The organism is Flavobacterium sp. KH_001 (assembly GCF_057840745.1).
This window is the reverse complement of record NZ_CM174520.1, coordinates 1-57671: the sequence shown is the minus strand read 5'-3', so window position 1 is coordinate 57671 and position 57671 is coordinate 1. Positions and strand designations below refer to the sequence as shown.

The following is a 57671-nucleotide window of genomic DNA, read 5'->3' as shown; positions in this document are numbered from 1 at the left end:
TTTATTATCTTACACTTAACAAAGGAATAGGTCAATCGCCTTGTAATACCGATCTTGTTTATACTTCATACAAAGGAAACTTATTAGACGGGACCGTATTTGATCAGTCATATGGTTTAGGTGTTGGTTTTGATTTATATGTTTATGCACCTCGTCCAGTAATTGACGGATGGGGAGAGATTTTTCCGCAATTTAAAACAGGTACTTCGACTGTTGCTGCTGATGGAGTTATAACATATGAAAATTACGGCGCAGGAGTTATGTTTTTACCTTCAGGGCTTGGTTATTTTGGTATTACACAAACTGGTATTCCTACATATTCTCCACTTGTGTTTAGTTTTAAGCTGTTTGATCTTCAAAGGTTGGATCATGATTTTCAAGTAGTAGGAGGGCAGAGAACAGGTGCTCCGGACGGTGTTCTGGATTATTATGAAGATATTAATCACGATGGTTATAATTATAATTTGGAAGATAAAGTAAGGTTTCCAAATATGCCTAAAGAATTAATTGATGATACTGATGGTGATGGAATAGCTGATTTTATGGATTTTGACGATGATGGAGATGGATATGCTACCCGATTTGAAATAACAAAACCAGAAGGTGCTCCCGTTACAGGTATAAGTAAATATTACCCTTTTGATCCTATAGCAGATAATCCAAAGACGCCAAATACAGATGAAACGGAAACTTACGGAATCCCTGCATTCTCTGCAGCTGGAACCCCGGATTATACATCTCCAGGAAGAAAAAGAATTCATGTTGATAAGGATCATCATTCTGCTAAATAAAAAAAAATATTCAATAATTTGAATTTTGACTAGTCCTAAATAATCGATACAGATTATTAGACAAATATCTTTAATTAAACACCTGTAAGAACTTTTTTTACAGGTGTTTTTCTTTTATAAGTTCTCATCTGTATTATGTTTTGTTGGTGCATTTGATTAGGGGTGAGCATATAATTAGAGTAATGTGGTCTTTTATTATTATAAATATCAATTGCATTTTTCACTAGCGCCTTCATCACAGCAATCTGCTGATTAAACTTATCAATATTAAATTCTTGTTTTAGAATTCCATTTATTCTCTCTGCCACTGCATTTTCATATGGATCCGAGTTTTGAGTCATGCTGCATTTTATATTGTTTTGATTTAATAGTTTTTGATATTGATCAGAACAATACTGTAGTCCTCTATCGGAATGATGGATTAATACTGAGTCTTTATCACTGCGTTGTTTTATTGCATTTTTTAAAGCCGTTAAGGTACTTTGAGTATTCATGTTATCTGCCACATTAAAGCCCATTATTCTTTTAGAGTAAGCATCTGTTATTAGACTTAAATAACAAGGATTATCTCTTTTCCCAATATAAGTTATGTCTGATACCCAGACTTGCTCAGGTCTGCGGATCTGTAAATCTAATATTTGATTTTGATGCTTTCTAAATCGGTGATGAGAGTTTGTTGTTATGTGATAAGAACGTTTAGGCATTATCAACAAATGATTTGCTCTAAGTATATTGATAAATTTATCTCTACCGATTTTGAGTTGATGCAATTGAACTTTTAAAAGATAATACAGTTTTTTTGCTCCTATTCGGGGCATTGTCTGTCTAATTCCAAGAACCAGGCTGATAACTTCTGAAGCCAGATGCTGTCTGGAACTGGTTCTTTTTATTCTTCGATAATAAACCTGTCTGTCTATCCCGAACAAAGTACAGGCAAACATTATTGTTTGTTGATGTTCTTCTTTAAAATGGTCGATTGTTCGGGTGGTGAGTTTTTTCGGATGTCAATTTGATATTCTTTTTCAGCTATATCAATCATCATATCAAAAATAATAGCCTTTTTATCAGCAACATAAGCCTGCTGTTCTAAAAATGCTTTTTGTCTTTCTAATAACTTCACTTTGGCTTCAAGTTCCATTATTTTTTGTTCAGGAGATTTTGACATAGTAAGAGGTGTTTGATTGTCCCAATCAAAGTTACCAAATTTCCGAAGCCATTGAACGATTGTAGAACGGGACTGAATGGCATAATCTTTTTTAACTTGCGAAATTGAAGTTCTCCCTTGTTCTATTTCCTGAACAATTTGAAGCTTAAAAGCCATAGTGTAATCTTTCTGTGTACGCTTTACATAGCGCAATTGTTGATCTTTTTCCATAATGATACTTTTTGTGTATCGCTATTTCAGGACAAGACATTTTAGATATAAAAAAACCTCGAAAGTGATTTCGAGGTTTTTTTTATAAAGTAAGAAATTTGAAATTATTTTCTTTTGATAACTCTTTCTACAGCTTCAACAATCGCCTGATTGTTTAATTTGTATTTTTCCATTAATTGCTCTGGAGTTCCAGATTCACCAAAACTATCGTTTACAGCTACAAATTCTTGTGGAGCAGGAGTGTTTAAAGCTAAAACTCTTGATACACTTTCTCCAAGACCTCCAAGAATGTTGTGTTCTTCAGCAGTTACTACACATTTAGTTTTAGCTAATGATTTAAGAATTGCTTCTTCATCAAGTGGTTTGATAGTGTGAATGTTGATTACTTCGGCAGAAATTCCTTTTGCTTCTAAAGCTTCAGCAGCAATAAGCGCTTCCCAAACTAAGTGTCCTGTTGCAACGATTGTTACATCAGTTCCTTCGTTTAATAAAATTGCTTTTCCAATTACGAATGGCTCATCAGCAGGAGTGAAGTTAGGTACTACCGGACGTCCGAAACGTAAATAAGCTGGACCGTGGTGATCTGCCAATGCTAAAGTAGCTGCTTTAGTTTGGTTGTAATCGCAAGTATTGATTACTGTCATTCCTGGTAACATTTTCATTAAACCAATATCTTCTAAGATTTGGTGTGTTGCTCCATCTTCACCTAGTGTTAAACCAGCGTGAGAAGCACAAATTTTTACATTTTTATCAGAGTAAGCAACTGACTGACGAATTTGATCGTAAACTCTTCCTGTAGAGAAGTTAGCAAAAGTTCCTGTAAATGGAATTTTTCCTCCAATTGTTAAACCTGCAGCAATACCAATCATGTTAGCTTCTGCAATTCCAATTTGGAAAAAACGCTCTGGGTGATTTTTTTTGAAATCATCAAATTTTAATGATCCAATTAAGTCAGCGCATAACGCCACAACGTTTTCGTTTTTTTGACCTAGTTCAGTCATTCCCGCTCCAAATCCTGAACGTGTATCTTTACTTCCTGTATTTGTATATTTTTTCATTTTTGTCTTTTATGAGATGCTAAGTTTCTAAGTGGCTAAGATTCTGAGTTTTGAACTGAAAACTGCACACCGAGACTGCACACTTTTTTAATAGTCGATTTGATCTGCAGAATAGTTTTGAGCTAAAGCACTTGCTAACTGATCGTTGTTAGGTGCTTTACCATGCCAAGCATGTGTGTGCATCATAAAGTCAACACCATTACCCATTTCAGTGTGTAATAAAATGCAAACTGGTTTCCCTTTTCCTGTTCTTGATTTAGCATCATTTAAACCTGCTAAGATTGCGTCGATGCTGTTTCCTTCTTTAATTTCTAGAACGTCCCAGTCAAAAGCTTCGAATTTAGCACGAAGACTTCCCATTGCTAAAACTTCGTCAGTTGTTCCATCAATTTGTTTTCCGTTAACGTCGATAGTTGCGATAAGGTTGTCTACTTTTTTAGCAGAAGCATACATAATTGCTTCCCAGTTTTGACCTTCTTGTAATTCACCATCACCGTGTAAAGTATAAATTAAATGATTATCACCATTTAATTTTTTAGCCTGTGCAGCACCAAGAGCTACAGATAAACCTTGTCCTAATGATCCAGAAGCGATACGAACTCCAGGTAAACCTTCGTGAGTTGTTGGGTGTCCTTGTAAACGAGAATTTAATAATCTAAAAGTTGCAAGTTCTGAAATAGGAAAATAACCGCTACGTGCTAAAACGCTATAGAATACTGGAGAAATATGACCGTTTGAAAGGAAGAAAATGTCTTCTCCAATTCCGTCCATATCAAAACCTTCTTTGCGGTCCATAATATTTTGGTATAATGTTACCAAAAATTCAGTGCAACCTAAAGAGCCACCTGGGTGACCTGAGTTGACAGCATGTACCATTCGAAGAATATCTCTTCTTACTTGGATTGTTAAATCGCTTAATTGTTGTGTGTTAGGCTTCATTTTATATGTAAAAGTTAAACTGGAGCAAAAGTAATCGTTATTTTGCGGGCTGACAAATGATTTTTTGCTTTAGTTTGTCGGAATTGTTAAATTCCACCGCTTTTTTTATTGATTCTAAAAAAAAGGCTTAAATGTTTTAGATTTATTGAATGAGACCATTTAATCGCATTGTTTTTTATTGAAAGTTTAATAAAAAAAAGCCCCTTTTAGGGACTTTAATTTCATTTAGGGATTTATTTAATAGCAAGTTAATTAGTATCTCCTTCACTATAGAAGTTGTTTTCTTCATCTTCGGAGCCAATTTCCTCTTGTTGGTCATCAAGTTCTGAGCCCGGAATGTCTAAGTCATTTCCGAGTTTATCGCTGTTTTGTTTCCATTCATGATTATCTTGATTAACAATTCTTTCTCCGGAAATATCTTCCGGATCAATGTCTTCTAGTTTGTCTTCCTGATTGTAAATATCTTCATTTGCCGGGTAATCTAAATTTTCAAGATTTCTTTCGATTTGATCTTCTTTTATTGGATTGTTATCTTCTGAATTTATCATGATTTCTATATTTTAAATGGATGTTAATTTCGTTTTTCAATTTCATTAAAATTACCGAATCAATGCCGTTATAATGTTACATATTCGTTATGAATTTGTTGTAACTTTTACATTCGATTGTTTCTTGAAAACGCTCAGGTCTTTGCGTTAGGGATAGAAGCGGCATCTCCCGATTTAGAAAAACAAGGCTTTTTAGCCGTAGTTTTTGTTAATCGGGAATATAGCGGATAGCCCGACCGGAGGGAACGCCCAATGAAATTAAAGTTTCAGGTTTTCTTTGTTTCAAGTTTCAAGTTGATCATTATCTCATTTTCTAATTGACAAATTATCTAATTACTTAATTTTCCCTGAAATTAGCTTATCTTTGCCGACTGAAAAAAGAAACAGATGAAGTTTGATTTATTACAAAAAGATCCGCAATCAAAAGCGAGGGCGGGGAGTATTACTACAGATCACGGCGTAATTGAAACGCCTATTTTTATGCCTGTTGGAACGGTTGCTTCGGTAAAAGGAGTGCATCAGCGTGAATTGAAAGAAGATATTAATCCGGATATTATTCTTGGAAATACTTACCATTTATATTTACGCCCACAGACTGAAATTCTTGAAAAAGCCGGAGGATTGCATAAATTCATGAACTGGGATCGTAATATTTTGACTGATTCTGGAGGTTATCAGGTATATTCTCTTTCGAATAATCGTAAAATTAAGGAAGAAGGAGTGAAGTTTAAGTCGCATATTGACGGTTCGTATCACTTTTTTACGCCAGAAAATGTAATGGAAATTCAGCGTACTATTGGAGCAGATATTATCATGGCTTTTGATGAGTGTACGCCTTATCCTTGTGATTACAGATACGCACAACGTTCAATGCATATGACGCACCGTTGGCTGGATCGTTGTATTAATCATTTAGATAAAGTGCCTTATAAATACGGTTATGAGCAAACGTTTTTCCCGATTGTTCAGGGAAGTACTTATAAAGATTTACGTCGTCAGTCGGCTGAATATATTGCAAATTCCGGGCAACAAGGAAATGCTATTGGTGGATTATCAGTAGGAGAACCAGCGGAAGAAATGTACGCTATGACCGAAGTGGTTTGTGAAATTTTGCCGGAAGACAAGCCTCGTTATTTAATGGGCGTTGGAACTCCAATAAATATATTAGAAAATATTGCGTTAGGTATTGATATGTTTGACTGTGTGATGCCAACGCGAAATGCCAGAAATGGAATGTTGTTTACAGCGAACGGAACTATCAATATCAAAAATAAAAAGTGGGAGGCTGATTTTTCTCCAATTGACGAAATGGGACACACCTTTGTAGATACAGAATATACAAAAGCTTATTTACGCCATTTATTTGCTGCTAATGAATATTTAGGAAAACAAATTGCGACTATTCATAATCTTGGCTTCTATATGTGGTTGGTTCGCGAAGCTAGAAAACATATCTTAGCAGGAGATTTTAGACCATGGAAAGAAATGATGGTTAAAAATATGAGCCAAAGATTATAAAAGAGTTTCAGGTTATTTTTGTTTCAGGTTTCAGGTTCAGTTGAGAACGTGAAACCTGAAACTTGAAACTTGAAACTTTTAAACTTGAAACTAAAAGTTTTATGCTGACTATAATAGATAAGTATATTTTAAAAAGATATTTAGCCACTTTTTCGGTGATGCTATTATTATTTGCTCCTATTGGGATTGTTATTGACGTTTCTGAAAAGGTAAATAAAATGTTAGAAAACAAGATTCCGTTTATGGATATTGCGTTCTATTATTACAATTTTACGATCTATTTTATCAATTCATTATTCCCGATATTTTTATTTTTATCGGTGATTTGGTTTACTTCAAAATTGGCCAATAATACAGAGATTATTGCTATTTTGAGCTCTGGAATTTCGTTTACAAGGTTTTTAAGACCTTATATTATTGGCGCAACGATCGTTTCTATTTTTGTGCTATTAATGGGATTCTTTATTGTGCCTGCAGCCAGTGAAGGCTATAATAATTTTAGATATACTTATTTAAAAGGAAACGGGAAAGAGCTCATGCGGGGCGAAAACACAAATGTTTACAGGCAAATTAATGACAATGATTTTATTTTTGTAAACAGTTTTCAGGAAGAATCTAAAACAGCTTTTAATTTTTCATTAGAGCATTTTGAAAAAGAAAAACTGAAATACAAAATTACAGCCAGCCGTATTAAATGGGACCCGAAAAAGAAAACCTATATTTTGTATGATTATACAAAAAGAACCGTTGGTGAATTGGGTGATATTATCGAAAAAAATCCTGAAAAAAGTATTCCTTTTAAGTTCGAATTAGAAGATCTGACACCTGTAGTTTATATCGCTGAGACTTTGAGCCTTGGTAAACTGTATAAGTTTATTGATAAGGAAAGAAAAAGAGGCTCCGGAAATATTAATACCTATTTAGTTGTTCTTTATAAAAAATATAGTGTACCGGTTTCTGCTTTTATTTTAACCATTATCGCTGTTGCAGTTTCGTCTATGAAACGACGCGGGGGTATGGGGATGAATCTTGCCATTGGAATTGCAATTGCCTTCTCTTTTGTGTTTTTTGATAAAATCTTTGGTACACTTGCCGAAAAATCTACTTTCTCACCTTTATTAGCTGTCTGGTTCCCAAATATGGTTTTCGGAATTTTGGCAGTTTACCTATTACGTAATGCGAAACGATAATTTAAAAAGTTACTTAAATCTTCATTTAATTGTTTTTATCTGGGGTTTTACTGCCATTTTGGGCGCTCTAATCACCATTGATGCTGAAAATTTAGTTTGGTTCAGAATGCTTATTGCCGGAATTTTTCTTGCTGGATTTATAGTTTATAAAAAACAATCTTTTGCAATATCAGCCCAGTCTTTTGCCAAGTTAATTTTTGTCGGATTGCTGATTGCCATGCACTGGATTTTCTTTTTCAAGGCAATTCATGTTTCTAATGTTTCAATAACACTTTCGATATTTTCATTAGGTGCTTTTTTTGCTTCTTTACTGGAACCGCTCTTTTACGGGAGAAAAATATTGTTATATGAGGTTTTCTTCGGATTGATAATTATTGCTGGTTTAACTATGATTATGCAAGTTGAAGTTAAATACCTGAATGGAATGTATTATGCGTTGGCTTCGATCATTTTGGGAGTTTTATTTACCTTAATGAATGGGAAATTAATCTCTGATCACGAACCGTCTGTTATTACATTTTATGAATTTGGAGCGGGAGTTTTCTTTATTTCTATTTATTTTTTAGTACAAGGAAAATTCACTGCAGACTTTTTTACAATGTCATTAAATAATTGGATTTTATTGCTTGTTTTAGCGTCTGTTTGTACGGCTTATGCTTTTACGGCTTCTGTAAAAGTAATGCAGAAATTAACTCCCTATACCGTAATGTTAACGACTAATTTAGAGCCGGTTTACGGAATTATGTTAGCTTATTTTATTCTGGGAGGAAAAGAAAAAATGAGCACGGAATTTTATATTGGTGCCCTGATAATTGTAATTACAGTTATCTTAAACGGCGTTTTTAAACATTATAAAAATAAGAAAGAACTGTAATAGTTTACTTATTTTTAAATCACAATTTGATACTTTACTAACAATTAACTGTGCCAATGATATAATATTTTTATATTTGCGGTTCGATTTACAAACAAAATTCAAAAATCCATGGAATATTTAGATTTTGAGCTTCCAATCAAAGAACTTGAAGAACAGCTGGAAAAGTGTGTTATAATTGGAAAAGAATCTGATGTTGATGTAACACCTACCTGCAAGGAAATCAACAAAAAATTAGAGCAAACAAAGAAAGAAATATATAAAAACCTTACGGCTTGGCAACGTGTTCAGCTTTCAAGGCACCCAAACAGACCTTATACCTTAGATTACATCAGAGCGATCTGTGGTGATACTTTCTTAGAACTTCATGGAGACAGAGGTTTTAAAGATGATAAAGCAATGGTTGGCGGATTAGGAAAAGTAAACGGACAATCGTTTATGATTGTTGGTCAGCAAAAAGGTTTTAATACAAAAACACGTCAGTATCGTAATTTTGGTATGGCAAATCCTGAAGGATACCGTAAAGCTTTGCGTTTAATGAAAATGGCAGAGAAGTTCGGAATTCCGGTTTTGACTTTAGTAGATACTCCGGGTGCATATCCAGGACTTGAAGCTGAAGAAAGAGGGCAAGGAGAAGCTATTGCAAGAAACATTTTTGAAATGGTTCGTCTGCAAGTTCCAATTATTACCATTATTGTGGGTGAAGGAGCTTCAGGAGGAGCTTTAGGAATAGGTGTTGGAGATAAAGTATACATGTTAGAGAATACCTGGTATTCTGTAATTTCTCCAGAATCATGTTCTTCAATTTTATGGAAAAGCTGGGAGTACAAAGAACGTGCTGCCGATGCATTAAAATTGACTTCATCTGATATGAAAAGACAAAAACTAGTTGATGATGTTATTCCGGAACCACTAGGAGGAGCGCACTATGATCGCGAGACTACTTTTAAAACAGTTGCCGAATACATTACCAAAGGATATAATGAATTGAAAGACTTATCAACAGCCGACTTAATTGCCCAAAGAATGGACAAATACAGTAATATGGGCGAGTATAAAGAGTAAATTCTTACAAGATTAATTAAAATCCGAAGCCTTACAGTTTCGGATTTTTTTTTGGTTATGAACAAAAAAATCTTATTTATAAACAATTAATAGTTATAACTCGATAGCAATTTTTTTTTAAATTTTGTTACTTTCGCTATATGGAAAATTTCAAAAACATAAACCCTGTAAAGGTAGATAAAACCACAATTATTAATTTAGAAAAAGGAAAATTACCTCCGCAAGTGCTTGATTTAGAAGAGGCTGTACTTGGGGCAATGATGATTGATAAAAAAGGGGTAGATGATGTAATTGATATTTTACAACCCGATGCATTTTATAAAGATGCTCATAAATTTATTTTTGAAGCAATCGTTCAGCTTTTTACAGATACACAGCCAATTGACTTGTTAACGGTTTCAGCTCAGCTGAAAAAAAATGGAAAATTAGATTTAGCCGGAGGAGATTTCTATTTAATTCAGCTTACACAAAAAATAGCGTCTTCAGCGCATATTGAATTTCACTCCCGTATTATTCTTCAGAAATTTATTCAAAGAAGTTTAATTAGAATTTCATCTGAAATTATCGAAGCGTCTTATGATGAAACTACAGACGTATTTGATTTGTTAGATCAGGCCGAATCAAAATTATACGAAGTAACGCAAGGAAATATTAAACGTAGTTCTGAAACTGCACAAAGTTTGGTTTTGCAGGCTAAGAAACGTATTGAAGAAATTTCTAAGCAAGAAGGTTTGAGTGGTGTTGAAACCGGTTTTACCAATTTGGATAAACTTACTTCAGGATGGCAGCCGAGTGATTTAATTATCATTGCAGCAAGACCTGCGATGGGTAAAACGGCATTTGTACTTTCAATGGCCCGAAATATTGCCATCGATTTTGGACACCCGGTAGCCTTGTTCTCTCTGGAGATGGCATCAGTTCAGTTGATTACGAGGTTAATTTCGTCAGAAACAGGATTGTCATCAGAGAAACTGCGTACGGGTAAATTAGAACCTCACGAATGGACTATGTTGAGTACCAAAGTGAAGAATTTAGAAAAAGCGCCCTTGTTTATTGATGATACACCATCACTTTCTATTTTCGATTTAAGAGCAAAATGCCGTCGTTTGGTTTCTCAGCACGGAATTAAAATCGTAATTGTCGATTATTTGCAATTAATGACCGCCGGTGGAAATGCTAAAGGAGGAGGAAACCGTGAGCAGGAGATATCTACAATTTCCCGAAACTTAAAGGCCTTGGCAAAAGAGTTAAATGTGCCTGTAATTGCACTTTCTCAGTTATCGCGTGCGGTTGAAACTCGTGGAAGCAGCAAGCGTCCGTTGCTTTCGGATCTTCGTGAATCTGGAGCGATTGAGCAGGATGCTGATATTGTTTCGTTCTTATACCGACCTGAGTATTACAAAATTGATGAGTGGGATGATGATGAGGCTTCACCAACTGCTGGACAGGCTGAAATTATGATCGCGAAACACCGTAATGGTGGTATCGAAAACGTTCGTTTGAAATTCTTGGGGCACCTTGGTAAATTTGATAATCTTGACGATTTTTCAGGTAGCTATGATGATTTACCTTCTAAAATGAATCATGAGGATAATCCGTTTATAACTAAAAATCTGCCTTCACCAAATGAAGCTTTTGGCAGTAATCTGAATGATGACGATGATGATAGCGATGTTCCGTTTTAATGTAATATAGAAGATATAACACAAAAAAATCTTTATTAGTTAAGTACTTATAAAGATTTTTTTGTGTTTAATACGATTTATTCTTCTTTATAATTTTACATATTAGTATGTTTTATATAAAATTATTTCGGTAGTTTAGCAAAACCATTAACAAATCAAATCTTATTAACTAAAAATTGTAAATTATGAATGAAGAAACTTTTCCGGGACCTATTGAAATTTCTAAAGCAACTGCTACTGAATGGGAAAAAAGGTATCAGGATGATGCAACGGTTGAAGATGCAAAGAATAAAGTAAAGGCTTATTTAATTCCAAGAGAAACTTTGGAAAAAGTATTAGAGTTAAAAACGGAAGCTGTTTGGGCCTATATGGGGATTAACGACCAGAAAGAAAAGACTTTACTTTTTGTTGGAGCAGAATATGATCCGGAAACAAAGAAATATATTAATGTTTACGGACCACCAAGTTCGGGTGAGAATAAATCTGCCGATGCACCTGGAGAAGTTGTATATGATGGTGTTCGTCCAAGCCCTCCAATGTAATTTTAAATAGGATTTAGAGGTGTATGACTTTTTTGTTTACTCTGTGTATTTAGTTTTACTGGTAAATCTTATACTATATTCATTTAGCTTTTTCCGAAAGGAAAAAGCTAATGTTTTTTTTGTGTCTTATTTGTTTTTCTCATTTGTGATGCAATTTTCAATGGAAGTAATGTATCATCTTAAAGTAAATAACTTACCTGTTCTTAATACGTTTTTTATTGGACAGATGATTCTGTTAGGATTGTTTTATAATTCATTACTAAAGTTAAAAATCCAAAAACTATTTGTAAAAGCTTGTATCGTTGTTGGATTGTTGATTTTAGTTATACAATTTGCTTTAGATCCGAGTCAATTTTTGAAATTTAATTTGTTTGAAATTGCTTTGACATGTTTGCTTATTGTTGTTTTTGCTTTGCTTCACCTTTATAATATGCTCACAGAAGGTAAAATGTATTATTATGCTAGTATTGGTATCATAATTTACTTATTTGCCAGTACAGTATTATTTTTAATTGGAAATCTTTCTTTTAGTCTGAGCGATGATTTAAAATATCTCATCTGGACCTTAAATGCTTTTTTAGCATTAGCTTACCAGTTTTTTATTTTATATGAATGGAAAGTAAGTTTTTATAACAAATCCTTGCGACCTTAAATTAATAATCTTGTAAAAGAATAGCACGATATGAATACCCATTCAATTCCTGAAAAAGAACTTGTTGCGATAATATTATACATTTCTCTTTTCTTTATAATAGTTGCTGTCGTATTAATAATATTCTTCTATTTTTCAAGAAAAAAAATAATTCAAAAAGAGCTTGAAAAAAAAGACTTAGTATTACAGTATCAAAAAGAACAATTACATGCCGTTCTTTTTACACAAGAAGAAGAACGAAAGCGTATCGCACAAGACTTACATGATGATATAAGTTCTAAACTCAACATTGTTTCCTTAAATACCCATTTACTTTCTGCTTCAAATTTAACCGAAGAAGAAACAAAAGAAATTACAGAAAACATTATCAATCTCACAGGGAAAGCATTAGAGAATTCTAGAAAAATTGCACATAATTTATTGCCTCCAGTTTTTGAGAAATTTGGGCTTAACGCCGGTGTTGAAGAGTTATGTGAAGAGTTTGAAAGTACTAAAGCTGTAAAAGTTCATTATAAAAATGAGATTGATTTTGATGAAAGTGACATCGATCGTCATTTGCACGTTTTTAGAATTCTACAAGAACTGATGAATAATTCATTACGCCACGGAAAAGCAACTGAAATTTGGATTTCTTTTAATACTATTTCAAATGTTCCCACTTGTAATTATGAAGATAATGGCGTTGGCTTCGATAGTAAAAATGTTGAAAATCAAAAAGGTCTGGGAATGAAAAACATTGATAGCCGAATTTCTTTTTTGAACGGTAGTATTCTGATTAACTCTCAAATTAATAAAGGATTTTCAGTGGTTTTTACTTTTTAAGCCAAAATTTAGCAATAAATCAGCTTTTAGCCCATTATGTCAAGCCTTTTGATGTTTTTTTAATTCATATTTTGTAATTTCGGAAAACCAAAAACCAAAAACAAATAAATAATGAGCCCGGCTATTAAAGTTGCTTTAGTTGACGATGAAGTTTTGTTCCGAAAAGGAATTGCTTTTTTATTACAGAGAGAAGATAATATTGAAATTATTTTTGAAGCTTCAAACGGAGAAGAACTTCTTTTTAGTTTAGAAGATAACGAGGTAAAGCCTGATATTATTATCATGGATTTAAAAATGCCCGTCTTAAATGGAGTGGAGGCTACTAAAATTCTCAGAAAATCTTTTCCTGACATTAAAATAATTGCTTTAACCAGTTATGATACTAAATCATTTATTGCAAACATGATTCAGGTAGGAGCAGTTGCTTATTTAATAAAAAATACAACTCCCAAAGATTTAATTCATACTATTAATGAAGTCGCAAAAAAAGGTTTTTATTACAATGAGAACGTCTTAAAAACAATTCAGGAAACTATTGTTTCGTCAAAAAACTCAAAAGGACATTTAGAAACCAGCTTTCTTTCTCCCAGAGAAGTAGAAATCCTTCAGCTTATTTGTCAGCAAAAAACAACTTCTGAAATTGCTGATCATCTTTTTTTGAGTCCAAGAACAGTAGAAGGTCATCGTAACAATTTATTACTTAAAACAGAATCAAGAAATATTGCTGGTCTTGTAGTATACGCTATTCAGAACGAAATTGCTTTTTTAACAATTTAAACACGCACTAACTTGTTAGAAATTGAATAGACAATACATAATATAGAATTATAGTAAGGACAAGTACACAAATCCCTATTTTTTGTAATAAATTTAATCCCTTTGGCTGGTTATTGCTCTCATTAAACTTCATGGTATGGTCTTTCATTTGATTAATAGTTTAATAATTTGGCTTTTCAAATGTAGATAGAAATTAATTATTTGAAATACGTATTTTTACGTGTTTTTAACTAAAATGCACAGTTGCTTTATTTGGTTTATTTAATTAATGTTTCTTCTTTCATAAAAGAACTTTATCTGTTGTGTTTTTTAAAGCTTCCTTTATATCTTTACTAAAACAATTTTCTAATGTATAAGAGTTCAGTCTATATTTTCATGCTGTTGCTTTCATTTACGGCAAAAGCTTCGTTTATTTTACTTCCAATGGATGAGACTACGCAGCAAAATCACTTAAAAGCATACGGAATTACATATTGGTGTTTAAGTAAGGATTATAAAGCCAGCTGGTTGCTTAATTATCGTGGAGGTTCATTTTTGTTACCAGATGCCGAAGAGATTCGTAAAGAATGCCAAATTCGTGGAGTAAGTTTTGAAGTACTTTCGGATAGCGAAGAAGCTTCTATCTTAAATGATATTTCGAGTCCTTCACAAAATATGGAATCTGTTATTCTGGAGAAAGCACCAAAAATTGCGGTTTATACTCCAAAAGGAAAACAGCCTTGGGATGACGCTGTAACACTGGTGCTAACGTATGCCGAAATTCCTTTTACACCAATCTATGATGAAGAAGTTTTAAGTGATCAATTGTTGCTTTATGATTGGTTACATCTGCATCACGAAGATTTTACCGGACAGTACGGTAAATTTTATGCAGCATATAAAAATACACCCTGGTATATTGACCAGAAAAAAGATGCGGAAGCTTTGGCCGCAAAATTAGGTTATAGCAAAGTTTCTCAGGAAAAAGGTGCTGTCGCTAAAAAAATTAGGGATTTTGTGATTGGAGGGGGTTTTATGTTTGCCATGTGTTCTGCAACAGACAGTTTTGATATTGCCCTTGCAGCCGATGGAGTAGATATTTGTGAAGCAATGTTTGATGGTGACGCGAGTGATTCGAACTATCAGGCAAAATTAAATTTCGGAAATTCATTTGCTTTTAAGGATTTTACATTAGAAAGAAGACCAGAACAGTATGAGTTTTCAGATATCGATATGACCTTGAAACGTAAAATTCCTGTAGAAAAAGATTATTTTTCTTTAATGGAATTTTCTGCAAAATGGGACCCAATCCCTAGTATGCTTTGCCAAAATCATACACAATTGGTAAAAGGATTTATGGGGCAAACTACTTCATTTGATTCAGCATTGATAAAATCAAATATATTAGTAATGGGCACTTGCGAACTTAATGGTGAGGCCAGATATATACATGGAGAAAAAGGGAAGGGGATGTTTACCTTTTTTGGGGGCCATGATCCCGAGGATTTTCAGCATCAGGTTGGAGATCCGCCAACAGTTTTAGATCTACACCCAAATTCGCCTGGATATAGATTGATCTTAAATAATGTATTATTTCCTGCAGCTAAAAAGAAAAAACTAAAAACATAAATTTACTTTAACGAAAACTCAAACCATATTGGGATATGATCTGATATTTTTCGGGCCTCTTGTAATGAACTAAAAGTTTTGTAGAAAGGTATCACGCCTGAATTTTTATAATCCAGTGAGTTTATTTTGAAAAATATATTGTCAAACTCTGATGCCAGACAATAATTGTTTTTACATTTTTTCTTCAATGATGTTTTTTGATTTTGTAAAACAGAAGTATATCCTGATTTTTTCAGTGGATTGAAAACGGAATGTGATTGTGGGCAGTTAAAATCTCCTATAAAAATTAAATTTAAGTCAGGATATTCAGCAGGAAAAAATTTAAAGTATTTAATTTCGGTTTCTGGTTGTTTGTTTTTTGTAATGGCATGAAAATTTACTAAAGTAATTCTCTTTTTATCAATTTCAAAAGTTGCGAAATAAGGCTCCCTATCAATTTCCAGATGATATTTTTTTTCCAGCCACGGGCTGCCTATTAATTTTATTTTTTTTGTTTTCCAAATAAAGGCATAACGTTCCCTCTTGTAACTGCTGCTACTGGTTGGGTTGCTAATTATGTAATTCCATTTTGAGCCTTTTTCGTTCAATATACTGTTTAGTTCTGCAATAGCCTGTGCACCGCCGTAGCCAGCAACAACTTCCTGTATTGCTATTATATCGTATTCTTGAATAGTATTGGCAATAAAATTTAATTCAGTAGTAGATTTTGATTTTCCGAAATTTTCTAAATTCCAGGAGACAATTTTAGTTTGTGAAAAAGAGAGAAGACTTAAGAATAAAAGAAGAGAACTTAAAATGTTTTTCATGCAGAATTTTAAAAATCAAATATAAGTAATTTAAAATTTGATGATATTCTTAATTACTCTAATTTTTAGTTTCTGCTTATGTCAAAATCTTTTTTAAGACTTTTTTTTGTGGTATTGTCGTGAGTCTTTCCTTTTATAGCTATTTTGGGAACCATTCTTTCTGTTCTTGAGCTATACCAGTGCACTATAATAAGTATGCAGATCAATATAATTAGGAAGTTTTTTTTCATATCTATGAAGTTTAAGATTGAAAAATTACGACTTAATGTTTTTTGTATCTGTTTTTTAAAGCGGTCGAGATAATAATGATTTGCAAGACAAGAAGTGCCGGAATAAAAATGATTTTCCAGTCAACTTCAAGCCACCCTGATTTCTCAGAAACAAAAGCAAAACTTACGGAAAGAAAAATACATAATAACATAGTTTTCATAATGATCTTGTTTTTAGTTGTATTAATTTTTGCGATAAAATTAATTTGGTATTTAGGTTTCATTGGTCGGTTAATAAATTAAAAACAAATTTATAAGGATAAAGAAACATTTCCTTACGGAAACCCGTAAACACCAATAAAATTTATACTAAGCCAAAATCTTTCGCAATAGCAATTAAATGGACATTGTTATTGGCTTTAAAATATATTTTCAATTTATTAATTCTTTTTTCGATGCTACTTGTTCCATTTGGAGTAATTGAAGATGATTTAAATTCACTTGCAATGTTTTCTAAAATATATCCTTGAGCTAATAATTTTAGAATTGAAATATCATAAGATTCTATTTCAATCAATGTTTTATCGTTAAAACTAAATGATAAATCTGACGATAGAATTTTTTCTTCTCCTCTAAAAGTTGCTTCAATCGCTTTTCTTAGTTCATTTATACTATTTCGCCCTTTTGAAACGTAGGCATTTATTTTCAAGTCATTAAACAATGATTTAATTCTATAGGATTTGTCTTCAATTGAAAATACAATTTTTTTCAAAGAAGGTTGAACCGTATTAATTGCTTCAATAAGTTCTTCTCCACTTGATAACGCTGTCTTTCGATGGTCTGATTTAAAAGATAAATCACTTATCAATAGATCATAAGGAGCGTTTTCGAGAAGTGCTTTTTTTACTCGTAACAAGCCATCATCACAGTATTTTACATGATGTATTGTTGGTATTTTTAAGTCTTCAAGTACTTGAATAACAGCGATACTTATACTATCTAAATCTTCGGCTACTAAAACTTTTTTAAACATATTATATTTTATAAAGGGAAAGTGAAACTTATTTTAAAACCTTTTTGTGAATTATTGCCAAAAATAATAGTTCCATTTATAGTTTTAATACGGCTTTCCACATTTTGAAGGCCATTTTTTAAAATTAATGTGTTATTTTTAATTCCCACGCCATTATCTATATAAGTAACATGTAAATTTTTATTCTTTATGATGAAAGAAATACTCGCTAGTGTTGCTTCACTGTGTTTTTTCATATTGACAAATAACTCTTGCAAAACCCGGTAGAGAATTATTTTTTTATTCTTTTCAATTTCGTTCCAACGAATGGTCTCGAAGCCATTTATCAAGATGTTAATTTCAGATGCTTTATGTCCCAGGATCATTTCTTTTACCGCCTGCGGATAATTTTTATCTGTGCAGATATTACTATTTTCTTTCGATATATTTCTCGTTCTGAAATAAATAGTATCAAGGTTGCTTAATAGTTTTTCTTTGTTTTCATCTTTTTCAAGATCCTTAGTTTCGGCAAAAGCTATTGTTTGATAAACATCATTGGCAAGTTCGTCGTGTAATTTCTTTGATATGCGTATTTCACTGCTAAAAATGGCTTCATTTTTTTCTTTTCTCCCTTTTGATGTTAAGTAAAAATAGAGGAACAAAATAAGCCCTAGAACAAATGCTATTATTAGATATGCGATGATAACTCGGTTTTTCTGTCTTTCTAATTGTATCTTGTTTTCTGTTCGTAAAGCTTTAAGCTGTAAGTTTTCTGCTTTGTCTTTGTTAAAGGTATATTTAATATTAGAAAATTGATTTTTTGTTTTTTTCTGTGCAATGCGTAGTTTATCAGTAAGTGCAATATATTCCTTTGAGTATTTTTTTAAATCACTTCCCGTACTGGTTTTTATAAGCATTGCTAAACTGCTGATCTTTTCGCCTATATTATTTATTTGTGAAGCATGGTTATATGCTTTTTGAGCATATTCTTTTGCTATTTTTGGATTACTTTTTTGAAAAAATAAAGATAGATGCTTTAAAGAAGTTGATAAACCGTCGTTGTTTTTGTATTGTAATCTTATTTTTAACCCTTCATAGTAGCATTCTAATGCTTTTTTTGAGTCTCCAAGTTTATAATAACAAAAACCCAGATTGTCTGTGATATAAGCATGGTCATTGTTATTTGCTGCATCATAATTGGAGATTTTTTTTTGAGATGCTAAAATATTAAGAAGAATTGCCGCTTCTCTGTATTTCTTTTGCTCCATGTAAACAACTACTAAATTATTTATTGCAAGACTTTTTCGCCATGTACTCGTCTTTAATTTAATTGCTTTTTTGAAGTATAAAATTGCATTTTTGTTATCATAGGAGTGTGTATAATTTATCCCTAGAAGATTATATACAATCCAGGAATAACGAGGATTTTTTATTTCTTTTAAATATGGTAAAGCTTCTGTTGCACTTGCTTCACTAGCAATGTAATCACATTGATCTTGCTGAATTTCGGCGATACATGATAGCGCATATACATAATCAGTTGTATTTATTTTAGGATCGCAAAGTGCTTTAACTTTAGTATAAACGTAAAGAGCGCTATCTTGTTGATTATTATCAAAATAGATGTCGGCACTGTCAGTTAATCTTTTTATTTTTTCGGTTAGATCTGGTTTGACTTTTTCTGCCGTCTTGTTTTGACAAAAATGTATAAATAAGCCTGCTAATAATAGAGACAGTATTATTATTAGGAATTTTAAATTTTTTTTTTGAGAAAAAATTAAGTATTGTTCTCTCATCTATAAAGGAAATTTAATGAAAACTTTGAATCCTTTATTGGGCTCAGTATCAATGTCGATTTCTCCTTTTATGCTAAGGATACGATTCTCGACATTATGCAAGCCATTTTTGAAAATCATATTATTAATATCAATACCTTTCCCATTATCAGTATAATTAATAATAACGCTTTTGTCTGTTTTTTTGAAATTGATACCTACTAAAGTCGCATTACTATGCTTTTTCATATTTACAAGCAACTCTTGTAAAATTCTATAGATGGTAATTTTTTTATTTTTTTCTATTTCATTCCATGCAACAGATTCTATGTCGCTTAATAAAAGATTAATATTCGGAGTATTGAAACCGGAAATCATTTCTTTTAAATAGAAAGTATATTTTTCATTGGTTATTACAGGGCTGTTTTCCTTTGAAATATCTCTTGTTCTTGAATATATAGCATCTAAATTAATTAATAGTTGCTCTTTATTCTCGACTATCGAAAGATTCCTATTTTCGGCAAAAGCCATTGTGTGGTATATATCATTAGCAAGTTCATCATGCAGCTTCTTTGCTATTCTTGTTTCACTTTTATAAGTAGCTTCAATTTTTTCTCTATTACCTCGTGATGTTAGGTAAAAATATAGAACAACAATCAAACTTAAACTTAAAGCAATTAGAATATACGAAATGATATTTCGATTTTTCTGCCTTTCTAGTTGTAATTCGTTTTCAGCTTTATGAGTTTTTAATTTTAAATTCTCCTCTTTTTCTTTCTTAGAGTCATACCTAATTTTTGCAAATTGATTCTTTGTTTTTTGTCTTACCTCTGTAATACTATCATTTATTTTGATATATAGTAGAGAGTATTTTTTTAATTCACTATTATCACTATGGTTTATTAATAATTTTAAAGAAGACATTCTATCGTTAACATGATTCATTAGGGAAGATTTTTCATAGCTAAGTATCATGTATCTTTTTGCTAACGGAATGTTTTTTTTTACATAGAATTCGGCCAAATTAAGGTAGCTTGAACTAAGTGCTGAGTCATCTTTAATTCTGATTCTTATTTGTAAAGCTTTATTTAAATAAGATAGTGCTTTTGGGTCATTGTTTTGTAAATAACAGTAACCTACATTGTCAAGTGCTCTGGCATAATCTTCAGGGAATTTTTTTACACCATCACCTTCTAATAAGGCTTCGAAAATTTTTATTGCTTCATTATATTTTTTTTGTTGGATGTAAATACGAGCTATATTATTTTTGGCAGCGGCTTTTCTCCATTCTGTTGTTTTTAATGCTAAGGCTTTATTGTAATAGTACAACGCTAGTTTGTAATCGTACGTGTTTAAATAATTAATTCCTAAAATAACGTATGTGTTCCAGGCGTGTTTAGGGTTTTTTATATATTTTAAATATGGAATTGCTTCTGTAGCTGTTGATTCGCTTCCGGAGTAATCACTTATGTTTTGTTGGATATCGGCCATTCGGTCCAGTGTGCTAACGAAATTTTCCGAATCAGTTATAGGATTACAAATGGATTTTACTTTATTATAGTAATAAAAGGCACTGTCAAAGTTTTTGTTATCGTAAAGCTTATCGGCAATAACGATTAATTTCTCAACTTGCGCTTTAGTATTTTTGGGCGCAGTTTTGGTGATGTCTTTCTCTTTTTGACAAGAAAATAAGATAAGAAATAATACTGTAATATATAGAGTTATTTGAGTCCCTTTTGTAATCATGAGCCAAAAATAGAAAATTTTAGTTCTTACGACCACGTATAAATACGGTATTTTAAATTATTGCGAAAAAACTAATTTTCTTGTTCTGATTTACAGGTAGATATAAAGAAGCCCTCTGCTACAAGGGCTTGTATTTGCTGGAATGTTGTAAAAATTATCTTTATAAAAATTATACAGCTCTCATTCCTGTACTAACTCCTATTCGGTTCCAGGCGTTAATGGTAATGATCATCATGATGATTTCTGCAAGGTATTTTTCATCAAATAAGCGTGCAGCATTTTGGTATACATCTTCTGAAACATGATTGTTGATTAAAGTAACTTGTTCAGTCAAAGCTAAAATTGCTTTTTCTTCTTCGGTATAAACATCAGCTTCACGCCACGCACTTAATAAATAGATGCGTTGTTCACTTACGCCATATTTTCTGGCGTCAGCTGTATGCATATTAATACAATACGCACAACCATTTATTTGTGACGCACGGATTTTAATCAATTCTTTATGTACGGGTGTTAATGAAGTTGTAGAAATATATTTTTCTAAATTCATCATTGCTTGATAAGCTTGTGGGGCAACTGTCGGGATAACGATTCTTGGTGTCATTTTGTGTGTTTTAAAGTTTGATACAAAGTTCCTGCATATGTGCTTTAAAAAACTTGAACTACTTCAAGAAATTCGAATCATACTTTTCCTGCTCTGATTTTACTCATAAATTCAGCTGAAAAATCTAAATAGGAAGCAATCATATATTGTGGAACGCGCTGAACAAATTCAGGGAAGTTATCGTTGAAATGATGATACCTTTCTTCTGCAGACATTGTGAATAAGAATTTAATTCGCATTTGCATAGCACCAAAAGATTTTTGAGATACGAGTCTAAAATAGCGCTCCAGTTTCGGAATTTCAATTAACAAAGCTTCCAGGGTAGGTTTTTCTATTGCAATGATTTCGCAGTTCTCTACAGGCTGAATGTAGAAGTTAGAAGGAGTGTGGTTATGGTAACTCAAAAAATCAGTTATCCACCAGTTCTCAATAGCAAATTGTAATGTTTGTTCGCTGCCTTTAGTGTTTATGATATACTGTCTTATGCAACCCTTGACAACAAAATACATAGTATTGCAAACCTGTCCTTCTTCTAAAAGATGTTCTTTCTTTTTTACTTTAGAAAGTTGTAAGCATGATTCTAAAGTATCGATCTCCGAAGGTTCTAAAGTGATGAATTTTTCGATATGATCAAAAAGTAGTTGATACATACGACTAGGTTTGGTTTTGTACAAAGTTACTTTTAAAATTTTGTTTCTGATATAAAATAACAGAGGGCAAAATAGTTTAATTATAGAAATTTATTTCAAATTTACTATCGACTAATACACCACTAGAAACAGCGGCTTTCCATTTGGCGTTTTCGATAAACGCCCTAAGCTGACTAGCAATTGAATCGCTGAATTTTTCATTCTCAGGATTTGTAAATTTAATTTCGATATTAATATCTGATATTTTTGAATCTCTTTTAATAATGAAGTTTGTCTTTGAAAGAAAATCTCTTTGATTTATACTTTTGATGAAGCCACTTGGGGGGCTAAAAACTGTAAAGAAATCTTTTTGGATTTGCTTTTTTTGATCTAAGAACTCTGTTGCATTTCGATATATAATGCAATAATTATCTACCTCATTCGGATATTCAAAGGGTATTCTTATTCTGCTTATTACATATAAACTATCAGCGGTTCTTTCAATTTGTTTTGTAAAGTTATGTCCGTATTTTAGATTTAATAATTCATTTGTGGCTTTGCAATAGCAATTTGTTACTGCAGGGTAACTTTCTATTTTATTCCCAATTCGGAACGATGAAAATTCGGGTTCATTAGAATAAAGAAATTCAATTTGCTTTTCTTTAAGCAATTCTTTTAAATAGGGATGATGTCTTTTAGAATCGCTATCAATATACCCTTCAGGTTCGATATCATAAAAAAATTCCTGAAATTTAAAATTCATTTTTGCCTTTTCAATTTCAGAAAGACAGTTAGAGTCTCGTTTGTCAATTACGCCAATTATTGTGCTAAGGGAATTCCTGTCCAAATTTTTCTCCTGTGATCTGGCTACTAGGATTTGCATTATGAATATAATAAAAAATAGTCTTTTCATTAAAAATCAGGTTTAGTGGAAAAGGTAAAAAGCAAAAAACCATTCGTTAACGAATGGTTTTTCTATGATAAGTAAGTAATCTAAATTGAGTTTATAAAACGTTTATTTTACTTTATTAAGTATTGCTTTGAAAGCTTCAGGGTGGTTCATAGCTAAATCAGCAAGAACTTTACGGTTCAATTCGATTCCGTTAGCTTTAACTTTACCCATGAATTGAGAATAAGACATTCCTTCCAATCTAGCTCCAGCGTTGATACGTTGAATCCATAATGCACGGAAATTTCTTTTGTTTTGTTTTCTATCGCGGTAAGCGTAGCACATTGCTTTCTCTACTGCATTCTTAGCAACTGTCCAAACGTTTTTACGTCTACCAAAGAAACCTTTGGCTTGCTTCATTATTTTTTTTCTTCTTGCTCTTTTAGCAACTGAATTTACCGATCTTGGCATAATTTTAATGTGTTTTTGTAGCAGGCGTCCTGAATTGAATCAAAGGAACTTAAAAGCCATACTCCAAGGTTATATAAATAATTTTTTAACCTAAAGAATTATTAGATAATTCTTAATTGTTGTTTAATGCTTTTCATATCTGTAGAATGAACTAGCGCTGAGTGAGTCAAAGCTAATTTACGTTTTTTAGATTTTTTAGTCAAGATGTGACTTTTAAAAGCATGCTTTCTTTTAATCTTTCCAGAACCAGTAACTTTAAAACGTTTCTTGGCGCTAGATTTTGTTTTCATTTTAGGCATTTTTCCTAGTGTTTTAATTTATTCTTACTTACTTATTTTTTTTGTTTCAAGTTTAAGGTTTGAAGTTTTCTAACTGAATACTTAAAACTGTAAACTGAACACTATTTTTTCTTTTTCGGAGCAATGAACATGATCATTCTCTTTCCTTCTAAAACTGGCATAGCTTCCACTTTACCATGTTCTTCTAAATCTGTAGCCAAACGTAGTAATAAAATCTGTCCCTGATCTTTATAGATAATTGAACGTCCTTTAAAGAATACGAATGCTTTTAATTTAGCACCTTCTTTTAAGAATTTCTCGGCATTCTTTCTTTTAAACTCATAATCATGCTCATCAGTCTGAGGACCAAAACGAATTTCTTTTACTACAACTTGCGTAGACTTAGCTTTCAAAACCTTATCACGTTTCTTTTGTTCGTAAACAAATTTCTTGTAATCCATGATTTTACAAACCGGCGGCTCAGCGTTTGGCGAGATTTCAACCAAATCCAATTCGAATTGATCTGCTAAACGTAAAGCTTCAGCAAGCTTAAATACACCTGGTTCGATGTTTTCACCTACTAATCTTACTTCCTGTACACCACGAATATTATTGTTTATTCTGTGTGCATCCTTTTTTTCTACTCGAGGTTGATAACCTCTGTTGCTTCTTATTGCTATGACTTTATAATTTAAGTTAAACTGTAAAAACTTTTAATGTCTTTTTTATTTCTTCGTCTACAATTGCGACAAATTCATCAATTGAAACTGTAATATTCCCTTTTCCTTCTTGACCATGACGACGAATAGAAATTGTTCCGTTTTTCTCTTCCTCCTCACCAACAATCAGCATAAATGGTATTTTTTGCATTTCTGCATCTCTAATTTTCTTACCAATTGTCTCACTTCTGTTGTCAATTAGGGCGCGAATTTCGTGATTTTCTAGCAAATCTAAAACTTTTTTAGCATAAATTTCGTATTTCTCGCTCAAAGACAAGATTATAGCCTGTTCCGGCATTAACCAAAGTGGGAAATTTCCTGCTGTGTGTTCTAGTAAAATTGCTATAAAACGTTCCATAGATCCAAAAGGAGCTCTGTGAATCATTACTGGACGATGTAATTCATTATCAGCACCTTTATATGTTAATTCAAAACGCTCAGGTAAGTTATAATCTACCTGAATAGTTCCTAATTGCCATTGTCTTCCTAAAGCATCTTTTACCATAAAGTCAAGCTTAGGACCGTAAAAAGCAGCCTCGCCATATTCTACTACAGTATTCAATCCTTTATCGGCTGCAGCATTGATGATGGCATTTTCAGCCTTTTCCCAATTCTCATCTGTCCCAATATATTTTTCTCTGTTTTCCTGGTCTCTCAACGAAATCTGAGCTGTAAAATTTTCAAAACCTAAAGAACCAAATACATAAAGTACAAGATCAATTACTTTTTTAAACTCTTCATCCAATTGCTCTGGAGTACAGAAAATGTGTGCGTCATCCTGAGTAAATCCTCTAACACGAGTTAAACCGTGTAATTCACCAGATTGCTCATATCTGTATACAGTACCAAATTCAGCATAACGCTTTGGTAGATCTTTGTATGACCAAGGTCTTACATTGTAGATTTCGCAGTGGTGAGGGCAGTTCATTGGCTTCAATAAAAACTCTTCACCTTCAGCTGGAGTATTGATTGGTTGAAAACTATCTGCACCGTATTTTGCATAGTGCCCAGAAGTTACATATAGTTCTTTCTGTCCAATATGTGGAGTAACTACTTGCTCATATCCTGCTTTCTTTTGAGCTTTCTTTAAAAATTGCTCTAAACGGTCTCTAAGTGCAGCACCTTTTGGTAACCATAATGGCAGGCCTTGTCCAACTTTCTGAGAGAAAGCAAATAATTCAAGTTCTTTACCTAATTTACGGTGATCACGACGTTTTGCTTCTTCAAGAAGTTCAAGATATTCAGTTAAATCTTTTTGTTTTGGGAAAGATGTTCCGTAAACACGAGTCAACTGCTTGTTTTTCTCATCACCTCGCCAATAAGCACCGGCAACGCTCATGATTTTAAAAGCTTTGATAATTCCGGTATTCGGAATATGTCCACCTCTACATAAGTCAGTGAAAGTAGCGTGATCGCAAAAAGTTATAGTTCCGTCTTCAAGATTCGAAATCAATTCAGTCTTGTAAACGTTATCTTTATACATTTCTAACGCATCAGCTTTGCTAACTGGGCGCATTTTAAATTCGTGTTTTTCTCTTGAAATCTCAAGAACACGATCTTCTATTTTTTTGAAATCAGCTTCAATAATTTTTTGATCTTCAAAATCAACATCGTAATAGAAGCCATTAGCAATTGCAGGTCCAAGAGTTAATTTAATTCCCGGATATAATTCCTCAAGAGCTTGTGCCATTACGTGCGAAGTCGAATGCCAAAAAGCTTTTTTACCTTCCGCATCATTCCATGTATATAAAATAAGACTACCGTCGGTCGTCAATGGAGTTTCGGTTTCTATTGTTGTACCATTAAAAGACGCAGAAATCACGTTTCTTGCAAATCCTTCACTAATGCTTTTAGCAACCTCCATCGGAGTTACGCCTGAAGCTAACTCTCTAATTGACCCGTCGGGTAAAGTAATCTTAATCATTGTTTATAATTTTGTGAATGCAAATATAGCGCATTACTAAAATACATACAATACATAAGTACATGTTTATACTATAATATATAAGAGAAGAATTTAATTCTTGACGAAGTTTGTTTTTTATACATATATAAGGAAGGAAATATTATTATCATATATAAGAGGGGGGATTATGGGGTTATATGTGTCGAGACTCGGGAGAAACCCTTTCTAATTAGAATTTGGATCCGATTGCTAGAGAGCAGGTGAAACAATTTGAGATTTGGAATTTGGAATTTTGTTATTGGAATTAGTATTTTAATAATGAGCTTAATTCCGCTGTTTCTTCCAATCTTTTGTGCCGAACCCCGGCACAAAAGGATTTTCCCTCCCATCGGGGCTAGGATAGCTGTTTTCAAAAGAAGTCCTATTATATATAAGTATAAAAGATGCATGTCTGAAAAGAATGAAAAGAGACTTTGTGCTTTAGAATCTTTGTCTAACAGGGATAAAAGGCCAGAAAGAAGAGTAATGCGATAAGTTATAAAGTTCTCAGGAAAGAACGTATTGCTGTGTGAAGTCCATAAAAATGGCATATCCAGAAATAAAAGAATTGAGAGAATTACAAACACTACAGAATATTCTTATAAATGATAAAAAAGTTAAAAAGCTAAGTTTTGAGTTATCAGAGTGTTAAGAAAAAGTTTTAAAAAAGATCAAAAATAGTTCGATTAAAAGCTTGCAGAACTCAATAAAGGTGCTACTTTTGCACCCGCAACAGCGATAGACGTTCACTGAAATACTGACAAGCATACGAATTAATACTGAAAAAATTTTTTCAAAAAAAGATTCCAAAAAGCTTGTGAGATTTGAAAACGGATGTTACATTTGCACCCCGCAAAACACGGAAAGTTCATTGATAGATTGGTAAATAAGAAGAGGAAATTGAAACGAAAATTTTTCAAAAAAAACTTCAAAAAACATTTGCCAGTTAGAAATAAGTTTTCTACTTTTGCACCCGCTTTGAGAGACAAGCGAAACAAGATTGAAAGACACGTTCGTAGACATATTGAATTGACAGCCGCTTTAACAGAGATGTTAGAGCAAAAGAATAAAGAGTAAGATAATCGAGAGATTTATAAAAGAACCGATAGAGACTGATTCGAATAATAATTAGTTCCGATTAATCGGAACAAACAATATACGATGAAGAGTTTGATCCTGGCTCAGGATGAACGCTAGCGGCAGGCTTAACACATGCAAGTCGAGGGGTATAGTTCTTCGGAACTAGAGACCGGCGCACGGGTGCGTAACGCGTATGCAATCTACCTTTTACAGAGGGATAGCCCAGAGAAATTTGGATTAATACCTCATAGTATTACGAAATGGCATCATTTTGTAATTAAAGTCACAACGGTAAAAGATGAGCATGCGTCCCATTAGCTAGTTGGTAAGGTAACGGCTTACCAAGGCTACGATGGGTAGGGGTCCTGAGAGGGAGATCCCCCACACTGGTACTGAGACACGGACCAGACTCCTACGGGAGGCAGCAGTGAGGAATATTGGACAATGGGCGCAAGCCTGATCCAGCCATGCCGCGTGCAGGATGACGGTCCTATGGATTGTAAACTGCTTTTATACGAGAAGAAACACTACTTCGTGAAGTAGCTTGACGGTATCGTAAGAATAAGGATCGGCTAACTCCGTGCCAGCAGCCGCGGTAATACGGAGGATCCAAGCGTTATCCGGAATCATTGGGTTTAAAGGGTCCGTAGGCGGTTTAATAAGTCAGTGGTGAAAGCCCATCGCTCAACGGTGGAACGGCCATTGATACTGTTAAACTTGAATTATTAGGAAGTAACTAGAATATGTAGTGTAGCGGTGAAATGCTTAGAGATTACATGGAATACCAATTGCGAAGGCAGGTTACTACTAATGGATTGACGCTGATGGACGAAAGCGTGGGTAGCGAACAGGATTAGATACCCTGGTAGTCCACGCCGTAAACGATGGATACTAGCTGTTGGAAGCAATTTCAGTGGCTAAGCGAAAGTGATAAGTATCCCACCTGGGGAGTACGTTCGCAAGAATGAAACTCAAAGGAATTGACGGGGGCCCGCACAAGCGGTGGAGCATGTGGTTTAATTCGATGATACGCGAGGAACCTTACCAAGGCTTAAATGTAGATTGACCGGTTTGGAAACAGATCTTTCGCAAGACAATTTACAAGGTGCTGCATGGTTGTCGTCAGCTCGTGCCGTGAGGTGTCAGGTTAAGTCCTATAACGAGCGCAACCCCTGTTGTTAGTTGCCAGCGAGTCATGTCGGGAACTCTAACAAGACTGCCAGTGCAAACTGTGAGGAAGGTGGGGATGACGTCAAATCATCACGGCCCTTACGCCTTGGGCTACACACGTGCTACAATGGCCGGTACAGAGAGCAGCCACTGGGCGACCAGGAGCGAATCTATAAAACCGGTCACAGTTCGGATCGGAGTCTGCAACTCGACTCCGTGAAGCTGGAATCGCTAGTAATCGGATATCAGCCATGATCCGGTGAATACGTTCCCGGGCCTTGTACACACCGCCCGTCAAGCCATGGAAGCTGGGGGTGCCTGAAGTCGGTGACCGCAAGGAGCTGCCTAGGGTAAAACTGGTAACTAGGGCTAAGTCGTAACAAGGTAGCCGTACCGGAAGGTGCGGCTGGAACACCTCCTTTCTAGAGCCCCAATTGTTAGTATTAATACACGATGGGGAAAAAAGAAGAAGCTTTATAGGTTTTTAATTTTAAGACTATTTTACTCTTGCTGTTAGTTCAAATAATAAATTTTAAGTAAAACAGAGTCTCGTAGCTCAGCTGGTTAGAGTACTACACTGATAATGTAGGGGTCGGCAGTTCGAGTCTGCCCGGGACTACTATTTAACTTAAAAAAAGGAAATTCTGGAAGTTGGAATTCACCAAAAGAAATTAGAGAAGAATTAAGAAATCTAAAATCTGAATTCTACAATCTAAGATTGAAAAATGGGGGATTAGCTCAGCTGGCTAGAGCGCCTGCCTTGCACGCAGGAGGTCAACGGTTCGACTCCGTTATTCTCCACTGATTTACTGTGAAGATAGTAAATAAAAGTTCATTGACATATTGAGATAAGAAAATAATAAAAAGTAGAAAGCGTTTTTTACTATTTATAGTAGAAAACAAAAAAAAACGGTCTTAATTAAATTTAAGATTGGTACAATAAGCAAAATAAGGGCGTATGGGGGATGCCTTGGCTCTCAGAGGCGATGAAAGGCGTGATAAGCTGCGAAAAGCTACGGGGATCGGCACACACGAATTGATCCGTAGATACCTGAATGGGGCAACCCACTATGTTGAAGACATAGTACACCGATAGGTGGGCAAACCCGCTGAACTGAAACATCTAAGTAGGCGGAGGAGAAGAAAACAAAAGTGATTCCGTAAGTAGTGGCGAGCGAACGCGGATTAGCCCAAACCAATGATGTTACGGCATTGTTGGGGTTGTAGGACCACGACATTTTATGTACAAGGAACCGGAAGTTACTGGAAAGTGACACCATAGAGGGTGATAGTCCCGTATGGGTAACGAGTATAATAGATAGTGGTATCCTGAGTAGGGCGGGGCACGTGAAACCCTGTCTGAATTTGGCGGGACCATCCGCTAAGGCTAAATACTCCTGAGAGACCGATAGTGAACCAGTACCGTGAGGGAAAGGTGAAAAGAACCGTGAATAACGGAGTGAAATAGATCCTGAAACCATACGCTTACAAGCGGTCGGAGCCCTTTCGTGGGGTGACGGCGTGCCTTTTGCATAATGAGCCTACGAGTTAACGTTGCTGGCAAGGTTAAGTGGTTAAGCCACGGATCCGTAGCGAAAGCGAGTCTGAATAGGGCGCTTTAGTCAGTAGTGTTAGACGCGAAACCGTGTGATCTACCCATGGGCAGGATGAAGCTGTGGTAACACACAGTGGAGGTCCGAACCGGTTGACGTTGAAAAGTCTTCGGATGACCTGTGGGTAGGGGTGAAAGGCCAATCAAACTCGGAAATAGCTCGTACTCCCCGAAATGCATTTAGGTGCAGCGCTGAATTTAAGTTATATAGAGGTAGAGCTACTGATTGGATGCGGGGGCTTCACCGCCTACCAATTCCTGACAAACTCCGAATGCTATATAATGTTTCTCAGCAGTGAGGGCTTGGGTGCTAAGGTCCAAGTCCGAGAGGGAAAGAACCCAGACCATCAGCTAAGGTCCCCAAATATACGCTAAGTTGAAAGAACGAGGTTTGTCTGCCCAGACAGCTAGGATGTTGGCTTGGAAGCAGCCATTCATTTAAAGAGTGCGTAACAGCTCACTAGTCGAGCGGACGAGCATGGATAATAATCGGGCATAAGCGTATTACCGAAGCTATGGATTTACAGTTTACTGTAAGTGGTAGGGGAGCATTCCAGCAGGGTTGAAGGTGTATCGTAAGGTATGCTGGACTGGCTGGAAAAGAAAATGTAGGCATAAGTAACGATAATGCGGGCGAGAAACCCGCACACCGAAAAACTAAGGTTTCCACAGCTATGCTAATCAGCTGTGGGTTAGTCTGGTCCTAAGGCGAACCCGAAAGGGACAGTCGATGGCTAACGGGTTAATATTCCCGTACTACTAATTACTGTGATGGGGTGACGGAGTGATGAAAGCGCCGCGAACTGACGGAATAGTTCGTTGAAGTACCTACCTATAAGATCTGCAGGCAAATCCACAGATCTTGGGGAAATACGATAGTACTCGGAGTCTTCGGACAAAGAGATAGTGCGCCTAAGGGCTTCCAAGAAAAACCTCTAAACTTCAGGTAATTAGTACCAGTACCGTAAACCGACACAGGTAGTTGAGGAGAGAATCCTAAGGTGCTCGAGAGATTCATGGCTAAGGAATTAGGCAAAATAGACCTGTAACTTCGGGAGAAAGGTCGCCAGCGCAAGCTGGCCGCAGTGAAGAGGTCCAGGCGACTGTTTATCAAAAACACAGGGCTCTGCAAAATCGTAAGATGAAGTATAGGGCCTGACACCTGCCCGGTGCTGGAAGGTTAAGAGGAGATGTTATCTTCGGAGAAGCATTGAATTGAAGCCCCAGTAAACGGCGGCCGTAACTATAACGGTCCTAAGGTAGCGAAATTCCTTGTCGGGTAAGTTCCGACCTGCACGAATGGTGTAACGATCTGGACACTGTCTCAGCCATGAGCTCGGTGAAATTGTAGTAACGGTGAAGATGCCGTTTACCCGCAGTGGGACGAAAAGACCCTGTGCACCTTTACTATAGCTTAGTATTGACCTTGGATAAATGATGTGTAGGATAGGTTGGAGACTGTGAAGTGGCGTCGCCAGGCGTTGTGGAGTCATTGTTGAAATACAACCCTTTGTTTATCTGAGGCCTAACCCCATATTGTGGGGGACATTGCTTGGTGGGTAGTTTGACTGGGGTGGTCGCCTCCAAAAGAGTAACGGAGGCTTCTAAAGGTTCCCTCAGTACGCTTGGTAACCGTGCGTAGAGTGCAATGGCATAAGGGAGCTTGACTGAGAGACATACAGGTCGATCAGGTACGAAAGTAGAGCATAGTGATCCGGTGGTTCCGCATGGAAGGGCCATCGCTCAAAGGATAAAAGGTACGCCGGGGATAACAGGCTGATCTCCCCCAAGAGCTCATATCGACGGGGGGGTTTGGCACCTCGATGTCGGCTCGTCACATCCTGGGGCTGGAGAAGGTCCCAAGGGTTGGGCTGTTCGCCCATTAAAGTGGCACGCGAGCTGGGTTCAGAACGTCGTGAGACAGTTCGGTCTCTATCTACTGTGGGCGTTAGAAATTTGAGTGGATCTGATTCTAGTACGAGAGGACCGAATTGGACAAACCTCTAGTGTATCTGTTGTCCCGCCAGGGGCACCGCAGAGTAGCTACGTTTGGAAGGGATAAGCGCTGAAAGCATATAAGCGCGAAACCCACCACAAGATGAGATTTCTTTTAAGGATCGTGGAAGATGACCACGTTGATAGGCTATAGATGTAAAGGCAGTAATGTCATAGTCGAGTAGTACTAATAATCCGTAAGCTTATGTACACCCTTTTCTCCCGACTCCGGTCGGGAGAAGAAACTTTCTAAATCAATACTTTTTTCTTTATCTCAGTATGTTAAGATATTGTGTAATGTTGATCAGCTAAAGCTGGTTACCCATTGCAAAACGACCTTAAGGTGGTTATTGCGGCGGGGCTCACCTCTTCCCATCCCGAACAGAGTAGTTAAGCCCGCCTGCGCAGATGGTACTGCAGTTATGTGGGAGAGTATGTCGTCGCCTTTCTTTTTAAAACCCTGTTTCTAACGAAACGGGGTTTTTTGTTTTACAATACTTTATGTTTTTACCGCAAACAAAGCAAAGGTTTTTATTATCGGTGTGTACAACACACCTGTTTAAGTTCGCAAAGCTGTGTTAATAGTTTTGCGAAGTTTGTGTAATCCTTTGCAAGCTTTGCGGTTAAATAGCAGTTGCTGTACCTGATTTCTTCTGAAAATAAAACTATGTAGTACTCTGGATTTGAATTTAGGATTTAAAAGTTGGAATTTCTTTTGAAAACTGTACTTCCTTTTTGTCGTAGTTTTTGTTAATTGGGAGTACAGCGGACAGCCCGGCCAGCCGGTAATCATCCTAACCTGTGTATTCTTTCAATAATATATCATCTTGTTTCTGTTAAATAAAAATCAATTTTGGGTTTTAATTTAGCCTCGGTTAGACATTTTAAATGTGAATCAGTATTTTTGTCTAAATTTTATAATTTAAGTATGAAAAAAAGTATTGTATTGTTGACATTGTTTGTAATCTCAAATTTAAGTGCTCAACAACGCCCTAAATTGGTTGTTGGAATTGTAGTTGATCAGATGAAAATGGAATATTTATATCGGTTTTCAGATGATTTTTCACCGAATGGTTTTAAGAAATTAATGAATAATGGATATACTTTTCAAAATATGCATTATAATTATATGCCAACTTATACTGCTCCGGGACATGCTTCAATTTATACAGGAACGACACCAGCTACACATGGAATTGTTGGTAACGAATGGTTTAGCAGAACAACTGGAAAAGAAATGTATTGTACAGATGATGCTGGGGTAAAAACAGTTGGTGACGGAACAGTTGAAGAAGGAGCAATGTCCCCAAAAAATCTTCAAAGTACTACTATTACGGATGAAGTAAGAATGGCTACCAATTTTCAAGGTAAAGTTATTGGAATGAGTCTTAAAGATCGTGGCGCAATTTTACCAGCAGGACATTTTGCAAACTGGGCTTTTTGGTATAGCAAAACGGGGTCGTTTATTTCGAGTACTTTTTATGGTGAAAAACTGCCGGAATGGGTAACTCAGTTTAATAATGAGAAACATTATATGCCCTATATTAATAAAGGTTGGGATTTGTATAAATCAGCTTCAACATACAATGAGAGTCTAGCGGATAACAATCCTTATGAAGGTAAATTATACGGTAGTGCTGCGCCCGTTTTTCCATATGATTTGAAAACAATGTATGAAAAAAATGATGCAGGTGTAATAAGAGCTACTCCTTTTGGTAATGATCTATTAGCTGAGTTTGCTAAAAAAGCTATCGAAAAAGAAGAATTAGGAAGGGATAATATCACTGATTTTTTAACAGTTAGTTTTTCATCAACAGATTATGTCGGACATTTATTAGGACCGCGTTCGATGGAACTTCAAGATACTTATTTAAGATTGGATCAAACGATCGCTGACTTCTTAGCTTATTTAGATAAAAGGGTTGGAAAAGGTAATTATTTGCTTTTCTTAACAGCGGATCATGCAGGTGCCGAAAATGTTATTTATTTAAAAGATCGTAAATACAATGTCGATAATTATCCGTCAAAAGACTTTAGGAAAAATCTACAGGATTTCTCTGTAAAAACTTTTGGTGTTGATCTGCTTTTAAATTATTCTAATTTCAATATCTTCTTTAATAAGCAAATAATTAAAGATAAAGGTTTGGATTTAGTAAAAGTAAAACAAGCTTTTAAAGATTACATGATTTCGCTACCACAGATTAAAAAAGTGTATACGGAAGAAGAAATTTTAGCTAATTCCGGGAATGATTATTATTTGAATTTTGTTGCTAAAGGATATGATGTTACTCAGGATGGTGATATGGTTATCATTAATAAACCTGGAGATATGGAATATTCGGTTACTGGAACTTCGCATGGAACTCCATATAGCTATGATACTCATGTACCTGCTATTTTTTACGGATGGCACATTAACAAAGGAGAATCATATGATAAAAAAGCGATTACAGAAATTGCCCCTACAATAGCTCAGAAAATTAAAGTTAGTTTTCCTAATGGAACTGAGGCAAAAGTGTTGCAAGAAGTTTTAGACGAGAAAATCGAGAAAATCGAGAAAAAATAGTTTTTCTATTTATCTATAAAGCAAAACCTGTCATTATTTTATGACAGGTTTTTTTTATGCTCAAAAAAAAGGTCTTTCAATTAAGAAAGACCTTTTGAATAGTGTTTTAGTAAGCACTTATTTTAATGTTAGCACTATGCGTTTGCTAACACTAATTCTTCGTTAAAAGGAAGATTCCAAGCTTCAGCAACTCCTTTATAAAGGATTTTTCCGTTAGCGATGTTCAATCCTTTTTTCAATTCTTCGTTTTCGTTACAAGCTTTTTCCCACCCTTTGTTTGCTAGTTGTACAGCATAAGGTAAAGTAGCATTTGTTAAAGCTAAAGTTGATGTGTAAGGTACAGCACCTGGCATATTAGCCACACAGTAGTGAACGATATCATCAATAATGAAAGTTGGATTTTCGTGTGTTGTAGGTGTACAAGTTTCGATACATCCTCCCTGATCTACTGCAACGTCAACTACAACAGTTCCCGGACGCATTAACTTAAGCATGTCACGAGTAATTAAGTGAGGTGCTTTTGCTCCTGGAATTAAAACAGCTCCAACAATTAAGTCAGCATCTTTAATTGCTCTAGTAATATTGTAATGGTTAGACATTTCTGTATTTACGTTTGCTGGCATGATATCGTCAAGTTGACGTAAACGTGGCAAACTTAAATCCATAATAGTTACTTGTGCTCCTAAACCAGCAGCCATTTTTGCAGCTTGAGTTCCAACGATTCCTCCACCTAAAACTAATACTTTAGCTGGCGGTACACCTGGAACACCACCTAAAAGAATTCCTCTTCCTTTTAATGGTTTTTCAAGATATTTTGCTCCTTGTTGAATTGCCATACGACCTGCAACTTCAGACATTGGTACTAATAATGGTAAACTACGGTCTGCTTTTTCAACAGTCTCATAAGCTAAACAAACTGCGCCTTTTTCAAGCATTGCATGTGTTAATGGCTCAGAGGAAGCAAAGTGAAAGTATGTGAAAAGCAATTGATCTTTTTTGATTAAAGGATATTCAGAAGCAATTGGTTCTTTTACTTTAATGATCATTTCTGCAACAGCATAAACTTCTTCAATAGTTCCTAAAACTACTGCTCCTGCATTTGCATATTCATCATCGCTAAATCCACTTCCTATACCTGCAGTTGCTTGAACATAAACTGTATGTCCATGTTTTTTCATTTCAGAAACACCTGCTGGTGTTAATGCTACACGATTTTCGTTGTTTTTGATTTCTTTTGGAACACCTATTATCATCTTGTTATATTTTTTGTTTTTTTTCTTGAATTTGTTTTACAAAGCTACTGATAGAGAATATATTATTGATATTGGACTTATAAATAAGAAAATATTATTTTATTTTATACTTTTACAGAAAAATATTCTTTTTGAATAGGTTTGTAATTCGAAAAAGAGAAAAAAAGACTAAATTTTACTAATTAAAGAAAACGTTTTCGTTATGGCTTTAGATGAAATTGACAAAAAAATCTTACGACTTTTACAGGAAAATGCCCATTATACTTTAAAGGACATTGCAAATAAAATAAATCTGTCCCTTACACCGGTTCATGATAGGGTTAAACGTCTTGAAAAAGAAGGGGTTATAGAGAAGTATGTTTCGATTTTGAACAAGAAGAAACTTGGAAATAATCTTACGGTTTACTGTCAGGTTACCTTAACAAAACAGACTTACGATACTTCTGAAGGGTTTAATCAATCCATTCTTAATTTACCGGAAGTTGTGGAATGTAATTACGTTTCCGGTAATTTTGATTATATGCTTAAAATCATTATTCCGGATATGGAAAGCTATCATCATTTTCATCAAAAAAAATTATCGATCTTGCCTGAGGTTTCTCTAATCAACACTGTTTTTGTGATTTCGGAGGTAAAAAGCACTACAGTTCTTCCAATTTAAAACAACAAAAAACCATCAAGAAAACTTGATGGTCTTAAGAATGGTTGGTTTGGTTTTATATTAATAATAAGTAAAACGTCTCACTTTAGCAATATACTTTGCTAAACGGATTACTTGATGACTATATCCATATTCGTTATCGTACCAAATATAAAGTACGATGTTCTTGCCATCTTTAGAAACAATTGTTGCGTTGCTGTCATATATCGATGGAGCAGAAGTTCCTACTATATCAGAAGAAACCAATTCATTATTTAAGGAATATTTGATTTGCTCTACAAGTTCTCCTTCTAAAGCGTATTTTTTCATGATTTTATTGATGCCTGGTATAGAGGTTGCTTTTTTAACTTCTAAGTTTAGTACCACCAACGATCCGTTTGGAACTGGAACTCTAATAGCATTTGAAGTTAATTTTCCTTCAAGGGATGGAATTGCTTTTGAAACTGCAGTTCCGGCACCAGTTTCGGTAATTACCATATTTAATGCAGCAGCTCTTCCGCGACGGTATTTTTTATGCATATTGTCAACCAGATTCTGATCGTTTGTATAAGCATGAATGGTTTCTAAGTGACCTTTTGCAACTCCTAAAGTGTCTTCAATAACTTTTAAAATTGGCGTTATAGCGTTTGTAGTGCAGGATGCTGCAGAAAAAATATTTATTTCGTCCGGGTTGTATTCGTTATGATTAACCCCATGAACGATATTTGGAACTCCTTTTCCAGGTGCCGTCAATAAAACTTTGCTAACTCCATTTGAAGTTAAATGCCTTTTTAGAGTCTCCTCTGTTGTAAAGGCACCAGTATTATCAATAACTAAGGCATCATTGATTCCGTATTGTGTGTAATCTATTTCTTCCGGAGTATTAGCGTTTATAATGTGAACGGTGGTTCCGTTAATGATTAAAGCATTATTCTTTGAATCTGCAGTAACAGATCCCTGAAAATCGCCATGAATTGAATCATAACGCAATAGAGAAGCTCGTTTCTCTAAAGTTGCAGCATCACTTTTATCACGGGTTACAATTGCTCTCAAACGCAATTGGTTTCCTTTACCGGTTTTTGACATTAATTCTCTGGCTAACAAACGTCCGATTCTTCCAAAGCCATATAAGACAACATCCTTTGGCTGAATTTCTTTGGTTGATTTGGCTTTTTTTAGCTTTTCCATCACAAAATATCTTGCATCCGGATATTTTTCTTCTTCTAAAAGATATTCGTAGGTAAGTTTTCCTAAATCTAATTTTGCAGGCGGAAAATCTAATGACAAAATCACTTTTGCAATTTCAACAGAATCAAAAATACTAATAGGTTTGCCAACGAATTCACCTGCGTATTGATGTAAATTGATTATGTCACTGACATTTTTATCCAATAATTGGTTTTTAAATAAAACCATTTCGATGGATTTGTCGTACCATAAATCACTTATGACTTTTATTAATTCGACACCAGCTCTTCTTCGGTCGACTTGTAACGATACCTCTTTTTGGTACAAAGATTTTTTACTCATAATTGATTAAATTGAAAAAATAAAATGCTCACTATTTTAAAATTTGGCGCAAAAGTATCCATTTCAATCGATTTCGTAAACTATTTTATGATTTATTTTTGAAAATAAAAAAGCCACCTTAATTTCTTAAGATGGCTTTAAGGATTTTCAGTCTTAGCTACAGTTTTATTTTTTTAGCTGAAAACTGTGACTAATAACTGTGACTAAATAATTATTCTGAAGATTTCTCCATTTCTGTTTATCATTTCGATGCGAACGCTTTGTCCTTCATCTTTTTTACTTAAAAGTTTCGAAACGGTTTCAACATTTGTTGCTTTAACATTATCGATGCTTAATATAATGTTTCCTTGCAACTCATTTTGATATTGCATTAAATTGTCATTGGTTATGTTTTTAATTTTAACACCATAATCAATTCTGAATTTCTTTTTGTCAGCAGCATCGATATTTTCTAATTCTATCCCTTTAAATTCGGTACTAAAAAATTCATTTTTGCTTAAAGTTACCGGAACTGTTCTCGTTTGTCCATCTTTCATATAAGTGACTTTGACAACATCGTTTGGTCGTTTCGTATTAATGTAACCTGAAAGATCAGCATAAGTTGCAATGTTTTGATCATCCAGTTTTACGATAATGTCACCTTTTGTAAGTCCAGCTTTTTCAGCTCCGGAATTTTTAGAAACTTTACTGATATAAAATCCTTGCGTTTGAGTTACGCCTAATTCTTTCGATGCAGTACTATTTAATTCACCACCTTCAACACCTAAAATACCTCTTTGCACATTACCAAATTCCATAATGTCTTCAATGATTTTTCTGGCAATATTAGAAGGGACCGCAAATGAATATCCAACATAAGAACCCGTCATTGAGGAAATCATCGTATTGATTCCAATTAATTCTCCTCTGGTATTTACTAACGCTCCACCGCTATTTCCAGGATTTACAGCCGCATCAGTCTGAATGAATGACTGAATTCCGCTAGTGTCTAAATTTCTGGCTTTCGCCGAAACAATCCCCGCAGTTACGGTTGAAGTTAGGTTATACGGATTTCCAACTGCCAAAACCCATTCGCCAATTTTTACATTATCAGAATTAGCAAAAGCAGTATATGGTAGTTTTTCATCGGCATTGATTTTTAATAATGCGATGTCCATTTTTGAATCGGTACCAATTAATTTTGCCGTATATGATTTCTTGTTGTTTAAGGTAATTTCAATTTCAGAAGCATCTTTAATTACGTGATTGTTAGTCACAATATATCCGTCTTCAGAAATAATAACACCAGAACCAGTTCCTACTTGTTCTTGTTGTTGTTGACCACCATATCCATAGAAAAATTCCATCATAGGATTACTAACTGTCCTTCTCGAAACGTTCTTTACGTGAACAACAGTATGGATTGTCTTATCTGCAGCAGCAGTAAAATCAACCGTTTCAGCTGATAATGCAACATTTCTGCCAAATGAATTGGGGGCTAAAGTAACAACAGAATTTTCTCTTCCAAAAAAAGAATTGTTGCCATCAAATAATAATTTGTAAGCACCAAGTGTAGTAGCACCACTTAGTAATGATACTAAAAATAAGCTTGAAAATCTTTTCATAATTAGGATTTATGTTTAAGTTACTAACGTAAAATTAAAGGAAAAAATTATTTCAAAAAATGCTTTAACGCTCTTTAACATTGATTAACATTTCATTAATTAATAGTTCGTACTTTTGTACTTATTAATAGACTAAAAATGCAAATAGAATTTTATAAATATCAAGGTACGGGCAATGATTTTGTAATGATTGACAATCGTACTAATTTTTTTCCAAAAGAAGATATTCAACTGATTGAGCAATTGTGCGACAGAAGATTTGGAATTGGCGCTGACGGACTTATTTTACTTGAAAATGATTCGGATACAGACTTCAGAATGGTTTATTACAATTCTGATGGAAACGAAAGCTCAATGTGTGGTAACGGAGGTCGTTGTTTGGTAGCTTTTGCAAATCAATTGGGCGTTATCGATAATCAGGCTATTTTTATGGCAACGGATGGTCTGCATCACGCTTCTGTCGGAAATGATGCAATTGTTTCCTTGCAAATGATTGATGTTGATGAAATACAAAAGAAAGATTCTTATACTTTTTTGAATACAGGCTCGCCACATCACGTGCAGATCGTTGAAGATTTGAAAAATTATAATGTAAAAGATAGCGGAGCATCGATTCGTTACGGTGAACTATATGGAGAAAAAGGAAGTAATGTTAATTTTGTAAAGAAAATTGATGAGGATACTTTTTCACTTCGTACGTACGAAAGAGGCGTTGAAGATGAAACTTTAGCGTGTGGAACAGGAGCAACAGCTGTTGCAATTGCAATGAATGCGACTGGAGAAACAGATAAAACATCTATCAATTTAAATGTTGAAGGAGGAAAGCTAAATGTTTCTTTTGATAAAATGGGAGATCATTTTACCAATGTTTTCTTAACTGGTCCGGCAAAATTTGTTTTTAAGGGAACAATTGAAATATAATTCAATTTTCAACTTTGAAATTCCAAATTCCAAAAATCTAAAATCAGCAATCTAAAATTAAATGATCACACTCAAAGGAGAAAATATCTATCTGCGTGCCTTAGAACCTAATGATTTGGAGTTTGTGTATGCGATGGAAAATGATCAAAGTATTTGGGAAGTCAGTAATACGTATACGCCATATAGTCGTTTTCTGGTACGTCAATATCTTGAAAATGCTCATCAGGATATTTATGAGGCCAAACAATTGCGATTGGCTATTTGTCAGGATCAGGATTTTCCTGCTATTGGATTAATTGATTTATTTGAATTTGATCCGAAGAATAATAAAGCAGGGGTTGGAATCGTTATTCAAAAGAATGAAAATAAAAGACAAAACATAGGTTCTGAAGCATTAGAACTTTTAATTAAATATGCTTTTTATAATTTAAATTTACATCAGCTCTACGCAAATATTAGTGTCGAAAATGTAGCTAGTATAGCTCTTTTTACTAAATTTGGTTTTGAGAAAATAGGAATTAAAAAAGATTGGATCTTGCTGAATAACCACTATCTAGACGAAGCAATGTACCAGTTAATTAACAAACAAATTTAAAATTTAGACTTTGAGCTTAAAAAAAATTATCACGATAACTGCTGTAGCCGTAATTTCAGTTTTAATGATTTACGGATTTATTTTGATCAGCAGAATTTTTAGCGCCAACACAAAATTTGAGGAAAAAGAACTTTATGTCTATGTTCCAACTGGTGCCAATTATACCGATGTTAAAAAAATATTAGAACCATATATTAAGAATTTCGAAAACTTCGAAATGGTAGCAGATAAGAGAAGCTATCCTGAAAACGTAAAATCAGGACGTTTTTTGCTTAAAAAAGATATGAATAATATCGATTTGGTTCGTGCAATGCGTTCTAACGTTCCAGTTAAGTTAGCTTTTAACAATCAGGAGCGTCTAGAGAATTTTGCTGGAAGAGTTGGTTCTGAAATCGAAGCAGATAGTTTGTCTCTAATGAAAGCAATTAAAGATTCGACTTTCATGGCAGCGAATGGTTTTAATGAAGATAATGTTTTTGCCATGTTTATTCCAAATACTTATGAAGTGTATTGGAATACCTCTGCAGAAAAATTCCGTGATAAAATGATCAAGGAATACCACAATTTTTGGACAGATAAAAGAATTGCAGAAGCAAAAGAACAAGGTTTAACACCTGTTCAGGCTACTATTTTAGCTTCAATTGTTCATAAAGAATCAGTTAAAAAAGACGAAAGACCTAGAATTGCGGGAGTGTATTTAAACCGTTTACGTTTAGCAATGCCTTTGCAAGCTGATCCGACTGTAATTTATGCTTTAAAATTAAGAGATAACAATTTTGATCAGGTTATAAAAAGAGTATTTTATAATGACTTAGTAATGAAATCTCCCTATAATACTTATGTAAATATTGGGTTGCCTCCAGGACCAATTGCAATGCCTGATATTACGGCTCTTGAAGCAGTTTTGAATCCGGAGAAAAATGATTATATCTATTTTTGTGCTAGTGTTGAGCGTTTTGGATATCATGAATTTGCTTCAACTTTAGCAGAACACAATGTAAATGCAAAAAAATATTCTGACTGGATTGCTAGTCAAGGTGTAACAAGATAGTTTTTTAATTACTTTATAAAATTTAACCGAAGCGCAAAAGCTTCGGTTTTTTTGTTTTTGGTGGTTTCATTATTTTTAAGAAGGTGATCATTTGTAAATTTCCATTTGAATTAATTTTTCAAGTTTTAAAAAGTAAAAGAATGAAATGTAAGGCCTTTTTAAATTTAAAAAAGGCAAAATTCAGGTTAAATGTCATTTATTTATCTGTAAACAAATCGTAAATATTGTAGGTTAAGTATTGTTATTTTAACAAAATTGCTAAAAATTTGATAAAAATGATGTTTTTTAAATTTATTTTTTAGCGCTTTTAAAGCAGATTTGAAATCTTCGATTTATGCTCGAAAAGGGCATCATTAAAGGGATCAAGTGCAATTTTATAATTCTTAAAATCGGTTAAGTTGTTGGTTGTCAGTATTGTTTTGTTTTGATTATCTTTGCACTGTAGAAATTTCAAGAGGGTGACAGCGTTTTGAAGAAAAACAATTTATGATAAAGAAATGGTATTTTTATGCGAGTTTAGTCGTTATTATTACATTTTTAACTTTGGGTTTTAAACCCTTTAATCTAGAAACCAAACCTTGGTTTTTAATAGAAAAAACAGATGGATCAGAATACTTATTTCCATCGCTAGATAAGGATGATTATCCTGAATCAAACAAATTAAACGTCCCATACACGGGAAATCATCTAATCGGTTTTAAAGAAGCAGTTGCTTTTAAAGAGTCTCAGGGGAAATACCGTTTGGTAAATTCACTTGGTTACATGGGCAAATATCAATTTGGTCCTCAGGCATTGAGATCGATTGGTGTTCGCAGTGGAAAGGCATTCTTAAAAGATCCTGCTTTGCAAGAAAAGGCATTTATTGCGTTATTATCTAAAAATAAATGGATTTTGCGAAATGAAATCCAAAGGTATGAAGGCAAAATCATAAACGGTATTGCCATCACCGAATCCGGAATTTTAGCGGCCGCACATCTTGGTGGCGCCGGATCAGTGAAAAACTTCTTTAAAAATAAGGGGAATAGGTATTTTAGAGATGCTTATGGAACTTCATTAAGAAGTTATATGAAAGCCTTTGGCGGTTATGATCTCTCTTATATTGAGGCAGATAGTAACGCAACGATACACTCGATGTAATTTTGCGAGTTAAGAACATTACAAAAACCTGCAAGGGATTGCAGGTTTTTTTGGTATAAATAATATTTTCAGTCGTTCGTAAAATCATGCCTTTGGAATTTTTGAAACAGAATAGTTTAGTTTTTCAGTTCCTTTAGAGAAATTTCTGAAATTCTTGTTACATCATCGTTATTGTTCCCGAAGAAAATAATGCGTAATATGCTTGCAGTACAGGTATTTATTGTATATTTTTCTATTTGCAGAGATTTGCCCGAACTTTCGCCCTTGAACATAGAAATAAATTGCCCTCCACCGCAGGAAAGTTGAACTTCAAACTTGTATTTTAACTCGTTTCCTTTTCCCCATGCGATTTCAATTTCTTTTGGAGTGGCATTACTTTCCAGTTGAAAATCTATTGAAACATTTTTTTCTTTGGCCGTCCAGAAAGTTTCTAAGTTTTTATCGAACATTTTTGATTTATTAGGTTCATTTGTAGACGGCTGAACATAATTTTGTATTCTGTTGTCAGTAGAAATTTTAGCCAGCATTTCTTCTATTTTATCTTTTTCGGCAATCGCAAATTTTCCTTCCAATTTTAGATCGGTAGAGGATGCACCAATATAGACTTTAAATTCACCAGGTTCTACAACCCAGTTGTTATCTTGGTTTAACAATTGAATATCTTCTGGTTTTAATGTATAAACAATCGTTTTTGTCTCATTTGGCTTTAAGTTCACTCGGTCAAATCCTCGCATATTTATATCATAGGTAGTTACACTACTTACTAAATCGCGATAGTACATTTGTACAACTTCATCTCCTTCTCGTTTTCCTGTATTAGTTACATCAAAACTTACATTGATATTGCCGTCTTTGGTTTGAACTAATGGAGAAATTTTAAGGTTGCTGTATTTGAAAGTTGTATAACTTAACCCATAACCAAAAGGATATAAAGGATTGTTTACGCCCGCCGGTCCGGCTGGAATTTGCGAAGCTGGTTTATAGGGGAAATTTAACGGTATTTGTCCGACTGTTTTAGGAACTGTAACGGTAAGTTTACCACCAGGATTATAGTCGCCAAATAGAATATCGGCTACAGCTTCGCCACCTTCTGAACCTGGGTACCATGCAGCTAGTATTGCAGGGATGTATTTATCTGCCCAGTTAATACTTTGCGGTCGACCACTAATGATGATCAGGATAACAGGTTTTCCCGTAGCATAAATGGCTTGTAATAATTTTAATTGTCTGCCTGGAAGGTCTAAACTTGTTCTGGATTTATTTTCCCCACAAGTTTTTCCATTACCACCTAGCACTACAATAGCTACATCAGCTTCGTTGGCTTGTTTTACTGCTATGTCAATTTCAGCTTGTTCTTCTTGAGTTAGCGGGAATTCGATTATTTCTGATTCCGGCCAATTTTTGTCGATAATATCGCATCCTTTTGTATAAGAGACTTCGGCTGATTTTCCGAGTTTGTTTTTAATTCCTTGTAGCACTGTTGTTACATCCACTGCAACAGGACCATAATGCGTTAAGGCATAGGCAGCATCATCTGCATTTGGCCCTGATATAGCTATTTTTTTTATTTTGGATCGGTCTAAGGGAAGTGCATTCTTTTCATTTTTTAAAAGGACAATACTCTCTCTCGAAGCTTGCAAAGCTATCTTTCTATTTTCGTTATTATAAACAATTTCGTCGGCTTTTTTAGGTTCTTTTATATAAGGATTGTCGAAAATGCCTACTATAAATTTCACTTGCAGTACATCACGAACCCTTTCATTAATTATTGTTTCGGTAATCTTACCCTCTTTTATAAGTTCACGTAAAGGCAATACATAACTATCTGGTGAGCGAAATGTGCAGCGCACATTTAAACCTGCATTAACAGCCTGAAGAATTGCATCTTTAGGACTTTCGGCGGTACGGTGTTTTTCATACATATATTCTACGGCATCACTATCTGAAACGACGTATCCTTTAAAGCCCATTTCTGTTCGTAATTTATCTATTAGCCAGTATTTAGAACCTTGTATAGGAACGCCATCATAATCATTATAAGAACTCATGACGCCCAGAAGTCCTGCTTCTCGAATGACACGTTTCCACGGATATAAATGAATATTTTCTACTTCACGAGGAGATATTTGAGGATCTACACGAGAAAATCCTTCACGAGCTCCTTTGTTATTACTATACGCGGCAAAGTGTTTTGCAGTGGCTGCAACCTGAAAATTGTGTTGTAAGCCTTTTGTCATCTGGATACCGAGTTCTGCTACCAAAAAAGGGGATTCTCCGTAAATCTCTTCGTAACGTCCCCATCGTTGATCACGGCCTACATCTAAAATTGGTGCATATACATTGGTATATCCTAAGATGCGTGCTTCTCGTCCTGTAATATTCCCTATTTTAAATACCAAGTCTTTATTCCATGTATGTCCGATTCCTAATTGTGTTGGAAAATTAGTAGCCTTGTAGCTTTCTATACCACGAATCCCTTCATTAGTGAAGTCAACCGGAATTCCCAAGCGGGTATTTTCGATAAACCAACGCTGTACTTCATTAATCGCCCAAGCATGGTTTGATGCTGGCCAAACATTTGGATCGTCTTGTGGCTGAACTCCCCAGCCTCTAAAACCATTTAAGTGTTCATCAATATTAGCAACACCATCTTTCCAGATTTTCGTTTTCCATTGGTCAATAGGAAGAGGATCGGTCAAAACTCGTTGGTAACCATAAAGAGTTACCATTTGCATGGTTTTCTCGTCCATAGTCATTTGTGACAATAGGTCCTCAACACGATCTTCTAGCTTTGCATGAGGATTTTCATAGATATCTTTTTTTCCATTTTTATTAAAATCTATCCAATCCTTTTTGTAGATTTTATTGTCTGGTTTATACGTTTTTTTTTGTGCCAAAGCTCCTACGGATAATAGAAACAGGAGGGACAGTAGTAAATTTCGGTTTAGTAACATGGTCTTTTATATTTAATGGAAAATGATGGTTAGTATTAGGATAGTAAAAAAATGTGTTCGTACACACAAATATATAAAATTTTTACGTGTGCGCACACGTATTTTATTTATTTTACGTGTTTTCAGAGGGAATCATTAGATTCTATTTTGTAAAAAAAGGGAAAATAAATGTGGAGAAAGGTAATTATGTCTATAGCCGGGGAAAGGAGACTGTATTTATATTTAGGCAATGTCAAAAAAACACACAACGAAAGGATTTCAAATTTTACCCAAAAAACCGAATGGATTCAGTATGAAGTGATTTTAAATAATAAGTCCTCCTAATTTTTTAGGAGGACTTATTTTAATCAATTAATATTTCTAAGATTTTAATTGCTGCTTCACTAATCTTTGTTCCTGGTCCAAAAACGGCAACTGCACCGGCATCAAATAAGTATTGATAATCTTGTGCGGGTATAACACCGCCTACAATTACCATTATATCTTCGCGGCCGTGTTTTTTAAGTTCTTCTATTACCTGCGGAACCAAAGTTTTATGTCCGGCAGCCAACGAAGAAACTCCCAATATATGGACATCATTTTCAACGGCTTGTTTTGCAGCTTCAGCCGGAGTTTGGAAAAGCGGACCAATATCAACATCAAAACCAACGTCAGCGTAGCCGGTTGCAACTACTTTTGCGCCTCTGTCATGCCCATCTTGTCCCATTTTGGCAATCATAATTCTGGGACGTCTTCCTTCTTGTTTGGCAAAGACATCTGCTAATTGTTTTGCCTTTTCAAAATTTTCGTCGTTTTTTATTGCTGCACTATACACACCGCTAAAGGATTTAATTTGCGCTTTGTACCTGCCAAAAATACTTTCCAGAGCATCGCTGATTTCACCTAATGTAGCTCTTTCGCGCGCTGCTTCGGTTGCGATTTCTAATAAGTTTCCTTGTCCGGTTTTGGCACAATGAATTAATTTTTCCAGTGATTGATTTACTTTTTCAGTATCTCTTTTTGCTTTTATTTCTTCAAGACGTTCAATTTGTTGCTTACGAACCATTTGGTTGTCAACATCCAAAATATGCAATGGATCTTCTTTTTCTAATCTAAATTGATTAACACCCACAATAATATCTTGCCCGCTGTCAATTCGAGCTTGCTTTCTTGCAGCAGCTTCTTCAATTCTCAGTTTCGGAATTCCGGCTTCAATGGCTTTTGTCATTCCGCCTAATTCTTCTACTTCTTCAATTAATTTCCACGTTGCATCTAAAATTTCATTTGTTAAACTTTCAACATAGTAACTTCCAGCCCATGGATCAACAGTTTTAGTTATCTTAGTTTCCTCCTGTAGAAAGATTTGCGTATTACGGGCAATTCTTGCAGAAAAGTCTGTTGGTAAGGCAATTGCTTCATCAAGTGCATTGGTGTGTAAGGATTGTGTTCCTCCAAAAGCAGCTGCAGTTGCTTCGATACAAGTTCTGGCTACGTTATTAAAAGGATCTTGTTCTGTTAAACTCCATCCACTGGTTTGGCAATGCGTTCTAAGTGCTAATGATTTATCACTTTTGGGATTAAATTGCTGAATTAATTTTGCCCAAATCATTCGGCCTGCTCTCATCTTGGCAATTTCCATAAAATGATTCATACCGATAGCCCAAAAGAAAGAAAGACGAGGAGCAAAATCGTCGATTGTCATTCCGGTTGAAAGTCCTGTTCTAATATATTCTAAACCATCTGCCAAAGTATAAGCCAATTCAATATCGGCAGTTGCACCTGCTTCCTGCATATGATATCCTGAAATTGAGATAGAATTGAATTTTGGCATTTTTTTGCTCGTAAATTCAAAAATATCAGCAATGATTTTCATTGATGGCGTTGGTGGATAAATGTAAGTGTTACGTACCATGAACTCTTTCAAAATATCATTCTGAATAGTTCCGGATAATTTCCCGATGGCAACACCTTGTTCTTCTGCAGCCACAATATAAAAGGCCATAATAGGCAAAACGGCTCCGTTCATCGTCATCGAAACCGACATTTCATCTAATGGAATCTGATCAAACAATACTTTCATATCTTCGACAGAATCAATCGCAACACCTGCTTTTCCAACATCGCCAACTACTCGCTCATGATCTGAATCGTAGCCGCGATGGGTTGGTAAATCAAAAGCAATTGAAAGTCCTTTTTGTCCGGCAGCTAAATTTCTTCTGTAAAAAGCATTACTTTCTTCAGCTGTTGAAAATCCGGCATATTGACGAATAGTCCACGGACGTCTGACGTACATCGTGGCATACGGTCCGCGTAAATTTGGTGCAAAGCCAGCTCCAAAATCAAGAAATTCTAAATTTTCAATATCTTTTTCAGAGTATGTTTTTTTAAGTTCAATACCTTCAGCAGTAAAAAAGTTGTCAGCTAAAATGTCGGACTTTTGACTTTCGACTTTTAACTTTTGACTGTCCAGATTAATATGTTTAAGGTCTTTTCTTATCATGGAGACACTTCGTTTTGTTGGGTTATTAATTACTTTGAAAAAGATTATTCAAGTTCTAAGCGTTCTTGTTCCAGTTTCTCAGCTAATCTTTTTTCTATTATGGGTGTAATTAATGTTTTTCTTGGTTTTATTTTTACAAAAGGAAACAATTCTAAATCGTGTTTCATTTTGTCTTCTTTGTTTGGATATTTATTCGTTCCTAGTAAAACTTCTTTTTTTGAATCGAATAATTCCTGTTCTTTTGTTGCACTTTCCTGAATTTTCTTTTTAATAGTACCATCATTTAAAAGTTTTAAAAAACCACCATCATCTTCAATATCCTTGAATAATTTTAAACTTTTTTCTGCTAACTGTGTAGTTAAACTTTCAATGTAATAACTTCCATCAGCAGGATTATCTACTTTGTCAAAATAACTTTCATGTTTTAGAACGAGCAATTGATTTCTCGCAATTCGGTCGCCAAATTCATTGTCTTTGTGATATAAAGCATCATAAGGTAAATTTGCGACGGCATCTGCACCACCTAAGATAGCCGACATGCATTCGGTTGTAGTACGAAGCATATTGACATTGTAATCGTAAATCGTTTTATTTCTTTTGGTTGGTGTGACTAATAAATGGCATTCAATTTCAGGATTATATTCATCGGCAATTAATTTGAAAAGCATTCGTAAAGCACGAAGTTTTGCAATTTCAAAGAAATAGTTCGTTCCAACAGAAACCTGAAACACAAATGGTTTGGTAATGTTTGGTAAACGATTTAAATATTCGTTTGCGTGTGCTAAACTATAAGCAATTTGTTGTGTAATATTGGCACCGGCATTTTGGTATAAACCCAGATCGACGCTTAGTAAGGAAAGGTTTGTTGTTGCTTTTGCAATATTTTCAATCGTTTCAAAATTATTTTTATCTGATGTTGGAAACCAATTTCCTTCTCTGGCAAAATGTCCAATTGGATCAATATTGCAGTAAAAAACAGTTTTTTTTTGTAAAGAAATAGTATCTAATTTTTTTACGAAATCGATTGAAATAAAGTTCAAATTAAAGTAAACGATTCGGTTTTCTAAAGGAAGTGATTCCAATAAATTTTGAATGTCGATTTTTTCGTTTTCAATTGTAAAACGTAAACTTTCAGCACCTCTTTCAATAGTATTAATAGCTCTTTGAATCGATTTCTCGATGTCGTAAACAAAAATATTTTGACAGATTTTAAAATTGGAAGCCTCCGTTTTTACGGCTGCTGCTTTTGAAAATTCATCTCTGTGATAAAAAGGCTTTACCTGAATATCTTCCGGAGAATTCCAAATTACGGTTTGATTGTATTCGGCTCCATCTAATTCAAACTGAATTTTTTGTTTCCATTGTTTGGATGAAATCGGATTAAAATCGTCGAACAGGGTAGTGGCCATTGGGTGTTTTTTCTAATTATTCTTTGTCTTGAATGGTATCTCCTTCAAATTGGATGATGTAAATATCTTCGCTGTCTTTTTTCATAAAGTACTTTTCACGAGCATATTTTTCTATTTGTTCAGGATTTTTAAGTTGCTTGATCTGTTCCTGATCTTTCTTTATTTCTTCCTGATAGTATTTTTTATTGTCTTGTAATTCATTGATTTGTCCATCTAAGAAACGATGATCAAAATAGGAGTAATTGTCTAAAAATAACATCCAGATAACAAAAAAGAGCAGTACCCAAACATATTTATTGCCCAGGAATTTAAACCATGATTTGTTTTTATATGGATTCTTTATTTTCATTTTTAATTAATCGATTGTATCTTAGAGATTTGAGTCGTCTTTCTAGCCCCGATGGAGCCGATATCCTTTTTATGGTTTTTTCTGCCATAAAAAGATAAAGGCGAGAGCGGGAAACAGCTCCTAATTATTATGGACTAAATTTACAATAAAAATTATAAAATTCGCTGATTAATTACGGCACGAACCACATCAATTGCTACTGTGTTGTATTTGTCATTTGGAATAATGATATCAGCAAAAGCTTTTGATGGCTCGATAAATTGCTCGTGCATAGGCTTTAAAGTGTTTTGATAACGATTTAAAACCTCGTCGATATCACGTCCGCGTTCTGAAATATCTCTTTTTAAACGACGCACTAATCTTTCGTCAGAATCGGCATGAACGAAAATTTTGATATCAAAAAGTTCGCGTAACTCCGGATTGGTTAAGATTAAAATACCTTCAACAATCATTACTTTTCTAGGATGTGTCGATACGGTATCGTCAGTTCTGTTATGCTGTATAAAAGAATAAACCGGCTGATCAATTGTTTCGCCTGCTTTTAAAGCTTTAAGATGCTTTACCAGTAGTTCAAAGTCAATAGATCTTGGATGATCAAAATTAATTAATGCTCTTTCGTCAAATGACAAATTGGTTGTTTCTTTATAGTACGAATCCTGTGAAATCACACCAACTTCAGTGTCGGGTAATTCAGTCATAATCTGGTGTACTACTGTTGTTTTTCCACTTCCTGTTCCTCCTGCAAGTCCAATAATGAGCATAAATTTGATATTATATATTTGTTTGGCAAAAATAATAATTTAAGTGAATTGTCTAGGCATATTATTTATTTAAACCATATAAGTAATGTAAGTAAATTTAAGCAAACAGATGTTTAAACAAATTATTATTTAACTGAATTTATATCAGTTATATCGTAAAAACAATAAAAAAAATCCCGACAGCAAGCTATCGGGATTTAGTGCAATCAGTATAGTTTTAATAAAATATTCTGAATTTAGTAAGCACGTAAAATTATTTATTCTTTTTTGCTTTTATCATCATTTCAAGCTGATCCCAAAGTTCTTCCGGAATTGCTTCCAGTAAATTGAACTGTCCGGCTCCTTTTAACCATTCACCACCGTCAATTGTAATAACATCTCCGTTTACGTAAGCTGAAAAATCAGAAACTAGATAAGCCGCTAAATTGGCTAATTCCTGGTGATCACCAACACGTTTCAATGGCACTTTTTTAGCCATATCAAACTTTTCTGCAAGATCTCCAGGCAATAATCTGTCCCAAGCACCTTTTGTAGGGAATGGTCCCGGCGCAATGGCATTAGAACGAATTCCGTATTTTGCCCACTCTACAGCTAAACTGCGTGTCATGGCTAAAACTCCCGCCTTTGCAGTGGCACTTGGTACCACATAAGCAGAACCTGTCCAGGCATAAGTTGTTACAATATTTAAAATTGTAGCAGAAGTTTGTTTGCTGTCAATCCAATGTTTACCGAAGGCAAGTGTACAGTTTTTAGAACCTTTTAATACAATGTCAATAACAGTGTCAAATGCATTTGCAGATAAACGTTCTGTTGGTGAAATGAAATTTCCGGCAGCATTGTTCAAAAGAACATCTACTTTTCCGAATTCTTTCAAAACTGCCTGAAGCATATTTTCTACTTCTTCGTAATGACGAACATCACATTGAAGCGGTAAACATTTTCCACCAGTTTCAGCTTCAAGCTCTGTTGCAGTATTTTTTAGCTTGTCTAAATCTCTTGAAGTGATCGCTACCTGAGCGCCTAATTCTAAGAAATATTTAGTCATTGCTTTTCCTAAACCACTTCCACCGCCTGTAACTACAATCACTTTGCCTTTTAAAGCATCGTCACGTAACATTTTATCTGTATAACTCATACTTTTCTTTTTTTACAATATTAATTAAAATAATAGGATGCATGCATAATAATGTTATAAAATTTTGATAAATTTTATATATCGCACAATTTTTTTGCTGCTGATTCAAGAGTGAAGTTGTCTTTGGCAAAGCAAAAACGTATTAATTTTTGATCTTTATGATCGGAATAGAAAGTTGAAATAGGAATTGCAGCAACGCCGTGATCTATAATTAGCTTTTTGCAAAAGGTAACATCATCATCATCAGAAATAGTGGCATAGGAAGCTACCTGAAAATAAGTTCCTTCACAAGGTTTTAATTCAAATCGGCTGTTTTGAAGGAGTTTTTGAAAATAATCACGTTTTTCCTGATAAAATTTTCCAAGTAAATTCACATCTACAATATCCAAATATTGACTTATAGCAACCTGAGAAATACTGTTGACGCTGAAAACCAAAAACTGATGTACTTTTTTGATTTCTTTCATCAAATATTCCGGTGCGACGGTATAACCAATTTTCCAACCTGTAATATGAAATGATTTTCCGAAGGAAGAAACCATGATGCAACGATTCAAAAGGAAATCTTTAGTATGTGCGGATATATGTTTTTCTTCAAAAGTAATGTATTCGTAAACTTCATCAGATAAAACTAGAATTTCAGGATATTTTGAAAGCAATTTTTCCAATTCTAAAAAATCATTTTCCGTCAAAATCTTTCCCGTCGGATTATGCGGATTATTTATAATGATCATTTTTGTTTTTGATGAACACGCTTTTTCTATTGTTTCCCAATTTGGTGTATAATCATCATTTAAAGCTACACGGACAGGTTTTGCATTGCACAATAAAACAGGAGATTCATAAGAATCATAACTCGGATCCAGAATAACCACTTCATCTCCAGTTTTAACCAAAGCTAAAATTGTGGTGAAAATTCCCTGAGTTGCTCCGGCAGTAACCAAAAGTTCTAGATCAGGATTAATACTTCTATTATATGAACTCTGAATTAATTTTGCAATCTGATTCATCAAAGGCGGATAACCTGCCATTGGTGTATATTGGTGCACATTTTCTTTAGATAATTTTGCCAGAATATCGGTTAATCTTTCATCTACAGGGAAATTTGGAAATCCTTGAGAAAGATTAATTGCATAATATTCGGTTGCCATTTTAGACATTACCGTAAAAATACTAGTCGTTATATTCGGAAGTTTACTCATAATTATATTTACAGAAATTGTATTAATAAAAGTAATTGTTTTTTAAAATAAAATGGGTTTTTATTTTTTAAAGCATAAAAAAGACATTAAAAGAAAGCTGTCTTTTAATGTCTTTTGTTTTTGGATTTGTTTTTATTTTACAATTTCACCGTTTGGTTTGACAACAATTTTGCGAACAGTATTGTCTTTTGCGATTTTCAGGTTATATTCCTTTTTTTTGATATCGCCTTCTTCTTGGGTGTAAAGAAACTTGTCTTTTACTATGGTCCAACCAGGATATTCTTTGTAGATGGCGTAAATTACTTTAGCAGGAAGCTTTACATTCTCATAATTTTCAACTACGCTGGTTAATTTTCCTTTGTGATTATAGGTTGCAGATAATGAACCTTTTGGACATTCTAAGACTACTAAATAAGAATCAAAGCCTTCATAGTCTTTTCCTAAATTATAAGAAATAAACTCTTGTTGAAGTGCAATAACATGTGCATCTGGGTTTCTGTCAGGTAAGTAAACAGAAAAGTCTTTTCCTGCGCTTTTAATTACAACTGCAGGCAGTTCGTCCATTTTAATTTCGCCCTCTTTTAATTCAGAGTTTTCACCCTGAGAAAAAGAGTTTGCCGTTAAACTAAAAAAAGATAAAAATAAAAGAAATGTTTTCATGATATTTTATTTTTTAAATTATTAATAGTTTAGGTTAATCTTAATGATTTAAAATATATGAAGGCTTCTTTTTTTTCTTCCCCTTTTTGATGATGGTTTTTCTGTTAAATCATTAAAGTTCAAGGCTTTGAACAATTTTTTTTTTAATCAGATAAAAGTAATTCTTTTACTAATATCGAAGAGTTAAAATTGTCTTTATTGATTGTTAATTAAACGCGGTTTTGATGTTATTTTTTTGGAGGAAAATGTACTGGATTATTTGTTTTTTAATACGAAAAAAACAATAAACCATGTAATGAAAATATAACTTAGATTGGAATACAGATTAGAAAAAAGATAATTTTTACAATTACATTTTATGAATAATAAATATTGTAGGTCGATTATGTAGATCAACTTTTAATTTTTTCCAATCTGAAATACGCATTGTTTTAATGAATTCTGTTGGTAATGTAATATCTGTCGCAATACAAAGATGTGTTGAAGGATTTAGAATTTGTAAAAGATCTTCTACTAATTTATTGTTTCTATATGGTGTCTCGATAAAAATCTGAGATTGATTTTTGTCCTGAGATAATTTCTCAAAATGTTTCAAAGCCGATTTTTTCTCGTCTTTATCAATTGGCAAATAGCCGTTGAAAGTAAAACTTTGTCCATTCATTCCAGAAGCCATCATGGCTAATAAAATAGAAGAGGGTCCAACCAAAGGTACTACCTGAATTCCTTTTTCATGTGCTAATTTTACAATTACTGCACCTGGATCTGCAACTCCTGGACAGCCAGCTTCACTCATTAATCCAACATTTTTTCCTTCTAATAAAGGTTTGATAAAGTCTAAATGTTCGCTTGGTTCAGTTCGTTTATTAAGAGTAAAAAGTATAAGTTCTGATTGTTTTTTTTCTGGAGAAACTGCTTTTATTGATTTTCGGGCCGTTTTTTCGTTTTCAACTATATAATAATCTATAAAATCGATGCTTCTTTTTACGGTTTGCGGTAAAACATCCATCGGATCGCTTTCACCCATTGTTGTTGGAATTAAATATAGTTTTCCTGGAAGTTTCATGTGATTTATTTTATAGATTATAAAATGAAATAGATTCAATTATTAGCTGCCAAATAATTGAAATATTGATGAGTTAAGAATGTTTTTCGATAAGTTTTTTAGAAATGATCTCAGCAACTTCGTCTAACATTTCGTAAACGTTGTCAAAACCATTTACCGCTCCAAAATAAGGATCTGGAACATCTACATTTTCGCCCGGAAATAATTCGTTTAAAATAAGGTAAACTTTTTCTTTATGTTCAGGTGTTTTGGCAAGATGAATGACATCGCGGTAATTCGAATTATCCATAACATAGATATAATCGAATTCATCAAAATCTGAAGTTTTAAATTGTCTTCCTTTTTGATTGTTAATACATAAACCGTTTTTTTGAGCAACTGCAATTGAGCGTTTGTCAGGTGCATGTCCTATATGCCAGGATCCTGTTCCAGCGGAATCAACTATGAAATTGTCTTTTGGTAATTTAGAAGCCAGAATTCCTTCTGCTAAAGGTGATCTGCAAATATTTCCCAAACAAACCATTAAAATTTTTACTGGCATGATTCGCGTTTATAGCGTTAGTTTTTTGTTGATGTCTTCGACAAATTTTTTGAATTGTTTGTCTGTAGAAACTAAATTGTCAACTGTTTTACAAGCATGTAATACGGTAGCGTGATCGCGATCTCCAATTTGTGAACCAATGTTTGCCAAAGAAGCTTTAGTGAATTTCTTCGCAAAAAACATGGCCAATTGTCTCGCCTGAACAACGTGCCTTTTTCTGGTCTTCGATTGAAGCGTTTCAATATCCAACTGAAAATAATCAGACACAATTTTTTGAATATAATCGATAGAGATTTCTCTCTTCACGTTCTTAACAAATTTCTCTACAACACTTTTAGCCAACTCGATCGTAACCTCTTTTTTATTGAAAGAAGATTGAGCAATTAATGAAATAATCGCACCTTCAAGTTCACGAACATTGCTTTTGATATTGCGGGCAACATATTCAATAATGTCTTCCGGCATTTCAACACCATCGCGGTACAAAATGTTTTTTAAGATTGAAATACGGGTTTCGTAATCTGGCTGATGTAACTCAGCAGATAATCCCCATTTAAAACGAGATAATAATCGTTGCTCAATATCCTGCATATCAACAGGAGCTTTGTCTGAAGTTAAAATTACCTGTTTTCCATTTTGGTGCAGGTAATTGAAAATATGGAAAAATACGTCCTGAGTTCCTGATTTTCCAGATAAAAACTGAACATCATCAATAATCAAAACGTCAATTAATTGATAGAAGTGAATGAAATCGTTACGATTATTCTTTTTTACCGAGTCAATATATTGTTGTGTGAAAATTTCGGCAGAAATATATAAAACCGTTTTTTCAGGATATTTATCTTTTACTTCAACACCAATAGCGTGTGCTAAGTGGGTTTTTCCTAAACCAACTCCACCAAAAATCAACAACGGATTAAATGACGTTCCTCCAGGCTTATTGGCAACAGCCATACCTGCAGAGCGCGCCAAACGGTTTGAGTCTCCTTCTAAGAAATTGTCAAAACTGTAGTTTGCGTTTAATTGCGACTCAATTTTTAAATTTCTAATTCCGGGAATTACGAAAGGATTTTTAAGTTCAGGATTTAGGTTTTTGAACGGAGCATCAACCTCTTGCGGTTTCATTGGTACTCTGTTGGCACTTGGCAACTGTTCGGTAAACGGTTGTTTATTGCCATAAGTGTTCTCCATTTTAATTTTATAGAGTAACTTTGCGTTTTTTCCCAGTTCTTTGGTAAGCGCAACTTTCAATAATTTTACATAATGCTCTTCGAGCCATTCGTAGAAAAATTTACTTGGTACCTGAATATATAATGCGTTGTCGGTTAGCTCAACTGATTTGATTGGTTCGAACCAAGTTTTATATGCTTGATCTTGAATATTGTCCTTTATAAAAGACAAACAGTTTTCCCATACCGATTGAGCAGTTTTAGTCAT

At 34.3% G+C, this 57671-nt stretch carries 48 protein-coding genes, 2 tRNA genes and 3 rRNA genes (1 of these 53 running past the window's edge); 22 read left to right on the top strand and 31 right to left on the bottom strand.

Features of this window, described 5'->3' with window-relative positions; genetic code table 11:
• Positions 1-791 carry the 3' portion of a BamM family beta-barrel-assembly machinery protein gene (gene bamM / locus AC3ITQ_RS00265; protein ID WP_489236327.1) on the top strand. It extends 301 nt beyond the left edge of the window, so only the last 791 of its 1092 coding nucleotides appear in the window; the start codon falls outside the window, past its left edge; the stop codon is at positions 789-791.
• 74 nt (positions 792-865) lie between these two features.
• Here bamM and AC3ITQ_RS00260 read toward each other — a convergent pair whose 3' ends face one another.
• From AC3ITQ_RS00260 to AC3ITQ_RS00240, 5 genes are all read right to left on the bottom strand, one after another.
• Positions 866-1732, bottom strand: a complete 867-nt coding sequence (locus AC3ITQ_RS00260) for an IS3 family transposase (protein ID WP_489234807.1) — start codon at positions 1730-1732, stop codon at positions 866-868.
• Complete coding sequence (locus AC3ITQ_RS00255) at positions 1732-2166, bottom strand: transposase (RefSeq protein ID WP_489234806.1); 435 nt, start codon at positions 2164-2166, stop codon at positions 1732-1734. The genes AC3ITQ_RS00260 and AC3ITQ_RS00255 overlap by 1 nt, the downstream gene beginning before the upstream one ends.
• Before the next feature lie 104 nt (positions 2167-2270).
• Positions 2271-3224 (bottom strand): transketolase family protein, encoded by a 954-nt coding sequence (locus AC3ITQ_RS00250; protein ID WP_489236326.1) that lies wholly within the window; start codon positions 3222-3224, stop codon positions 2271-2273.
• An 87-nt stretch (positions 3225-3311) separates the two neighbouring features.
• Complete coding sequence (locus AC3ITQ_RS00245) at positions 3312-4163, bottom strand: transketolase (RefSeq protein ID WP_375034646.1); 852 nt, start codon at positions 4161-4163, stop codon at positions 3312-3314.
• Positions 4164-4411: 248 nt separating this feature from the next.
• The gene (locus AC3ITQ_RS00240; RefSeq protein ID WP_375034645.1) at positions 4412-4711 is read right to left on the bottom strand and encodes a hypothetical protein; all 300 of its coding nucleotides are present in this window, start codon (positions 4709-4711) and stop codon (positions 4412-4414) included.
• A gap of 387 nt (positions 4712-5098) precedes the next feature.
• Between AC3ITQ_RS00240 and tgt the strand changes: the two genes are divergently transcribed.
• From tgt to AC3ITQ_RS00190, 10 genes are all read left to right on the top strand, one after another.
• Complete coding sequence (tgt, locus tag AC3ITQ_RS00235) at positions 5099-6229, top strand: tRNA guanosine(34) transglycosylase Tgt (RefSeq protein WP_489236325.1); 1131 nt, start codon at positions 5099-5101, stop codon at positions 6227-6229.
• Between the two features lie 101 nt (positions 6230-6330).
• The gene (locus AC3ITQ_RS00230; protein WP_375034643.1) at positions 6331-7419 is read left to right on the top strand and encodes an LptF/LptG family permease; all 1089 of its coding nucleotides are present in this window, start codon (positions 6331-6333) and stop codon (positions 7417-7419) included.
• The gene (locus tag AC3ITQ_RS00225; RefSeq protein ID WP_489236324.1) at positions 7406-8293 is read left to right on the top strand and encodes a DMT family transporter; all 888 of its coding nucleotides are present in this window, start codon (positions 7406-7408) and stop codon (positions 8291-8293) included. Before AC3ITQ_RS00230 ends, AC3ITQ_RS00225 begins: the two co-directional genes overlap by 14 nt.
• A 111-nt stretch (positions 8294-8404) precedes the next feature.
• On the top strand, positions 8405-9358 hold the full coding sequence (locus AC3ITQ_RS00220) for an acetyl-CoA carboxylase carboxyltransferase subunit alpha (protein ID WP_056190985.1): 954 nt from the start codon (positions 8405-8407) through the stop codon (positions 9356-9358).
• Positions 9359-9498: 140 nt separating this feature from the next.
• Positions 9499-11043: a replicative DNA helicase gene (gene dnaB / locus AC3ITQ_RS00215; RefSeq protein WP_375034641.1), complete on the top strand. Its 1545-nt coding sequence runs from the start codon at positions 9499-9501 to the stop codon at positions 11041-11043.
• Between the two features lie 185 nt (positions 11044-11228).
• Positions 11229-11585, top strand: a complete 357-nt coding sequence (locus AC3ITQ_RS00210; RefSeq protein WP_489236323.1) for a hypothetical protein — start codon at positions 11229-11231, stop codon at positions 11583-11585.
• A gap of 169 nt (positions 11586-11754) precedes the next feature.
• Positions 11755-12237, top strand: coding sequence for a hypothetical protein (locus AC3ITQ_RS00205; RefSeq protein WP_489236322.1), 483 nt, complete (start codon positions 11755-11757; stop codon positions 12235-12237).
• 30 nt (positions 12238-12267) lie between these two features.
• Entirely contained in the window at positions 12268-13059 is a 792-nt protein-coding gene (locus AC3ITQ_RS00200) for a sensor histidine kinase (RefSeq protein WP_489236321.1), read from the top strand.
• Between the two features lie 111 nt (positions 13060-13170).
• Entirely contained in the window at positions 13171-13836 is a 666-nt protein-coding gene (locus AC3ITQ_RS00195) for a response regulator (RefSeq protein WP_489236320.1), read from the top strand.
• A gap of 348 nt (positions 13837-14184) precedes the next feature.
• Positions 14185-15444, top strand: coding sequence for an asparagine synthetase B (locus tag AC3ITQ_RS00190; protein WP_489236319.1), 1260 nt, complete (start codon positions 14185-14187; stop codon positions 15442-15444).
• Between the two features lie 2 nt (positions 15445-15446).
• Here AC3ITQ_RS00190 and AC3ITQ_RS00185 read toward each other — a convergent pair whose 3' ends face one another.
• From AC3ITQ_RS00185 to thrS, 12 genes are all read right to left on the bottom strand, one after another.
• A complete protein-coding gene (locus tag AC3ITQ_RS00185; protein WP_489236318.1) occupies positions 15447-16250 on the bottom strand; it encodes an endonuclease/exonuclease/phosphatase family protein in 804 nt (267 codons plus the stop codon).
• 262 nt (positions 16251-16512) lie between these two features.
• A complete protein-coding gene (locus AC3ITQ_RS00180; protein WP_157849277.1) occupies positions 16513-16680 on the bottom strand; it encodes a hypothetical protein in 168 nt (55 codons plus the stop codon).
• Between the two features lie 143 nt (positions 16681-16823).
• Positions 16824-17492 (bottom strand): response regulator, encoded by a 669-nt coding sequence (locus AC3ITQ_RS00175; RefSeq protein WP_489236317.1) that lies wholly within the window; start codon positions 17490-17492, stop codon positions 16824-16826.
• 8 nt (positions 17493-17500) lie between these two features.
• Complete coding sequence (locus tag AC3ITQ_RS00170; RefSeq protein WP_489236316.1) at positions 17501-19267, bottom strand: ATP-binding protein; 1767 nt, start codon at positions 19265-19267, stop codon at positions 17501-17503.
• The gene (locus tag AC3ITQ_RS00165) at positions 19268-20992 is read right to left on the bottom strand and encodes a tetratricopeptide repeat-containing sensor histidine kinase (RefSeq protein WP_489236315.1); all 1725 of its coding nucleotides are present in this window, start codon (positions 20990-20992) and stop codon (positions 19268-19270) included.
• A 169-nt stretch (positions 20993-21161) separates the two neighbouring features.
• On the bottom strand, positions 21162-21596 hold the full coding sequence (locus AC3ITQ_RS00160) for a carboxymuconolactone decarboxylase family protein (protein WP_489236314.1): 435 nt from the start codon (positions 21594-21596) through the stop codon (positions 21162-21164).
• 77 nt (positions 21597-21673) lie between these two features.
• Complete coding sequence (locus AC3ITQ_RS00155) at positions 21674-22246, bottom strand: Crp/Fnr family transcriptional regulator (protein ID WP_489236313.1); 573 nt, start codon at positions 22244-22246, stop codon at positions 21674-21676.
• Positions 22247-22322: 76 nt separating this feature from the next.
• Positions 22323-23138, bottom strand: coding sequence for a hypothetical protein (locus AC3ITQ_RS00150; RefSeq protein WP_489236312.1), 816 nt, complete (start codon positions 23136-23138; stop codon positions 22323-22325).
• 102 nt (positions 23139-23240) lie between these two features.
• Complete coding sequence (gene rplT / locus AC3ITQ_RS00145) at positions 23241-23585, bottom strand: 50S ribosomal protein L20 (RefSeq protein WP_007810721.1); 345 nt, start codon at positions 23583-23585, stop codon at positions 23241-23243.
• 101 nt (positions 23586-23686) lie between these two features.
• The gene (rpmI, locus tag AC3ITQ_RS00140; protein ID WP_007810722.1) at positions 23687-23884 is read right to left on the bottom strand and encodes a 50S ribosomal protein L35; all 198 of its coding nucleotides are present in this window, start codon (positions 23882-23884) and stop codon (positions 23687-23689) included.
• A 101-nt stretch (positions 23885-23985) separates the two neighbouring features.
• Positions 23986-24537: a translation initiation factor IF-3 gene (infC, locus tag AC3ITQ_RS00135; RefSeq protein ID WP_072974136.1), complete on the bottom strand. Its 552-nt coding sequence runs from the start codon at positions 24535-24537 to the stop codon at positions 23986-23988.
• Between the two features lie 22 nt (positions 24538-24559).
• Positions 24560-26506 (bottom strand): threonine--tRNA ligase, encoded by a 1947-nt coding sequence (gene thrS / locus AC3ITQ_RS00130; protein WP_489236311.1) that lies wholly within the window; start codon positions 26504-26506, stop codon positions 24560-24562.
• Between the two features lie 1179 nt (positions 26507-27685).
• Between thrS and AC3ITQ_RS00125 the strand changes: the two genes are divergently transcribed.
• The 6 genes from AC3ITQ_RS00125 (at position 27686) to pafA (ending at position 34950) form a co-directional block, all read left to right on the top strand.
• Positions 27686-29199: ribosomal RNA gene (locus tag AC3ITQ_RS00125) — 16S ribosomal RNA — on the top strand.
• A 123-nt stretch (positions 29200-29322) separates the two neighbouring features.
• Positions 29323-29396, top strand: a tRNA-Ile gene (locus AC3ITQ_RS00120).
• Between the two features lie 108 nt (positions 29397-29504).
• Positions 29505-29578: transfer RNA gene (locus tag AC3ITQ_RS00115), tRNA-Ala, on the top strand.
• 136 nt (positions 29579-29714) lie between these two features.
• A 23S ribosomal RNA gene (locus AC3ITQ_RS00110) occupies positions 29715-32595 on the top strand.
• 128 nt (positions 32596-32723) lie between these two features.
• A 5S ribosomal RNA gene (gene rrf / locus AC3ITQ_RS00105) occupies positions 32724-32833 on the top strand.
• The 16S, 23S and 5S rRNA genes sit together here with 2 tRNA genes alongside, the layout of an rRNA operon.
• 479 nt (positions 32834-33312) lie before the next feature.
• A complete protein-coding gene (pafA, locus tag AC3ITQ_RS00100; RefSeq protein ID WP_489236310.1) occupies positions 33313-34950 on the top strand; it encodes an alkaline phosphatase PafA in 1638 nt (545 codons plus the stop codon).
• Positions 34951-35084: 134 nt separating this feature from the next.
• On the opposite strand, the gene ald is transcribed toward pafA, so the two are convergent.
• Complete coding sequence (ald, locus tag AC3ITQ_RS00095) at positions 35085-36203, bottom strand: alanine dehydrogenase (RefSeq protein ID WP_489236309.1); 1119 nt, start codon at positions 36201-36203, stop codon at positions 35085-35087.
• A gap of 202 nt (positions 36204-36405) precedes the next feature.
• Between ald and AC3ITQ_RS00090 the strand changes: the two genes are divergently transcribed.
• A complete protein-coding gene (locus tag AC3ITQ_RS00090; RefSeq protein WP_041516998.1) occupies positions 36406-36864 on the top strand; it encodes an Lrp/AsnC family transcriptional regulator in 459 nt (152 codons plus the stop codon).
• A 60-nt stretch (positions 36865-36924) separates the two neighbouring features.
• Here the strand turns inward: AC3ITQ_RS00090 and AC3ITQ_RS00085 are convergent, their stop codons facing one another.
• Both AC3ITQ_RS00085 and AC3ITQ_RS00080 read right to left on the bottom strand, forming a co-directional pair.
• Positions 36925-38373: a glyceraldehyde-3-phosphate dehydrogenase gene (locus AC3ITQ_RS00085; RefSeq protein ID WP_489236308.1), complete on the bottom strand. Its 1449-nt coding sequence runs from the start codon at positions 38371-38373 to the stop codon at positions 36925-36927.
• Positions 38374-38576: 203 nt separating this feature from the next.
• Complete coding sequence (locus AC3ITQ_RS00080; RefSeq protein ID WP_489236307.1) at positions 38577-39977, bottom strand: trypsin-like peptidase domain-containing protein; 1401 nt, start codon at positions 39975-39977, stop codon at positions 38577-38579.
• Positions 39978-40115: 138 nt separating this feature from the next.
• Here AC3ITQ_RS00080 and dapF point away from each other — a divergent pair, with 138 nt between their 5' ends.
• From dapF to AC3ITQ_RS00060, 4 genes are all read left to right on the top strand, one after another.
• Positions 40116-40898 carry a diaminopimelate epimerase gene (gene dapF / locus AC3ITQ_RS00075; protein ID WP_489236306.1) on the top strand — a complete coding sequence of 261 codons (783 nt, stop codon included), beginning with the start codon at positions 40116-40118 and terminating at the stop codon, positions 40896-40898.
• A gap of 61 nt (positions 40899-40959) precedes the next feature.
• Complete coding sequence (locus AC3ITQ_RS00070) at positions 40960-41493, top strand: GNAT family N-acetyltransferase (RefSeq protein ID WP_489236305.1); 534 nt, start codon at positions 40960-40962, stop codon at positions 41491-41493.
• Between the two features lie 10 nt (positions 41494-41503).
• Positions 41504-42544 carry an endolytic transglycosylase MltG gene (mltG, locus tag AC3ITQ_RS00065; RefSeq protein WP_489236304.1) on the top strand — a complete coding sequence of 347 codons (1041 nt, stop codon included), beginning with the start codon at positions 41504-41506 and terminating at the stop codon, positions 42542-42544.
• Positions 42545-43030: 486 nt separating this feature from the next.
• Positions 43031-43681, top strand: a complete 651-nt coding sequence (locus AC3ITQ_RS00060; RefSeq protein WP_375032359.1) for a peptidoglycan-binding protein LysM — start codon at positions 43031-43033, stop codon at positions 43679-43681.
• A gap of 116 nt (positions 43682-43797) precedes the next feature.
• Here the strand turns inward: AC3ITQ_RS00060 and AC3ITQ_RS00055 are convergent, their stop codons facing one another.
• The 11 genes from AC3ITQ_RS00055 to dnaA all read right to left on the bottom strand — a co-directional run bounded on the left by AC3ITQ_RS00055 (position 43798) and on the right by dnaA (position 57671).
• Positions 43798-46635, bottom strand: coding sequence for a glycoside hydrolase family 3 C-terminal domain-containing protein (locus AC3ITQ_RS00055; RefSeq protein ID WP_489236303.1), 2838 nt, complete (start codon positions 46633-46635; stop codon positions 43798-43800).
• A 343-nt stretch (positions 46636-46978) separates the two neighbouring features.
• On the bottom strand, positions 46979-49114 hold the full coding sequence (gene scpA / locus AC3ITQ_RS00050) for a methylmalonyl-CoA mutase (RefSeq protein WP_489236302.1): 2136 nt from the start codon (positions 49112-49114) through the stop codon (positions 46979-46981).
• A 44-nt stretch (positions 49115-49158) separates the two neighbouring features.
• Positions 49159-50523: a methylmalonyl-CoA mutase subunit beta gene (locus tag AC3ITQ_RS00045; protein ID WP_489236301.1), complete on the bottom strand. Its 1365-nt coding sequence runs from the start codon at positions 50521-50523 to the stop codon at positions 49159-49161.
• A gap of 16 nt (positions 50524-50539) precedes the next feature.
• A complete protein-coding gene (locus AC3ITQ_RS00040) occupies positions 50540-50872 on the bottom strand; it encodes an FtsB family cell division protein (RefSeq protein WP_489236300.1) in 333 nt (110 codons plus the stop codon).
• Between the two features lie 152 nt (positions 50873-51024).
• The gene (udk, locus tag AC3ITQ_RS00035) at positions 51025-51633 is read right to left on the bottom strand and encodes a uridine kinase (RefSeq protein ID WP_072973231.1); all 609 of its coding nucleotides are present in this window, start codon (positions 51631-51633) and stop codon (positions 51025-51027) included.
• Between the two features lie 253 nt (positions 51634-51886).
• The gene (locus AC3ITQ_RS00030) at positions 51887-52768 is read right to left on the bottom strand and encodes an SDR family oxidoreductase (protein ID WP_489236299.1); all 882 of its coding nucleotides are present in this window, start codon (positions 52766-52768) and stop codon (positions 51887-51889) included.
• A 74-nt stretch (positions 52769-52842) separates the two neighbouring features.
• Entirely contained in the window at positions 52843-53970 is a 1128-nt protein-coding gene (locus AC3ITQ_RS00025; RefSeq protein ID WP_489236298.1) for a methionine aminotransferase, read from the bottom strand.
• A gap of 132 nt (positions 53971-54102) precedes the next feature.
• Positions 54103-54630, bottom strand: a complete 528-nt coding sequence (locus tag AC3ITQ_RS00020; RefSeq protein WP_375032366.1) for a hypothetical protein — start codon at positions 54628-54630, stop codon at positions 54103-54105.
• Positions 54631-54979: 349 nt separating this feature from the next.
• Positions 54980-55693 (bottom strand): SAM-dependent methyltransferase, encoded by a 714-nt coding sequence (locus tag AC3ITQ_RS00015; protein WP_489236297.1) that lies wholly within the window; start codon positions 55691-55693, stop codon positions 54980-54982.
• 73 nt (positions 55694-55766) lie between these two features.
• Entirely contained in the window at positions 55767-56234 is a 468-nt protein-coding gene (locus tag AC3ITQ_RS00010; protein WP_489236296.1) for a low molecular weight protein-tyrosine-phosphatase, read from the bottom strand.
• A gap of 9 nt (positions 56235-56243) precedes the next feature.
• Positions 56244-57671: a chromosomal replication initiator protein DnaA gene (dnaA, locus tag AC3ITQ_RS00005; RefSeq protein ID WP_041517015.1), complete on the bottom strand. Its 1428-nt coding sequence runs from the start codon at positions 57669-57671 to the stop codon at positions 56244-56246.

What these genes read in the sequence shown, in the direction of transcription:
- AC3ITQ_RS00260 (WP_489234807.1), bottom strand. Translation starts at nt 1,732, where the DNA reads ATGTTTGCCTGTACTTTGTTCGGGATAGACAGACAGGTTTATTATCGA.
- AC3ITQ_RS00255 (WP_489234806.1), bottom strand. Translation starts at nt 2,166, where the DNA reads ATGGAAAAAGATCAACAATTGCGCTATGTAAAGCGTACACAGAAAGAT.
- AC3ITQ_RS00250 (WP_489236326.1), bottom strand. Translation starts at nt 3,224, where the DNA reads ATGAAAAAATATACAAATACAGGAAGTAAAGATACACGTTCAGGATTT.
- AC3ITQ_RS00245 (WP_375034646.1), bottom strand. Translation starts at nt 4,163, where the DNA reads ATGAAGCCTAACACACAACAATTAAGCGATTTAACAATCCAAGTAAGA.
- AC3ITQ_RS00240 (WP_375034645.1), bottom strand. Translation starts at nt 4,711, where the DNA reads ATGATAAATTCAGAAGATAACAATCCAATAAAAGAAGATCAAATCGAA.
- tgt (WP_489236325.1), top strand. Translation starts at nt 5,099, where the DNA reads ATGAAGTTTGATTTATTACAAAAAGATCCGCAATCAAAAGCGAGGGCG.
- AC3ITQ_RS00230 (WP_375034643.1), top strand. Translation starts at nt 6,331, where the DNA reads ATGCTGACTATAATAGATAAGTATATTTTAAAAAGATATTTAGCCACT.
- AC3ITQ_RS00225 (WP_489236324.1), top strand. Translation starts at nt 7,406, where the DNA reads ATGCGAAACGATAATTTAAAAAGTTACTTAAATCTTCATTTAATTGTT.
- AC3ITQ_RS00220 (WP_056190985.1), top strand. Translation starts at nt 8,405, where the DNA reads ATGGAATATTTAGATTTTGAGCTTCCAATCAAAGAACTTGAAGAACAG.
- dnaB (WP_375034641.1), top strand. Translation starts at nt 9,499, where the DNA reads ATGGAAAATTTCAAAAACATAAACCCTGTAAAGGTAGATAAAACCACA.
- AC3ITQ_RS00210 (WP_489236323.1), top strand. Translation starts at nt 11,229, where the DNA reads ATGAATGAAGAAACTTTTCCGGGACCTATTGAAATTTCTAAAGCAACT.
- AC3ITQ_RS00205 (WP_489236322.1), top strand. Translation starts at nt 11,755, where the DNA reads ATGTATCATCTTAAAGTAAATAACTTACCTGTTCTTAATACGTTTTTT.
- AC3ITQ_RS00200 (WP_489236321.1), top strand. Translation starts at nt 12,268, where the DNA reads ATGAATACCCATTCAATTCCTGAAAAAGAACTTGTTGCGATAATATTA.
- AC3ITQ_RS00195 (WP_489236320.1), top strand. Translation starts at nt 13,171, where the DNA reads ATGAGCCCGGCTATTAAAGTTGCTTTAGTTGACGATGAAGTTTTGTTC.
- AC3ITQ_RS00190 (WP_489236319.1), top strand. Translation starts at nt 14,185, where the DNA reads ATGTATAAGAGTTCAGTCTATATTTTCATGCTGTTGCTTTCATTTACG.
- AC3ITQ_RS00185 (WP_489236318.1), bottom strand. Translation starts at nt 16,250, where the DNA reads ATGAAAAACATTTTAAGTTCTCTTCTTTTATTCTTAAGTCTTCTCTCT.
- AC3ITQ_RS00180 (WP_157849277.1), bottom strand. Translation starts at nt 16,680, where the DNA reads ATGAAAACTATGTTATTATGTATTTTTCTTTCCGTAAGTTTTGCTTTT.
- AC3ITQ_RS00175 (WP_489236317.1), bottom strand. Translation starts at nt 17,492, where the DNA reads ATGTTTAAAAAAGTTTTAGTAGCCGAAGATTTAGATAGTATAAGTATC.
- AC3ITQ_RS00170 (WP_489236316.1), bottom strand. Translation starts at nt 19,267, where the DNA reads ATGAGAGAACAATACTTAATTTTTTCTCAAAAAAAAAATTTAAAATTC.
- AC3ITQ_RS00165 (WP_489236315.1), bottom strand. Translation starts at nt 20,992, where the DNA reads ATGATTACAAAAGGGACTCAAATAACTCTATATATTACAGTATTATTT.
- AC3ITQ_RS00160 (WP_489236314.1), bottom strand. Translation starts at nt 21,596, where the DNA reads ATGACACCAAGAATCGTTATCCCGACAGTTGCCCCACAAGCTTATCAA.
- AC3ITQ_RS00155 (WP_489236313.1), bottom strand. Translation starts at nt 22,246, where the DNA reads ATGTATCAACTACTTTTTGATCATATCGAAAAATTCATCACTTTAGAA.
- AC3ITQ_RS00150 (WP_489236312.1), bottom strand. Translation starts at nt 23,138, where the DNA reads ATGAAAAGACTATTTTTTATTATATTCATAATGCAAATCCTAGTAGCC.
- rplT (WP_007810721.1), bottom strand. Translation starts at nt 23,585, where the DNA reads ATGCCAAGATCGGTAAATTCAGTTGCTAAAAGAGCAAGAAGAAAAAAA.
- rpmI (WP_007810722.1), bottom strand. Translation starts at nt 23,884, where the DNA reads ATGCCTAAAATGAAAACAAAATCTAGCGCCAAGAAACGTTTTAAAGTT.
- thrS (WP_489236311.1), bottom strand. Translation starts at nt 26,506, where the DNA reads ATGATTAAGATTACTTTACCCGACGGGTCAATTAGAGAGTTAGCTTCA.
- pafA (WP_489236310.1), top strand. Translation starts at nt 33,313, where the DNA reads ATGAAAAAAAGTATTGTATTGTTGACATTGTTTGTAATCTCAAATTTA.
- ald (WP_489236309.1), bottom strand. Translation starts at nt 36,203, where the DNA reads ATGATAATAGGTGTTCCAAAAGAAATCAAAAACAACGAAAATCGTGTA.
- AC3ITQ_RS00090 (WP_041516998.1), top strand. Translation starts at nt 36,406, where the DNA reads ATGGCTTTAGATGAAATTGACAAAAAAATCTTACGACTTTTACAGGAA.
- AC3ITQ_RS00085 (WP_489236308.1), bottom strand. Translation starts at nt 38,373, where the DNA reads ATGAGTAAAAAATCTTTGTACCAAAAAGAGGTATCGTTACAAGTCGAC.
- AC3ITQ_RS00080 (WP_489236307.1), bottom strand. Translation starts at nt 39,977, where the DNA reads ATGAAAAGATTTTCAAGCTTATTTTTAGTATCATTACTAAGTGGTGCT.
- dapF (WP_489236306.1), top strand. Translation starts at nt 40,116, where the DNA reads ATGCAAATAGAATTTTATAAATATCAAGGTACGGGCAATGATTTTGTA.
- AC3ITQ_RS00070 (WP_489236305.1), top strand. Translation starts at nt 40,960, where the DNA reads ATGATCACACTCAAAGGAGAAAATATCTATCTGCGTGCCTTAGAACCT.
- AC3ITQ_RS00060 (WP_375032359.1), top strand. Translation starts at nt 43,031, where the DNA reads ATGATAAAGAAATGGTATTTTTATGCGAGTTTAGTCGTTATTATTACA.
- AC3ITQ_RS00055 (WP_489236303.1), bottom strand. Translation starts at nt 46,635, where the DNA reads ATGTTACTAAACCGAAATTTACTACTGTCCCTCCTGTTTCTATTATCC.
- scpA (WP_489236302.1), bottom strand. Translation starts at nt 49,114, where the DNA reads ATGATAAGAAAAGACCTTAAACATATTAATCTGGACAGTCAAAAGTTA.
- AC3ITQ_RS00045 (WP_489236301.1), bottom strand. Translation starts at nt 50,523, where the DNA reads ATGGCCACTACCCTGTTCGACGATTTTAATCCGATTTCATCCAAACAA.
- AC3ITQ_RS00040 (WP_489236300.1), bottom strand. Translation starts at nt 50,872, where the DNA reads ATGAAAATAAAGAATCCATATAAAAACAAATCATGGTTTAAATTCCTG.
- udk (WP_072973231.1), bottom strand. Translation starts at nt 51,633, where the DNA reads ATGCTCATTATTGGACTTGCAGGAGGAACAGGAAGTGGAAAAACAACA.
- AC3ITQ_RS00030 (WP_489236299.1), bottom strand. Translation starts at nt 52,768, where the DNA reads ATGAGTTATACAGATAAAATGTTACGTGACGATGCTTTAAAAGGCAAA.
- AC3ITQ_RS00025 (WP_489236298.1), bottom strand. Translation starts at nt 53,970, where the DNA reads ATGAGTAAACTTCCGAATATAACGACTAGTATTTTTACGGTAATGTCT.
- AC3ITQ_RS00020 (WP_375032366.1), bottom strand. Translation starts at nt 54,630, where the DNA reads ATGAAAACATTTCTTTTATTTTTATCTTTTTTTAGTTTAACGGCAAAC.
- AC3ITQ_RS00015 (WP_489236297.1), bottom strand. Translation starts at nt 55,693, where the DNA reads ATGAAACTTCCAGGAAAACTATATTTAATTCCAACAACAATGGGTGAA.
- AC3ITQ_RS00010 (WP_489236296.1), bottom strand. Translation starts at nt 56,234, where the DNA reads ATGCCAGTAAAAATTTTAATGGTTTGTTTGGGAAATATTTGCAGATCA.
- dnaA (WP_041517015.1), bottom strand. Translation starts at nt 57,671, where the DNA reads ATGACTAAAACTGCTCAATCGGTATGGGAAAACTGTTTGTCTTTTATA.